This is a genomic window from Xanthomonas sp. AC360 (assembly GCF_979258225.1).
On sequence record NZ_OZ409846.1, the window covers coordinates 3845452 to 3902255 of the forward strand.

The 56804-nt window shown below is 64.1% G+C and carries 50 protein-coding genes, 1 other RNA gene and 1 riboswitch (2 of these 52 only partly in view); of the genes, 13 read left to right on the top strand and 38 right to left on the bottom strand.

The window, feature by feature from the left end:
• The 6 genes from ACZZ0O_RS16455 to rpoN all read right to left on the bottom strand — a co-directional run.
• On the bottom strand, positions 1-386 hold the beginning of the coding sequence (locus tag ACZZ0O_RS16455) for a ketoacyl-ACP synthase III (RefSeq protein ID WP_463591293.1). It extends 655 nt beyond the left edge of the window; only the first 386 of its 1041 coding nucleotides appear in the window; its start codon is at positions 384-386; its stop codon lies beyond the left edge, outside the window.
• 1 nt (position 387) lies between these two features.
• Positions 388-612, bottom strand: coding sequence for an acyl carrier protein (locus ACZZ0O_RS16460; protein ID WP_463591294.1), 225 nt, complete (start codon positions 610-612; stop codon positions 388-390).
• A 64-nt stretch (positions 613-676) separates the two neighbouring features.
• On the bottom strand, positions 677-1786 hold the full coding sequence (locus ACZZ0O_RS16465) for a DegT/DnrJ/EryC1/StrS family aminotransferase (RefSeq protein ID WP_463591295.1): 1110 nt from the start codon (positions 1784-1786) through the stop codon (positions 677-679).
• A gap of 117 nt (positions 1787-1903) precedes the next feature.
• Complete coding sequence (locus ACZZ0O_RS16470; protein ID WP_055854474.1) at positions 1904-3388, bottom strand: sigma-54 dependent transcriptional regulator; 1485 nt, start codon at positions 3386-3388, stop codon at positions 1904-1906.
• Positions 3381-3764, bottom strand: coding sequence for a response regulator (locus ACZZ0O_RS16475; protein ID WP_005997154.1), 384 nt, complete (start codon positions 3762-3764; stop codon positions 3381-3383). Before ACZZ0O_RS16475 ends, ACZZ0O_RS16470 begins: the two co-directional genes overlap by 8 nt.
• Before the next feature lie 8 nt (positions 3765-3772).
• On the bottom strand, positions 3773-5176 hold the full coding sequence (gene rpoN, locus ACZZ0O_RS16480) for an RNA polymerase factor sigma-54 (protein WP_055854472.1): 1404 nt from the start codon (positions 5174-5176) through the stop codon (positions 3773-3775).
• A 98-nt stretch (positions 5177-5274) separates the two neighbouring features.
• Between rpoN and ACZZ0O_RS16485 the strand changes: the two genes are divergently transcribed.
• Positions 5275-5448, top strand: coding sequence for a hypothetical protein (locus ACZZ0O_RS16485; RefSeq protein ID WP_463591296.1), 174 nt, complete (start codon positions 5275-5277; stop codon positions 5446-5448).
• On the opposite strand, the gene ACZZ0O_RS16490 is transcribed toward ACZZ0O_RS16485, so the two are convergent.
• The 18 genes from ACZZ0O_RS16490 to ACZZ0O_RS16575 all read right to left on the bottom strand — a co-directional run bounded on the left by ACZZ0O_RS16490 (position 5430) and on the right by ACZZ0O_RS16575 (position 23765).
• Positions 5430-6062, bottom strand: a complete 633-nt coding sequence (locus ACZZ0O_RS16490) for a response regulator transcription factor (RefSeq protein WP_055854470.1) — start codon at positions 6060-6062, stop codon at positions 5430-5432. The genes ACZZ0O_RS16485 and ACZZ0O_RS16490 overlap by 19 nt on opposite strands.
• Positions 6063-6132: 70 nt before the next feature.
• Positions 6133-6699: a PilZ domain-containing protein gene (locus ACZZ0O_RS16495; protein WP_463591297.1), complete on the bottom strand. Its 567-nt coding sequence runs from the start codon at positions 6697-6699 to the stop codon at positions 6133-6135.
• Positions 6699-6992 carry a hypothetical protein gene (locus ACZZ0O_RS16500; protein ID WP_055854464.1) on the bottom strand — a complete coding sequence of 98 codons (294 nt, stop codon included), beginning with the start codon at positions 6990-6992 and terminating at the stop codon, positions 6699-6701. The genes ACZZ0O_RS16495 and ACZZ0O_RS16500 overlap by 1 nt, the downstream gene beginning before the upstream one ends.
• Positions 6993-7000: 8 nt before the next feature.
• Entirely contained in the window at positions 7001-7414 is a 414-nt protein-coding gene (fliS, locus tag ACZZ0O_RS16505) for a flagellar export chaperone FliS (RefSeq protein ID WP_055854461.1), read from the bottom strand.
• A 150-nt stretch (positions 7415-7564) separates the two neighbouring features.
• On the bottom strand, positions 7565-8890 hold the full coding sequence (gene fliD, locus ACZZ0O_RS16510; protein ID WP_463591298.1) for a flagellar filament capping protein FliD: 1326 nt from the start codon (positions 8888-8890) through the stop codon (positions 7565-7567).
• A 236-nt stretch (positions 8891-9126) separates the two neighbouring features.
• A complete protein-coding gene (locus ACZZ0O_RS16515; protein WP_115561989.1) occupies positions 9127-10326 on the bottom strand; it encodes a flagellin in 1200 nt (399 codons plus the stop codon).
• Between the two features lie 318 nt (positions 10327-10644).
• Positions 10645-11850, bottom strand: coding sequence for a flagellar hook-associated protein FlgL (gene flgL / locus ACZZ0O_RS16520; protein ID WP_055854455.1), 1206 nt, complete (start codon positions 11848-11850; stop codon positions 10645-10647).
• Complete coding sequence (gene flgK, locus ACZZ0O_RS16525) at positions 11850-13724, bottom strand: flagellar hook-associated protein FlgK (protein ID WP_055854453.1); 1875 nt, start codon at positions 13722-13724, stop codon at positions 11850-11852. Before flgK ends, flgL begins: the two co-directional genes overlap by 1 nt.
• An 11-nt stretch (positions 13725-13735) precedes the next feature.
• Positions 13736-14926, bottom strand: coding sequence for a flagellar assembly peptidoglycan hydrolase FlgJ (gene flgJ, locus ACZZ0O_RS16530; protein WP_463591299.1), 1191 nt, complete (start codon positions 14924-14926; stop codon positions 13736-13738).
• 1 nt (position 14927) lies between these two features.
• On the bottom strand, positions 14928-16046 hold the full coding sequence (locus ACZZ0O_RS16535; RefSeq protein ID WP_055854446.1) for a flagellar basal body P-ring protein FlgI: 1119 nt from the start codon (positions 16044-16046) through the stop codon (positions 14928-14930).
• Between the two features lie 10 nt (positions 16047-16056).
• Positions 16057-16749 carry a flagellar basal body L-ring protein FlgH gene (flgH, locus tag ACZZ0O_RS16540; protein ID WP_463591300.1) on the bottom strand — a complete coding sequence of 231 codons (693 nt, stop codon included), beginning with the start codon at positions 16747-16749 and terminating at the stop codon, positions 16057-16059.
• Positions 16750-16787: 38 nt separating this feature from the next.
• Positions 16788-17573, bottom strand: coding sequence for a flagellar basal-body rod protein FlgG (flgG, locus tag ACZZ0O_RS16545; protein ID WP_006452262.1), 786 nt, complete (start codon positions 17571-17573; stop codon positions 16788-16790).
• Between the two features lie 1001 nt (positions 17574-18574).
• On the bottom strand, positions 18575-19330 hold the full coding sequence (flgF, locus tag ACZZ0O_RS16550; protein ID WP_055854442.1) for a flagellar basal-body rod protein FlgF: 756 nt from the start codon (positions 19328-19330) through the stop codon (positions 18575-18577).
• A 144-nt stretch (positions 19331-19474) separates the two neighbouring features.
• The gene (gene flgE / locus ACZZ0O_RS16555; RefSeq protein ID WP_115527748.1) at positions 19475-20698 is read right to left on the bottom strand and encodes a flagellar hook protein FlgE; all 1224 of its coding nucleotides are present in this window, start codon (positions 20696-20698) and stop codon (positions 19475-19477) included.
• A 31-nt stretch (positions 20699-20729) separates the two neighbouring features.
• The gene (locus ACZZ0O_RS16560) at positions 20730-21401 is read right to left on the bottom strand and encodes a flagellar hook assembly protein FlgD (RefSeq protein ID WP_463591301.1); all 672 of its coding nucleotides are present in this window, start codon (positions 21399-21401) and stop codon (positions 20730-20732) included.
• Positions 21402-21438: 37 nt separating this feature from the next.
• Positions 21439-21846, bottom strand: a complete 408-nt coding sequence (gene flgC / locus ACZZ0O_RS16565) for a flagellar basal body rod protein FlgC (RefSeq protein ID WP_005914451.1) — start codon at positions 21844-21846, stop codon at positions 21439-21441.
• Between the two features lie 3 nt (positions 21847-21849).
• Positions 21850-22251 carry a flagellar basal body rod protein FlgB gene (gene flgB / locus ACZZ0O_RS16570; RefSeq protein ID WP_055854433.1) on the bottom strand — a complete coding sequence of 134 codons (402 nt, stop codon included), beginning with the start codon at positions 22249-22251 and terminating at the stop codon, positions 21850-21852.
• Between the two features lie 569 nt (positions 22252-22820).
• Complete coding sequence (locus ACZZ0O_RS16575; protein WP_016901727.1) at positions 22821-23765, bottom strand: chemotaxis protein CheV; 945 nt, start codon at positions 23763-23765, stop codon at positions 22821-22823.
• 300 nt (positions 23766-24065) lie between these two features.
• Between ACZZ0O_RS16575 and flgA the strand changes: the two genes are divergently transcribed.
• The 3 genes from flgA to ACZZ0O_RS16590 all read left to right on the top strand — a co-directional run bounded on the left by flgA (position 24066) and on the right by ACZZ0O_RS16590 (position 25436).
• Positions 24066-24710 carry a flagellar basal body P-ring formation chaperone FlgA gene (gene flgA, locus ACZZ0O_RS16580; RefSeq protein ID WP_055854430.1) on the top strand — a complete coding sequence of 215 codons (645 nt, stop codon included), beginning with the start codon at positions 24066-24068 and terminating at the stop codon, positions 24708-24710.
• A 66-nt stretch (positions 24711-24776) separates the two neighbouring features.
• Positions 24777-25088, top strand: a complete 312-nt coding sequence (gene flgM, locus ACZZ0O_RS16585; protein ID WP_055854427.1) for a flagellar biosynthesis anti-sigma factor FlgM — start codon at positions 24777-24779, stop codon at positions 25086-25088.
• A 15-nt stretch (positions 25089-25103) separates the two neighbouring features.
• A complete protein-coding gene (locus tag ACZZ0O_RS16590) occupies positions 25104-25436 on the top strand; it encodes a flagella protein (RefSeq protein ID WP_055854424.1) in 333 nt (110 codons plus the stop codon).
• 222 nt (positions 25437-25658) lie between these two features.
• Here ACZZ0O_RS16590 and ACZZ0O_RS16595 read toward each other — a convergent pair.
• A non-coding RNA gene (locus tag ACZZ0O_RS16595) (sX9 sRNA) lies at positions 25659-25735 on the bottom strand.
• 132 nt (positions 25736-25867) lie between these two features.
• Here ACZZ0O_RS16595 and ACZZ0O_RS16600 point away from each other — a divergent pair.
• Positions 25868-27094, top strand: coding sequence for an ATP-binding protein (locus ACZZ0O_RS16600; RefSeq protein WP_055854422.1), 1227 nt, complete (start codon positions 25868-25870; stop codon positions 27092-27094).
• A gap of 135 nt (positions 27095-27229) precedes the next feature.
• Here the strand turns inward: ACZZ0O_RS16600 and ACZZ0O_RS16605 are convergent, their stop codons facing one another.
• Positions 27230-28951 (bottom strand): EAL domain-containing protein, encoded by a 1722-nt coding sequence (locus ACZZ0O_RS16605; protein ID WP_046964054.1) that lies wholly within the window; start codon positions 28949-28951, stop codon positions 27230-27232.
• A gap of 3 nt (positions 28952-28954) precedes the next feature.
• Entirely contained in the window at positions 28955-31087 is a 2133-nt protein-coding gene (locus ACZZ0O_RS16610) for a sensor histidine kinase (protein ID WP_055854419.1), read from the bottom strand.
• 119 nt (positions 31088-31206) lie between these two features.
• On the opposite strand from ACZZ0O_RS16610, the gene ACZZ0O_RS16615 reads away from it, so the two are divergent.
• Positions 31207-33993: a bifunctional diguanylate cyclase/phosphodiesterase gene (locus tag ACZZ0O_RS16615; RefSeq protein ID WP_193552856.1), complete on the top strand. Its 2787-nt coding sequence runs from the start codon at positions 31207-31209 to the stop codon at positions 33991-33993.
• A 1462-nt stretch (positions 33994-35455) separates the two neighbouring features.
• Here the strand turns inward: ACZZ0O_RS16615 and ACZZ0O_RS16620 are convergent.
• From ACZZ0O_RS16620 to ACZZ0O_RS16640, 5 genes are all read right to left on the bottom strand, one after another.
• A complete protein-coding gene (locus tag ACZZ0O_RS16620) occupies positions 35456-35743 on the bottom strand; it encodes a hypothetical protein (protein WP_055854412.1) in 288 nt (95 codons plus the stop codon).
• A gap of 86 nt (positions 35744-35829) precedes the next feature.
• Positions 35830-37020: a methyl-accepting chemotaxis protein gene (locus ACZZ0O_RS16625; RefSeq protein ID WP_055854408.1), complete on the bottom strand. Its 1191-nt coding sequence runs from the start codon at positions 37018-37020 to the stop codon at positions 35830-35832.
• 147 nt (positions 37021-37167) lie between these two features.
• Positions 37168-37782: a high frequency lysogenization protein HflD gene (gene hflD / locus ACZZ0O_RS16630; RefSeq protein WP_055854405.1), complete on the bottom strand. Its 615-nt coding sequence runs from the start codon at positions 37780-37782 to the stop codon at positions 37168-37170.
• The gene (mnmA, locus tag ACZZ0O_RS16635) at positions 37782-38918 is read right to left on the bottom strand and encodes a tRNA 2-thiouridine(34) synthase MnmA (RefSeq protein ID WP_463602943.1); all 1137 of its coding nucleotides are present in this window, start codon (positions 38916-38918) and stop codon (positions 37782-37784) included. Before mnmA ends, hflD begins: the two co-directional genes overlap by 1 nt.
• Positions 38915-39373: an NUDIX hydrolase gene (locus ACZZ0O_RS16640; protein ID WP_463591302.1), complete on the bottom strand. Its 459-nt coding sequence runs from the start codon at positions 39371-39373 to the stop codon at positions 38915-38917. The genes mnmA and ACZZ0O_RS16640 overlap by 4 nt, the downstream gene beginning before the upstream one ends.
• Before the next feature lie 250 nt (positions 39374-39623).
• On the opposite strand from ACZZ0O_RS16640, the gene clpS reads away from it, so the two are divergent.
• Positions 39624-39944: an ATP-dependent Clp protease adapter ClpS gene (gene clpS / locus ACZZ0O_RS16645; RefSeq protein ID WP_016901748.1), complete on the top strand. Its 321-nt coding sequence runs from the start codon at positions 39624-39626 to the stop codon at positions 39942-39944.
• Positions 39945-40086: 142 nt separating this feature from the next.
• Positions 40087-42369, top strand: coding sequence for an ATP-dependent Clp protease ATP-binding subunit ClpA (gene clpA, locus ACZZ0O_RS16650; RefSeq protein WP_055854392.1), 2283 nt, complete (start codon positions 40087-40089; stop codon positions 42367-42369).
• 389 nt (positions 42370-42758) lie between these two features.
• Here clpA and infA read toward each other — a convergent pair whose 3' ends face one another.
• The 4 genes from infA to trxB form a co-directional block, all read right to left on the bottom strand.
• A complete protein-coding gene (gene infA, locus ACZZ0O_RS16655) occupies positions 42759-42977 on the bottom strand; it encodes a translation initiation factor IF-1 (protein ID WP_002813418.1) in 219 nt (72 codons plus the stop codon).
• A 79-nt stretch (positions 42978-43056) separates the two neighbouring features.
• Positions 43057-43806 (bottom strand): leucyl/phenylalanyl-tRNA--protein transferase, encoded by a 750-nt coding sequence (gene aat / locus ACZZ0O_RS16660; protein WP_463591303.1) that lies wholly within the window; start codon positions 43804-43806, stop codon positions 43057-43059.
• A gap of 43 nt (positions 43807-43849) precedes the next feature.
• Positions 43850-44968 (bottom strand): GNAT family N-acetyltransferase, encoded by a 1119-nt coding sequence (locus ACZZ0O_RS16665; protein WP_463591304.1) that lies wholly within the window; start codon positions 44966-44968, stop codon positions 43850-43852.
• A gap of 57 nt (positions 44969-45025) precedes the next feature.
• On the bottom strand, positions 45026-45994 hold the full coding sequence (gene trxB / locus ACZZ0O_RS16670) for a thioredoxin-disulfide reductase (RefSeq protein ID WP_055854385.1): 969 nt from the start codon (positions 45992-45994) through the stop codon (positions 45026-45028).
• 284 nt (positions 45995-46278) lie between these two features.
• On the opposite strand from trxB, the gene ACZZ0O_RS16675 reads away from it, so the two are divergent.
• The 5 genes from ACZZ0O_RS16675 (at position 46279) to crcB (ending at position 53841) form a co-directional block, all read left to right on the top strand.
• Positions 46279-48633: a DNA translocase FtsK gene (locus ACZZ0O_RS16675; RefSeq protein WP_055854382.1), complete on the top strand. Its 2355-nt coding sequence runs from the start codon at positions 46279-46281 to the stop codon at positions 48631-48633.
• A gap of 336 nt (positions 48634-48969) precedes the next feature.
• Entirely contained in the window at positions 48970-50895 is a 1926-nt protein-coding gene (locus ACZZ0O_RS16680; protein ID WP_463591305.1) for a DUF3857 domain-containing transglutaminase family protein, read from the top strand.
• A 57-nt stretch (positions 50896-50952) separates the two neighbouring features.
• Positions 50953-51624, top strand: coding sequence for an outer membrane lipoprotein periplasmic chaperone LolA (gene lolA / locus ACZZ0O_RS16685; protein WP_463591306.1), 672 nt, complete (start codon positions 50953-50955; stop codon positions 51622-51624).
• Between the two features lie 341 nt (positions 51625-51965).
• A complete protein-coding gene (locus ACZZ0O_RS16690; protein WP_463591307.1) occupies positions 51966-53255 on the top strand; it encodes a replication-associated recombination protein A in 1290 nt (429 codons plus the stop codon).
• A 2-nt stretch (positions 53256-53257) separates the two neighbouring features.
• Positions 53258-53326, top strand: a riboswitch (Fluoride riboswitch).
• A gap of 113 nt (positions 53327-53439) precedes the next feature.
• Positions 53440-53841, top strand: a complete 402-nt coding sequence (crcB, locus tag ACZZ0O_RS16695; protein WP_463591308.1) for a fluoride efflux transporter CrcB — start codon at positions 53440-53442, stop codon at positions 53839-53841.
• 347 nt (positions 53842-54188) lie between these two features.
• Here the strand turns inward: crcB and ACZZ0O_RS16700 are convergent, their stop codons facing one another.
• Positions 54189-55394, bottom strand: coding sequence for an acetyl-CoA C-acyltransferase (locus ACZZ0O_RS16700; RefSeq protein WP_463591309.1), 1206 nt, complete (start codon positions 55392-55394; stop codon positions 54189-54191).
• Positions 55395-55550: 156 nt separating this feature from the next.
• Positions 55551-56804 carry the 3' portion of a 3-hydroxyacyl-CoA dehydrogenase/enoyl-CoA hydratase family protein gene (locus tag ACZZ0O_RS16705; protein WP_115527757.1) on the bottom strand. The gene runs 1119 nt beyond the window's last position, so only the last 1254 of its 2373 coding nucleotides appear in the window; the start codon falls outside the window, past its right edge; the stop codon is at positions 55551-55553.

The window sequence follows — 56804 nt, forward strand, 5'->3', positions numbered from 1 at the left end:
AGGTTGATGCCGAACGGGTAGGCCGAGCAGCCCAGATTGACGTCGAACGCCACCGTGGCATGCGATAGGCCGAGCCGGTCCTGCAGGATGATGGCGGTGGCCGGAATCGGATAGTCCGGCGATTGCGTCACTACGATCAGTGCGTCGATCTCTTCGCGCTTCCACTGTAGCTTGTCCAGCAGCACTTCCGTCGCATCGAAGGCCAGGTCCGAAAAGCACTGCCACTCCGAGGCCATGCGGCGCGTCTCGATGCCGATGTTGCGCACCAGTCGCTCGCGTTCGGAACGGATCTGCGGCCGGCAATCGGTGAGGTTGGACACGACCCGCTTCGGCACGCAGGTCGCCATGCCGGCAAAGCGGACGTTGTGCAGCGTGGAGGTCGGCATGTTACGCCTCGGTCAGTGTGTAGAGATCGCCCACGGTGACGGCAGTGGTGAGATGTTCGCCGGTGATGGTCTTGCCGTACTCCATGTCGAACATGACGATCACGCCCAGCGCGGCCAGCGAATCCCACTCCGGCAATTCCAGCAGCACGGTCTCCAGCGTGACCTCCACCGGTTCCTGGAAGTCGGTGGCGGAGAGGAAGTTCTCGATAAATGTTGCCTGGGTCATGCGATCTCGCCTGGTTGCCTGTTGAAGAGATGGAAGTCTGAAATGCAGGTGCAGCGTGTTGCGATCATGTTGCCTGTGCGCCGGCGATCAGGTCGGCGATGGTGTCGACCTGATCGCTGTGCAAGCCGGGAAAGATCGGCAGGCACAACACCTGCGCGGCCACCGAGCGCGCCACCGGCAACCACGCCGGTGCCGATGAGGGCAGGGCGCGATACATCGGGAAGTCGCTGATCAACGGATAGAAGTAACGCCGTACCAGGATGCCGTGTTCGCGCATCAACTGATACAACGCATCGCGCGACAGCGGGTAGTCGTCCTGCACCAGGATCGGAAAATACGCGTGATTGGCGCTGGAATGCTGCGGCGATGCCACGCAGCGGATGCCGCGCACTGCGCTCAGCCGCTGCCGGTACTGCGCGTCGATGGCGCCGCGTTGCGCAATGGCCTCGTCGATGTGCTTGAGTTGCAGCAGGCCGAACGCGGCGCTGATCTCATTCATCTTGCCGTTGATGCCCGGTGCGACCACCGTGGTTTCGTCGACGAAGCCGAAATTTTTCAGATGCCCGATGCGTTGATAGGTTCTCTCATCAGGACACACGATGGCGCCGCCTTCGAAAGTGTTGAACACCTTGGTGGCATGAAAGCTCAACACGCTCAGGTCGCCGTGACGCAGGATCGAGCCGCCGTCATCGCGCACGCCGAACGCATGTGCCGCGTCGTAGATCACCTTGAGGTTGTAGATGTCGGCGATGCGCGTGATCGCGGTGGTGTCGCACGCGGTGCCATAGCAGTGCACCGGCATGATCGCTGTGGTCTGCGGGGTGATGGCCGCTTCGATCTTGGACGGGTCCATGTTGAGCGTCACCGGGTCGATATCCACGAACACCGGGGTGATGCTCTTCCACAGCAACGAGTGCGCCGTGGCCACGAAGGAGTAGGGCGTGGTGATGACTTCGCCGGTGATGCGCAGCGCCTGCAGGGCGGTGATCAACGCGGTGGTGCCGTTGGTCAACAGGGCCAGATGCGGCACGCCCAGGTAGTTGCACAGCGCCTGCTCGAGCGCACGGTGCATCTCGCCGCCGTTGCTGAGGATGCGACTGGTCCAGATCCGTTCCAGATACGGCAGAAAGTCTTCCAGCGGCGGCAGCAGCGGACTGGTGACGGGGATGGGCATCAATGCCTCGCTGGGACGGGTGAATGTCGGGATTCCGCCGCAACCGGTGGCTGCGGACGGACTGATCCTGTTGAAGCAAGCGCTATGCCAGCGGGCGCTGGCGGAGCGGTGGCCCGCTCAGTTCGCCAGCTCGGTCTGCTCGCGGTCGATGCCGTACTTGCGCAGCTTCTCCACCAGCGTGGTGCGGCGCAGGCCGAGCAACTGGGCCGCATGCGCAACCACACCCTGGGTGCGTTCCAGGGCTTCGTTGATCAAGGCCAGCTCGATGGTGGCCATGTGGCCACGCAGATCGATGCCGTCGTCGGGCAGGCTGGCGGCAGCGGCCGGTTCGGCATCGGCCGTCTTGGGCTGCAGCGTCACCACGTTGCTCGGCAGTGCGCCAGCGTCGGTGGGCGCCGCCACAAAGGCTGGTTCCGGCGGCAGCTCGACCGGAATGGACGATGCAAAATCGCCGCGATAGCGCGCCGGCAGGTCCTGCACGCGCACCAGGCCACCTGGATGCAGCACCGCCAGGCGCTCCACCAGGTTGGTCAGTTCGCGCACATTGCCCGGCCAGTCGTAGCTGCGCAGCGCCTGCAAGGCTTCATCGGCAAAGCGCACTTCGCCGCGCCCGGTACGCGCCAGCTGGCCGGCAATCGTCTGCACCAGGATGGCCAGATCGTCGACGCGCTCGCGCAACGCCGGCATTTCGATCGGGAACACGTTGAGGCGATAGAACAGATCCTCACGGAACTGCCCGTCGCTGATGCGCGTTTCCAGGTTGCGGTGGGTAGCGGCGATCACACGCACGTTGCAGCGGATGGTCTGACCACCGCCAACGCGCTCGAAACTGCGCTCCTGCAGCACGCGCAACAACTTCACCTGCATCGGCAAGCTCATGTCGCCGATTTCGTCCAGCAGCAACGTGCCGCCTTCGGCCATTTCGAAGCGGCCCTTGCGTGTGGTCAGCGCGCCGGTGAAGGCGCCTTTTTCGTGACCGAAGAGTTCGCTTTCGAGCAGATCCGGAGGGATCGCGCCGCAATTGATTGCGACAAACGGCCCGTCGCGGCGCGGCGAATGTTGATGGATGGCGCGGGCGACCACTTCCTTGCCGGTACCGGATTCGCCCAACACCAGCACGGTGGTGTCGAACGCGGCCACCTGATCGATCAACCGACGCAGGCGGGTGACTGCCTCGCTGTTGCCGGTCGGACCGGTGTCCTGCTGCACGCCGGCCTGATGCTCGGCATCCAGACGCTTGAGGCTTGCGCGGCGCAGCAGGGCTTCCAGCTGTGCGTGACGCAGGGGGGTGTCCAATGCCCAGACATTGGCTTCGTGCAGGCCGTGCGTCTGCGCAAACGTGATCGGGCTGCCTTCCATCAACAGCACCGGCGGCGGCAGCTTGGCATCGGCCAGCCAATCGAAGAATTTGTCGGCCTGCGCGGCGTCCTGCGCCGAGCCCACCATCACCGCCATCCACTCATCGTGGCGGTGACGGCCAGGATTAATGTCGGCGCCGTCGGTGACCCAGCGGGGATTGAAGTCCATGAACTCGAGCAGCGACACGGTGCGCTCGGCGCGCACGGCGTCACTGTCGATCAACAGAATGCGGGACTCACTCATTCCTGGCTCCTTCCGTCAGGCCCTCCAGGATTGGCATGACTTCCTGGATATAGGACAGCTTGCTGACAAAATTGTCAGCACCCGCGCGAAGAGCGTGTTCACGATGCTCGGCATCGTCGAAGTGGCTCGCGATGACAATATACGGCGGATCGTCCTGCGTCTTGATCAGACGCGTTGCCTGCAGTCCGCCCATCTCGGGCATGGCCAGATCCATCAGCACGACATTGGGGCGCAGCGACTCAGAGCGCTCGATCGCTTCCAGTCCATTGGCGGCACTGCCCACGATGTTGAGCCACTCCACTTTGCGAAAATGACGCATCGCAGCGTTGATGAAGCCCTCGTGGTCGTCGACCAGCAGCACGGTGAGTTTGCTCATAGTAGTCCTTATCCCGCTCGCGCAAGCAGCGGTTTGTTATTACGGCGGCGCTCGCGGGCCGGGGCGATCTCGAGTTGTTCGCGGTATTTGGCCACGGTCCTTCGCGCAATATTAACGCCCTGGCGCGACAACAGGCCGGCGATGGCTTCGTCGGCCAGCGGGCGACCTACCGGCTCGCTCTCGATCAAACGACGCACCATGGCCTTGACCGCCTGGCCGGAGACGCTGGCGCCTTCCAACCGCACGGCGAAGAAATGTTTGAGTTCGAAGGTGCCACGCGGGGTTTGCAGGTATTTGCCGGTGGTAATGCGCGAAATCGTCGATTCGTGCATGCCGATTTCGTCGGCAATTTCCTTCAACGTCAGCGGTGCCATCGCTTCTTCGCCGCGCGCCAGGAAGGCGGCCTGGCGTTCGACGATCGCACGCGTGGCGCGCAGCAGGGTTTCGTAGCGCATCGACAGCCCGCGGGTCAGCCAGCGCGCTTCCTGCAGCATGTCGCGCAGCGGCTGCGCGGCATCGCCGGCCTCGGCCAATGCGCGTTCGTGTACCGGATTGATGCTGACGCGGTGCGTGGTGGCCGGATTCAACGCCACGCGCCAGCTGCCATCGGCATGCCAGGCGAGCACATCCGGAATCACGCTGGCGTTGCTTTCCTGCAGCAGGTCGTCGCCCGGGCGCGGCTGCAGCGACAGGATCAGCCGCACCGCTTCGCGCGCATCGTCCACTTCGGCATCGTGCGCACGCGCCAGCAGCGCGTAGTCGTGGCTGGCCAGCAGATCCAGATCGCCGGACAGGATGCGCGCAGCCAGATGACGAGCCGGGACGCGGCCGGGCAGGGCATTCAACTGGGCTTGCAGGCACTCGCGCAGATCGCAGGCGGCCAGGCCGGCCGGGTCGCCGTGCAGCAGGCGCTGACGGATCGCTTCCACTGCCTCAACGGTCATACCCAGGCGGGTGGCGCCAAGCTGTTGCAGCGTCGACAGCGCCTCGGTCAGATACCCCGCGTCATCGGTCTGCTCCAACCAGAACGCGGCGGCCCCCAAAGCGGCCTCGTCCAGGTCCAGCGCCAGTTCGCGCAGGATGCGCACATGCGGGTCGGTGGACTCGCCGGCGGCCACGCGCTGCATGCGGTCGTCGTCGCCATCGTTCCAACTGCTGCTCTGCACGTCCCACATCGTGCTTTCCGGCAGCTCATCGAACGCAGCGATATCGCCGGCGCCATCGTCGTTGGTGGTGGCCTCATCCCCGTTATCGGCCAGCTCTTCCAACTCCAGCAACGGATTGGTTTCCAGGGCACGACGGATTTCCAGTTCCAACTGCATGCCGTCCAATTGCAACAGACGGATCGACTGCAGCAACTGCGGGGTAAGGTGCAGTTGCTGGCCAAGCTGGGCGGAAATGGTCGTCTTCATGGAAGCGCTTCCGAAGGGCGCTGCATGCAGCAGCGATGGAACGCATCTTGCAGGACAAAGCGACGGGTTTCTAATCAGGGAGTCAGGTGAGGTGACTCATGATTTTCCTGACAGTCTGTCAGGAACTCCCTGACATGAAGGGCGAGCTCAAGCGTGCCCGCCGGAATTCCGTCACTGTTTTCGTCGCGGCGGCCCTGTGCGGGCCGCGCCGGGTGTTTCGAATAACCGATACGGCGATTGCGGCTGCAATCGCTCAGACCAGTTCGTTGTGATGCTTGGCGGCGAGCAGGACCAGGTCGTTGGCGCGACGACAGCCCAGCGATTCCATCATGCGCGCGCGATGGGTTTCGACCGTCTTGACGCTGATGCCCAGGTCGGCGGCAATTTCCTTGTTGCTCTGTCCGCGGCCGATCTCGCGCAGGATTTCGCGCTGACGCGGTGACAGCGCGGCAATACCGACCGGTTTTTCGCGGCCCAGCATCGGCGCGATCATCTTGGACGAGATCTGCGGGCTCAAGAACACCTGGCCGGCAGCGGCGGCACGCAGCGCCAGTTCCAGCTCCAGCGGCGCGGCGTCCTTGACCACGAACCCGACCGCGCCGCGATCGAGCGCATCGCGCACGTGCACCGGGTCGTCGTGCATCGACATCATCACCACATGCGTGCGCGGCGCAGCGCGCAGCACGTCGGTCATGGCATCAAGACCGCTACGGCCGGGCAGGGACAGGTCCATCAGCACCAGATCCGGGCGATGCAGGGATGTCATATCCAGGGCTTGTTGCGCGTTGCTGGCCTCAGCGACGACATCGATGCCGGCGAAGGTTTGCAGCAGCCTGGACAGGCCTGCACGGACAAGGGTGTGATCGTCGACGATGATGACTCGCACGGCGCAGATGAGACCTTTTTTCGGTATGGGGCACCTTAGCCGACCCGGCGCCTGGCGCCAACTAGCGGGATCAGCGCTGGCGGCGGGCGTCGGCGATCTGACGGCGATGTAAACGAAACAAATGACGTTCCAGGGCGTCCTGCAAACCCGGCGACAGGGGCGCGAACCGCAGCCACAGCCACTGATCGTGACCATCGCTGGCGCTTGCCAGCACCTCGGCAGGAAGCTGTACCAATTCAGGAAGCCAATCGGATGGCTGCAGGCAGACACTGCCCGTGGTGCCCGGCGTATGGCTGGTTGCGCAATTCAAGCGGATGCCGCGGACCGACCAATGCACCACATCCTGGATCAGGCCACTGTCTCCCTGGCGGACCAGGCGGCCGATCAGTGCCAGCATCAGATCGAGCTTGGCATCCATGCGTTGCACCAGCAGCGGCAGTTCGCCACGGTCTTCGCTGGTTTCTTCGCTACGCAGGTCTTCGACCTGGCCTAGGCTGCGCAGCAGGGTTTCTGCGGCGCTGTGCGAGCCGGCGTCGGCACCGGCGCGGAAGCCGGCCGGCAGACGCAATTCGCAACTAAGCGTGTCGGCAAACAGCTCGGCATCGGCGGATGGCGCGAGTGTGCCGAGCGCGGTCATCAGATCCGGCCGACCCGTGCGTAGGCGAGGCTGGCCGACGACGAGGTGCGCTGCGCGCGGATCAGGTCCAACAGCTTGCGGCGACGGTCGAGCATCATCCGCATCAAGTCCTGCTGCATCGTCTGCAAGGTCTGCAGCGCGTCGCGGTCCTGGCTTAGATCCACGTGCTGCGCATACTCGCGCAGGTGCAGGTCATGGCTGTCGAGCAGGAACGGCATCGCCTCGAAGTCCTCTTGCGCCATGGCGAGGCGGAGATCGGCGATTTCGGCTTGAAGGCTTTGCGCGTTATGCATGGCTGGACTCAGGAAACCGCAGCGAGGCCGCGTTGTTCGAGGGGGATGGAGTTCCACGCCGAGTCGATTTCGCTGAGCAACTCCAGCGCTTCGGTCAACGCAGTCTCGTCGTTGTGCAGGTTGGCGGCGGTCAGACGCTGCATGACGTAGTCGTACAAGGCCGACAGGTTACCAGCGATCTCGCCACCGGCTTCGTGATCGAGCGAGCCGTTCAAATGACCGACGATCGCGCAGGCTTCGCCAATGGCCTTGCCCTTGCGCGCCTGGTCGCCTTGCGCCAGGCAGGCCTGGGCCAGACGGATGCGCTGGCAGGCGCCAGCGAACAGCAGCGACACCAGTTTGTGCGGGTCGGCTTCGGTCACGCTGGTGGACACGCCGACCTTGCGGTATTGCTCGGCATATTGACGATTGGAACCGTACATGGATGACTCCTCAATGGGCTGACCTTCGCTGGTCCCGGAGCGCTGTGCTCCTGCGACGACGCTCCTGCCAGAAGGCAAGGCCGAAATCACGATAGGCCCTTCTTGTATCGGCAAGACCCTTGCGGGACTTGAGGATCGGCATCACGGAAATCAGCTGTTCAACAGACTGCTGAGCGAACTGGCGCTGCTCTGCAGCTTGCTGATCATGGTTTCCATCGCGGTGAACTGCGCGGTGTAACGATCGGTCAGCTTGGTCATGCGTGCGTCCAGATCGTCCAGGTCGGCCTCATAGCCCTTGATGGTCTTGTTCAAGCTGTCCGAGCGCAGGGTCAAGGTGCCGTTGTTGGCGTTGACGTTGCTGTCCAGCAGCTTGGTCATGCCGGAGCCGAACTTGCTGTCCTTGCCGAGCACCTCGGCGGCAGCGCCGCCGTCGGAGGCGATGGCGGTGTCGAACTTGGCACCGTCGAAGCTCATCACGCCATCCTTGTCGATGGTCAGGCCCAGCGCCTTGAGCTCGTTGACGTTGCCGCTGACCTGGCCGCGCAATTGCTGCTGCAGGCCACGCACCAGCGAGTCGCCGGTCAGTGCCGAGGCGGTCTTGGTGGTGGCGTCGTAGGCGCTGCTCTTGGCCAGCAAGGTGTTGGCGGTGTTGTAGGCGGCGGCGTACGCAGTCAGATTGGCCTTGAGGCCGCTGGTGTCGGCGGCGACGCCCAGGTTGAACTTGGTGCCTTCGGCGGCCTTGGTCAGGTTGAGCACCACGCCCGGCACGATGTCGCTGATGGTGTTGGAACTGGAGGTGCGCTCGAAGCCGTCCACGCGCACCAGCGCATCGGCGGCAGCCACCTGCTGTGTCAGGCCGCCGGTGACACCGGCGCCGAAGGTGAGGCTATTCAAGCTCGGGTCGCTGGCGCTGACGGTCAGCGCCCCCTTGGTGCCGGAGTCGACCGCGTTGAAGACCAGGTGCTGGCCATCGTTGGCGGTCACCACGCTGGCGGTGACGCCCTTGCCGCCGGCGGCCTTGTTGATGGCTGCAGCGATGTCGGTGAGCTTGTCGGTACCGCTGATGTCGACGGTAACGCTCTGGTCGCCGTAGCCGATCGTCAGCGTGCCGCTGCCGACCGTGGCATCGGCGGTGAATGCGCCGGAGGCCAGTTTCTGCGACGCGGCCAGCGAGACCACTTCCACCGAATAGTCACCGGGCGCGGCCGAGCTGGTGGTGGTGGCGGTGAAGCCGGCATCGGTCGGAACCGTCGCCTTGTAGGCGTTGGTATCGGCACTGCTGACAACCTTGTCCAGCGCAGACTTGAGCGTTGTCATGCTGCTCTTGATCTGACTGATGGCCGACAGCTGCGTGGTCGCTGCGGTGCCGGCCTTGTTGATGCGCGCCTGCTCCGGATCCTTCTGACGGGATACCAGGGTGGACACCACGGTGGGGATATCCAGCCCGGAGCCGGACGTACTGATCACCGATGCCATGTTGCATTCCTCGTCTGGGCATCCGGACAGCGGATGCATGGGATTACGAGACGGGTATCGGCCGCATCCGGGAGGACTTTAGCGGCGCCGACGCGTCTTGTTGACCACCAAGCGGATGCAACTTCCGTGCCGGCCGCGCCAAACGACCGGCGTCAAAAAACCCGCACCCACAAAAAAGCCCCTCCGAAGAGGGGCCTTTGATTTGCTGCGAAGCGCTTCTGAACGACTGCGGCAAGTTACTGCAGCAGGCTCAGCACGTTCTGCGGAACCGACTTGGCCTGGGCCAGCATCGCGGTACCGGCCTGCTGCAGGATCTGCGTGCGGGTCAGCTCGGCGGTTTCCTTGGCGTAGTCGGTGTCGCGGATACGGCTACGCGAGGCCGACAGATTTTCCGAGGTGGCGCTCAGGTTAGCGATGGTGGAGGTGAAGCGGTTCTGCACCGCACCCATGTCGGCGCGCGAGGAGTTGACCGCGGTCAGCGCCTTGTCGACGATTTCCAGGGCCTTCTGCGAGCCGGAGAACGTGGAGATATCCAGGCTGCTCAGGGTCGAAGCGGTGGTGCCGGAAGCGGCCGAGGCGGTGGTGATGCCGGCGCCGACGGTGATGCCGGTGGCGCTGGAGGTGCCAGCGGACAGCGAGGTGAAGTCCTGGCCGGCCTTCAGCGATTCGATCTGCACCGAGCCGTCGCTCTTGATCGAGGCGTACATGCCGGTCTGGTCCAGCTTGTCGTTGATGGCCGCAGCGACCTTCTTGTTCACATCGGCAGCGGTGTCGCCCGAAGCGACTTTGACGTCAGCGATGGAGACGCTCTTGGCCGAACCGCTGGCGTCCTTGAACGACAGGCTGATGCCGCTGACCGAACCCGACGCGGTGGCGGTGCCGGTCACGCCAGCGGCGGAGACGGCGGCAGCGAAGTTGGCCTTGCCCAGCGAATCGACGTTGGCGTCGACGATGCTGTTGATGCCGATGGTCTGGCCGGCGTCGGCGCCGACCTGGAACAGCGCGCCGGAGAAGTCGCCGTTCAACAGCTTGGTGCCGTTGAAGTTGGTCTGGTTGGCAACGCGGTCGATTTCAGCGGTGAGCTGCTTGACTTCGGAGTTCAGCGCGTCGCGGTCGGTGGCCGAGTTGGTGGCGTTGGACGACTGCACCGACAGCTCGCGGATACGCTGCAAGTTGCTGCCGATTTCGACCATCGCACCTTCAGCGGTCTGGGCCAGCGAGATACCGTCGTTGGCGTTGCGCGAGGCAACGTCCAGGCCGCGGATCTGCGTGGTGAAACGCTCGGAGATCGCCAGACCGGCGGCGTCGTCCTTGGCGCTGTTGATGCGCAGGCCCGACGACAGACGCTGGATGCTCGTCGACATGCTGGCGCTGCTGGTGGTGAGGTTACGCTGAGCGTTCAGCGACATTACGTTGGTGTTGATTACCTGTGCCATTTTGATTTCTCCTAAGCGATTTTTCCGGCAAGGGGGACTTGCCCGGAGCCTCCGCAGGGGGGCCATCAAGTTGGCCGTTGCCGCTGCTGAGATGAATAACGGCGTTGCGTCGGGAACCTTTAGCGAAATTCAGTATTTTTTTACTGTTTTTCTGCTGCGGGACGAAATGCGTAAGCGTTGTGTATCAAGGGGTTTGGTTTATTCGGCAGCGCCCCTTAAATCTTTAGCGTTGGTATAACCGTTCGAAAAATAAACTCCGTCCGCCTGCGCAAGTGCTCACGCGCAGGAGCGAAGAAAACGCAGGTTTTCTGCTGCAAATCAGCGGATCATGTTGAACAAGGACGACGACTGCATCTGCTGAAAAATGGTCTGAGCGGCCTGCAAGGAGGCCTTCTCCAGTTCGTACTGCCCGATCGCCGAGGCGTAGTCCAGATCGCGGATCGACGACAGGGTGGTCTTGAGCGTGACTTCGTTGGATTCGAGCAAGGAGTTGGCATTGTCGATGGCCGACAACTGCGCGCCGCCAGAGGCGCGCGCGTCGATCATCTTCGACGAGGCCTGCGCGATGTCGCGCATGGACGTCTGCAGCGTATTGATCATCGCTGCCTTCTGCGGCTTGGTCAGCGTGTCGGAATTGAGCGCGCCAACCAGATCGTCAATGGTGGAGAACACGTCCTTGGTGGTGGAGGCGCCGATCTGGAAACTGTCGCCGACCGCCGGTGCGCCGCTGATGCGCATGCGCACGCCGGCCGCGGTGATGTCGTCGCCATCCTTATAAGTACCAGTGCTGACCACTGCATTGGTGCTGTCGCGTACCTCATAGGTGTCGGCGGCGGTGAACTGCACGCTGTAGCTGCCGCCGTTCCAGCTGCCGGTACTGGCATCGCGGCTGAAATCCAGCAGCAGGCCGGTGCCGGTATTGGCGTTGGAGGGGTGCGCGTCCACGGTGCCGTCGCCGGTGCGGATGCGCATGAAGATTTCGCTGCCGGGCAGGGTGTCGCTGACAAAGGTGTCCGGCGCCACTTCGACTTGCTTCTGGGTCTGGTCGCCGTTATAGACGACGCCGCCATTGCTCTTGATAAACGGTGCGCTGCCATCGGCGCTGCCGCCGAACAAATAGCGCCCGGTGCCGTCGGTGCTGTTGGCCAGGCTCACCATGCTGTCGCGCAACGCGGTCAGTTCCGATGCTATCGCCTTGCGGTCGTCGGGGCTGAGCGAGGAGTTGTTGGCCTGCACCGCCAATTCGGTGACGCGCGCCATTTTGTCGCCGGCTTGCGAGAGCGCGTTTTCCTGCAGGCCCAGGCGGTTCTGCACGTTGTTGGCGTTTTCGCCGAAGCGGGTAATCGCGGCCAGCGCGCGATCCAGGCCCACGGCAGTGCCGGCAGCGACCGGGTCGTCTTTGGCGGTCACCAGGCGCTGCCCGCTGGACAGCTGCGATTCGAGCTGGTTGAGCCGCGTCTGCTTGGCGCCCATCGAGGCGATCGACTGGCTGTACATCATGCTGGTGGAGATACGGTCGGTCATCAGCGTACGGCGCCCAGGATGGCTTGGAAGATGGTGTCGGCGGTGGAGATCATCTGTGCGGCCGCCTGATAGGCCTGCTGCAGCTTGAGCATGTTGGCGGCTTCCTCATCGAGGTTGACGCCGGAAATCGAATCGCGACTGGCCTGCGCCTGGTCGTTGATGACCTTCTGCGCGTCGGCGGCGTAATCGGCCGCACGCGCGGCCGAGCCCACCGAAGTGGTCAGGCCCGACAGCGCGCCGTTGAGCGTGACCGTGCCGCCGCTGAGCGCTTTGGCATCGTCGATCTTGGCCAGCAACTTGGCATTGCCGTTGTCGCTGGAGCCGGCGCCCGTCGGACCGACGCCGAACGTGTCGCCAGCCTTGGGCGCGCCATCCAGCGCGAAGCTCCAGCCGTTGGCGCTGATGGTCTGGCCGGGGGTGTAGGCGAATGGGCCGGCGCCATCGATGGTGTATTGGTTGGCATCGATGAACTCCACCGACGACGGTGTCAGCAGCGCCGGGTTCTGCGCATTGGTGATCTTGACGTCGCTGATCTTGCCGGAGCCCAGGTTGGCGACGGTGGCGGTGGCCTTGACCGGCGTCGCTGCGGCAATGCGCGACGGGTCGGTGATGGCCACCGCCACGGTGCCGGCCAGCCCGGAAGTGGGCTGCAGCAGGAATTTGTCGCCGCTGGCCGGCGTGCCGCCGACCACCATGCTGACGCCATTGAGCACCAGCGGGTTGGCAGCGGTGCCGGTGCCGGTCATCGGCACGGCCGCGCCGGTGCTGGCGCTGGTGGCTTTCCACGCGGTGCCATCGAAGCTGAGCGTGACGTTCTGCCCGTCCACGGCCGACATATTGCTGAAACTGGCGGTCAGCGAAGCGGTGCCGGTATTGCTCGGGTTGGCCGCGGTGGTGGGCGAGCCGATGTTGAAGAAGTTGCCGCCCATCGCGCCGTACAGGTCCATACCCTGGGCGTGACCGGCGTTGAAGGTGCTGGCCATGCCCACCGCAAGGCGGCCCAGTTCGGCCTGGGTCGGCTCCAGCACGCTGCTGCGGAATTCCAACAGGCCGCCAATCTGCCCACCTAGCGAATTGGCGCTGAGGCTGACGTTCTGCCCCTGGGTCTGCATCGCCACCTGCAGCTTGGTCGGCTGGTACGGATCGGCGACGGTGGTGAGCTTGGACGAGGTCGTCCCCACCACCAGCGCTTGGCCGCCGGCGGTGAAGACATTCATGAAACCGCCATCCTGGATCACCGCGGTGCCGCCGGTGTAGCCCACCAGTTTGCTCACCAGCGCATCGCGCTGATCGAGCATGTCCGGCGCAGCGTTGGCCGCGCTATTGCCGATGGTGCCGTTGAGCTTGGCGATCTGCTGCGTCAAACGGTTGACTTCGTCCACCGAGGACGTCAATCCGCTGTTGACCTCGTTGCTCAGGCTGTCCATCTGCCCGTTGAGCTGCTTGAAACGCGTCGCCAGCGAGTTGCCGCTGTCGAGCATGCTCTGGCGCTCGGCGGTGGAGGAGGCATTGGACGACACCGCGCTGGTGGAATCGAAGAAGTTCGACCACAGCCCGGCCACGTTGGTGGCGGTGTTGGAATACAGCGCGTCCACGCGGTTGGATAGCGACGACAGCTGCTGCAGGCGCGAGAGTTCGCCGCCGCTGTCGAGCAGGCGCGAGATGGCCAGCTGGTCCGCCACCCGGCCCACATCAGTGATCTTGGCGCCATTGCCCACAAACGCGTAGCCCATGTCGGTGGGCGTGCGCGTTGCAAATTCCACGCGTTGGCGGCTGTAGCCTTCGGTATTGATGTTGGCGACGTTATGGCTAACGGTCGACAACGCCCGTTGGAAGGCGATCAGCGCGCTGGTCCCGGTGGACATGATGGACATGGGCGTTTACCTCAACGACGGATGGTGCCAAGCCCGGCAGGCTCGGCGGTGCTGGCGTAACGGTTGGACAGATCTGCCGCTGCGTTGCCGATGGCGGCGACCGCACGGTCGATGGTCGGGCCGTTGGCGATCGCCGCGATCTTGGCTGCGTAGCCCGGATCGGTGGCGTAACCAGCCTGTTGCAAGCCGCGTGCAAAACCCTTGATATCGGTGCCGGCCTGCAACGCGGATTGATAGCGGCTGTTGTTTTTCAGCAGGCGCACGTAGTCTGCAAAGCTCTCTTCGGCCGAGCCATAGGCGCGGAAGTCGGCGGTTTCGGTGGTTTTGACGCCGTTGACGTATTCGTGGGTGCCGGTGGTGACCTTGTTGCCACTCCAGCCGGTCGCCTTGATGCCGAACAGGTTGTTGGAATCGCCACCGTTGCCGATGCCGCGCCGCCCCCAGCCGGTTTCCAGCGCGGCCTGTGCGACCAGCGCACGCGGGTCCACACCGAGTTCGCGCGCGGCCTTCTGTGCGTGCGTCCAGATCTTGGCGACAAAGCCTTCCGGGGTGCGCTCGCCCAGGCTGGCAGCAGCAGTGCTGGCCGCGCTTGCGTTGACGGCGGTATTGGCAGCGGCGGCGTCGCTGGCGGCCACATCGGACCAGCGATCGTTGGCCGACGGCCAGCTCAGTGCGGCCGCGTCGTCGCTGCCGGCATCGCTGCCGCCGCTGCGCCCGGCGATCAGATCCAGCACCTGGCTCATGCCGATACCGGTCAGGCCGCCTGCGCCGATGCCTGCAGCGGCGCCGACAGCTGCGCCGAGGCTCGCACCGACGCTGGTTGCCGCGCCGTCGCGGGCAGGCAGCGGCAACGAGGCATCGCGCTTGCCGGCGACCAGGGCATAGGCCTTGGCCGCTTCGGCGGTGCTCAGCGAGGTGTTCAACGCCGGGCCGCCAGTGTCGCCACTCAACTGCTTGGAAATCATCGCCGACAGGCCCAGGCCCTTGCCTTCGGTCAGCGCCTTGGCCATCTGCTGGTCGTACATCTCGCGGAACATCTGGTTTTCGCCAGGAAACATCGGGTCGCCGGAGCTGGCATCGCGCATGCTCTTGACCAGCATCTGCGCGAACTGGCCTTCGAGCTGACGTGAGACTTTGTCGATCTTTGCGGGATCGGCCTTGGTGCTCGGGTTGAGATCAATGGGCGAGGCTGCGATACGCATGTCAGATGACCTCTAGCTCCGCCGTCAGCGCGCCAGCCTGCTTCAGGGCTTCGAGAATGGCGACCAGGTCGCCGGGAGCCGCGCCCACTTCGTTGACCGCGCGAACGATCTGATCGAGCGTGGTGCCGCCTTCGAACTTGAACATGCGGCTGCCTTCGGAGGTCGCCGTGATCGTGGACTGCGGTGTCACCGCCGTGCGGCCGCCACTGAAGGCGCCCGGCTGGCTGACGTTGGTGTTTTCGCTGATGGTCACGGTGAGCGAGCCATGCGCGATGGCGGCCGGCATCACCCGCACCAGCTGGCCGATGACCACGGTGCCGGTGCGTGCATTGACCACGACCTTGGCCGGTGCATCGCCCGGCGAGAGTTCGACATTTTCCAGCCGCGCCAGCAGGCCGATACGCGCGCCCGGGTCGGTGGGCGAGCGCACCGCCACGGTCACGCCATCCACCGCACGCGCGGTGCCGGCGCCGAAGCTGCTGTCGATCGCTGCGACCATGCGCGAGACGGTGGTGAAGTCGTTCTGGTGCAGGTTGAGGGTGATCTCGCCGCTACCGGCGAACACGTCCGGCAGGGCGCGCTCAACGGTGGCGCCATTGGGAATGCGGCCGACGCTGGGAATGTTGACCGACACCCGCGAGCCATCCTTGCCCTGCGCACCGAAACCGCCAACCACCAGGTTGCCCTGGGCCATCGCATAGACCTGGCCATCGGCGCCTTTCAGCGGTGCCATCAGCAAGGAACCGCCACGCAGCGACACCGCGTTGGCGATCGAGGACACGGTGATGTCGATCGGCTGGCCCGGCTTGGCGAACGGCGGCAGCTCGGCGTGGATCGCCACGGCCGCGACGTTTTTCAGCTGCGGGTTGACGTTCGCCGGAACATTGACGCCCAGCTCGCCGAGCAGGTTTTTCAGGCTCTGTACGGTGAAGGGCGCCTGGCTGGTGCGGTCGCCGCTGCCGTCCAGGCCGACCACCAGGCCATAGCCGACCAGCGCGTTGCCGCGCACGCCGCCGACCTGGGCGAGATCCTTGATGCGTTCGGCCGATGCCGGTGCGGCAATCGCGCACAGCGCGACGGCGGCGGCGAGCAAACGGAAGGGCAGGGATGACAGATTCATGGTCGCAGGCTCAGTAGGGCGACAGACGGGAATTGAAGAAGCGGCTCAACCAGCCCATCGCGTTGGACTGCGCGATCGCGCCGCGGCCGCCGTAGGCGATGCGGGCATCGGCCACCTTGCTCGACGGCACGGTATTGTCCGGGGAGATGTCGGCGGCGCGCACGATGCCTTGCACCTGCACCAGCTCGTCGCCCTGGGTCAGGCGCAGATTCTTCTGCCCCTGGATCACCAGATTGCCGTTGGGCAGGCGCTGCATCACGGTGACGGTCACGCTGCCTTGCATGCGGTTGCTCTGCGCCGTGTTGCCCTTGCCGGCAAAGCTGCGGTCGCCATTGGTGGAGTTGCGCAGCACGTCGGTGCCGTTGACGGTGAGCGGCACGCCAAGCAGCGTGGGCGTGCTCATGTCGACGGTGTCGGCCTTGCTGATGCTGGTGTTGGCGGTGGACGAGGCGGTGGTGCTTTCCACCAGATTCACCGTCAGCAGATCGCCGACGTCGCGGGCGCGGCGGTCGCCATACAGGTTCAGCCCCGGGCTGGCGGCATAGATCGCACCGGCGCTGGGCTGCGCCACCGGCGCGACCACCGGCACGATCGGCGCCAGTTCGGCGAACGGCCGCACATCGCCGGCTGCCACGCAGCCACCCAGCAGCGCGCTGCAGGCAATGGCAAGAGACAGCGAAGAGAGAGAGGGCAGGCGTGACATGGCGTGGATTCCTGAGAGGGCAGCGACCGGCAGGCCGATCAGACGTTGTTGTTCAAGTAACCGAGCATCGAGTCGGTGGTGGAGATCGCCTTGGCATTCATTTCGTAAGCGCGCTGCGTCTCGATCATGCTCACCAGCTCTTCCACCGTATTGACGTTGCTGCCTTCCAACGCGCCCTGCACGGTGGTGCCCAGGCCATTGAGGCCGGGGGTGCCGTTCTGCGCGGGACCGGAGGCGGTGGTTTCGACGAACAGGTTCTCGCCCTTGGACTGCAGGCCCGAGGGGTTAATGAAGTCGGTCAGCGTCAACGCACCGATTTCCTGCGCTGCGGCCTGGCCGGCCAGCGTCACGCTGATGGTGCCGTCGTTGCCGATGGTCAGCGACTGCGCGCCTTCGGGCACCTGGATGCCGGGCTGCAGCGGGTAGCCGCTGTTGGTGACGACTTCGCCCTGCGCATTGATCTGGAAGGTGCCGTCGCGGGTGTAGGCGGAGGTACCGTCGGGCATCTGCACTTCGAAGAAGCCGCGGCCGTTGACCATCACGTCGAGCGCGCGGCCGGTCTGCTGCTGGCTGCCCTGGTCGAAACCCTTGAAGGTAGAAACCACCCGTACACCGGTACCCAACTGAAGGCCGGTCGGCAGCTGCGTCTGCGCGGAGGTGGAACCACCCGGCGCACGCACCTGTTGATACAGCAGGTCTTCGAACGCGGCACGGTCGCGCTTGAAGCCGGTGGTATTGGTATTGGCCAGGTTGTTGGAAATGACCGACATGCGCGTTTGCTGCGCATCCAGTCCGGTTTTGGCGACCCACAAAGCCTGATTCATGACCCGATTCCTCGTTAGACCCGGGGATGTGTTCCGGGTACGGCTGGGTATATGCACGTGCTGTGCCAAACCCGCGTCGGAATCTTGCCGGCTGTGCGGTGGATCACGCGGCGCAGGGCCGAGACGCGGCGGCCGGGAGACGATGCATCGGTGCGTCGGAGACGGCGGACGCCTGCGGGATGTGTCGGCGTGCACAAGGCAAGCCAGTGAACGTTGATGCCGTCCGCTATTGCTTGCGATCAGCAATGGCCAACCGTGGAAGCGCGGCGTCGTCTCCGGGGGCGGGACCGTGTAGCGGCATGGATGCCGCTACCGAGCCTCCACGGACGGATTCACGGCGTGTCCCGCTCCCGGAGACGGCGCCGCGCATCGACCAACCCGCTTACTACAGCTGCCCGGTCACAAGCTCTCCAACCATCACCGCTGCCAATTTGCGCGCATGCGGCGGTCTGCTGAGGGCGCTTGCACGCGTGTAGGCGTGGGACACGCCGTGAATCCATCCATGGAGGTTCTTATGCGGCATCCATGCCGCCTAAGGTCCCACGCCTACACGCGCGCAAGCACCGCCGGTTTTGGTCGGTGACTGAGATAAATGCGGCGTTGATAGACGTGGCGTTTGAATCAGGGGCCGTGCGTTGACTGATGTCTTTAGCTTGCGAATGGGTGCAACGGCTTGGAGCGACTCCATGCGCACTGAGCGTTTGGACCGCTTGCAGGCCGGCCGCTTTCAGGCCTGACGCCGAAGACGGCAGGTACGATAAACGCGCCGCGATAACGCGGTCGTCGTGCTTCAAGCAGCCGAAACACCACCATAGGCACCCGCCTGACGGCGCAGTCGCTTCGGCGATCACGTTTGGAACATCTGACGGTTTTAGAACATCTGACGGTGGGCGGATGGTCAGCAGACAAGCGCATCCGGTGCCTGGAATCGGCAGGTATCGCTGCGTACTCGGGTCCTCCGCGCCGGCCGCACCCGCCTGGCCAACGCTCGCCAGGCGTTGTTAGCCGCTGACCCGCAGCAACGAATTGGCTGACTGCGCGTTGTCGTCGCCGTTCTTGATGATCTTGACCTGCATTTCGAACTGGCGCTGCAGCTGGATCATCTCCACCAGCGCGCCGGCGGCATCCACGTTGCTGCCTTCCAGCATGCCGCTGTTGACGGTCTTGCCGGTGGCCACCGCAAACGCCTGCGCAGGGTCGGTGCTGGTATTGCGCATCAACCCGTCCGGGCGCCGCGTCAAACGGTCGGCGGGCGCATCGACCACCTTCATCTTGCCGACGATATCCATCGCCTGCGGGCCTTCGCCCTGCGGGATGATGGAAATGCTGCCGTCGCTGCCGATTTCCATCGCCTGGTGCGGCGGGATGGTCATCGGGTTGCCGCCTTCATCCAGCACCGCATGTCCGTTGGCGGTGACCAGCTGGCCATTGGCGGTGAGCGCCAATTCGCCGTTGCGGGTGTAGGCCTCGCTGCCATCCGGCGATTGCACAGCCAGCCAGCGGTCCTGTTGCAGCGACACATCCAGCGGGTTGCCGGTGACTTTCTGATGGCCCTGGCTGCGATCGAAGCCCTGATCCACGTGCAGCGCATCGATCCGCGACGGATACCCTTTGCCCTGGATCTTGAAGGCCTCGGTATTGGCCAATGCGGCCTTGAACCCCACCGTATCGACGTTGGCAAGGTTGTGCGACACGGTGCTCTGCGCCTGCAGGGAGGCGCGGGCACCGGTCATTGCGACGTAGAGGGCTTTGTCCATTTGACACCGAGAATCGAGAGTGGGGAATCGGGAATCGTAAAAGCGGGATTGCTGGAGACTGGGAGAGGGGAGGTAAGGCCGTTGTCCGCTAGACGTGACGCCGGCTCTTACGATTCCCTATTCCCGATTCCCCATTCCCAGCCCTTAACGAATATTGATGATCGTCTGGGTGACCTGATCCTGGGTCGAGATCATCTGCGAGTTGGCCTGGAAGTTGCGCTGGGCCACGATCATGTTCACCAGCTGCTCGGTCAGGTCCACCGTGGAAGCTTCCAGCGAGCCGGATTCGATCTGGCCCAGGTCCGAGGTGTCCGGTGCGCCAATGCGGGCGGCGCCGGAGGTGTAGCTTTCGGCCCACATGTTGTTGCCCTGCGACTGCAGACCCTGCGGATTGACGAAGCTGCCCAGCGCGACTTGGCCCAGCGGCTTGTCGGCGCCGTTGGAGTAGCGCGCGAACACCACGCCGCTGGTATCGAAGCTGATCTCGTTGAGCTTGCCGCTGGCGTAGCCGTCCTGGCGGGTGTCGCGCAGCGCGAAGGCTTCGCCGTACTGGGTCGAGCCGCTGACGTTGAGCTGCATGTTCAGCACGCCGGCACCGGTGCTGGGGGTGAACGGGTCCATCGCGATGATGCCGTTGGCCGGGGTCGTCAGCGAGCCGGTGTCGGAGAACTGCAATGTGGTCGGCGCACCGACTGCCGTGCCGTCCACATAGTTGTGCACCTGCCACTCGTTCGGATTGGCGGTCTTGACGAAGTAGGAGGTCTGCACGTGGCTGACGCCCAGCGAGTCATAGACATTGATGCCGCCGGTGGAGTGGCTATAGGTCTTGTCGTCGGCCGGGCTGAACGGGGTCACCGTCGGTGCGGTGGCGTTGCCGGGCAGGGTGAAGGCCAGGTTGACCGTGGAGGTCGACTTGGGCGGGCTGTCGGTGGTCAGCAACTGCAGGTCCGACAGGCGGCCTACGTCAAAGCCATTGCCACTGGGATTCGGCGCGAACACTTGCAGGCGCGCGCCCTGCGGATTGACCACATACCCGTTGGCATCGGTCTGGAAGTTGCCGGCGCGGGTGTACATCTTGGCGCCGTTGGAGGACACGGCGAAGAAGCCTTCGCCGGAGATCGCCAGATCCAGGCTGCGCCCGGTCGGGTCGATATTGCCCTGCGAGAACTGCTGCGCCACGTTGCTGACCCGCACGCCCGAACCGACCGCATTGCGCGACAGCCCATAGCTGGTGCTCTGGAACATGTCGGCAAACTCGGCGCGCGATTCCTTGAACCCGGTCGTGTTGACGTTGGCGATGTTGTTGGAAGTAACGTTCAGATCGGCATTGGCTGCGTTGATGCCGGACAACGAGGTATTGAAAGCCATGGATGAGTTCCTTTAAGTGTCGGTTGCCGGCTCAGCTGACGCGGAGCACGTTGGCGAGCGGGGAAGTGCCTAGCCCGGTCAGGTTGAGATACAGGCCGTCCGAGCCGATCGTGACGCTGTCCACCGGTGCATCGACATAGGTGGACAACTTGCTCTTGGCACCGGTGGTGTCGGTTTGGGTTGCGGTAATGCCGTATTTGCCGGCGGCCATGCGGTTGCCGTTGGCGTCCGTGCCATCCCAGGCGAACGACACCTCACCGGCGGCGCTGGCCGGCACGCTGATTTGTTTGACGAAGGCGCCGTTGGCATCGGTGATTTCAAAATTGACGAAGCCAGCCGAGGTTGCGGCGACCACGCCCTTGGCCGAGCCGGTGGCATCGATGGCGACCTGCGCCGAGGGCACCAACACGTTGTGGCCCACCAGCGCGGCGCCCTTGAGCACCTGGTCGGCGTTCATCGAATCGGAGAAATTGCCGACCTTGGTATTGAGGTCGCCAATGCCCTGCACGGTGGAGAACTGCGCCAACTGGCCTAGAAACGCGCTGTTTTCCATCGGTTTGAGCGGGTCCTGGTGCTGCAGCTGTTCGGTCATCAACTTAAGGAAATCGGCTTGGCCGAGTGCTTCCTCTTTCTTCTTCGTCGATGTGGCGCTGCTGGAGGTCAGCCCGAGGCTGGTGTAGAGGTCGCTACCGATCGTGCTCATTGGAAAGGGTCCGTAGGAAAAAGGTCAGCAAGGAGGGTCAGCGACCCATGGTCAGGGTCGCGAGCGCCAGTTCCTTGGCGGTATTGAGCATTTCCACGCCTGCCTGGTAATTGCGCGAGGCGGAAATCATGTTGACCATCTGCGAGACCGGGTCCACGTCGGGCGAGAACACGTAGCCGTCGGCGTCGGCCAGCGGGTGGCCGGGCTCGTAGCGACGGATCGGCGGCGCGTTGGTGGTGGTGATCTCCTTGACGTTCACCGAGGTCAGGCTGGGGTCCTGACGGCTCTGCTGGGCCTGGAAGATCGGCTCGATCGGTTTGTAGGTCGCTTCTGCAGAACCGGCCACCGAATCGGCGTTGGCCAGGTTGGAGGCGATGGTGCTCAGGCGGACCGACTGCGCATGCAGCGCCGAGCCGGCCACATCGAAAATGGGAAGGTTGCTCATGACTTATTGGCCCGTGATCGCGGTGAGCATCGAGCGCACCTTGGATTCGAGGAAGCTCAGCGACGCGCGATATTCCAGCGCGGCGCGGCCGTAGGCGGCGCGTTCTGCATCGGGATCGACGGTGTTGCCGTCCAGGCTGGGCTGATCGGATTCGCGGGTGATCTGGAACGGGTTGAGCCCGGCGCCGCCGCCCACTTCGTAATGCTTGGCGTCGGTGGCCTGCATCAAGCCGCCATCCTGCACGCCCTGGGCCGACTTCAAGGCCGCTTCGAAGTTGAGATCCTTGGCCTTGTACCCAGGGGTGTCCACATTGCTCAGATTGCTGGCAATGAGCTTCATGCGCTGCTCGCGCAGCGACAATGCGTCGCCGTGGACGCCGAGGAAGGACGAGAAGGGATTGGACACGGTGCTCTCCCGCGAAGTGTTGCCAGAGAAGAAGCAATGTTTGTGCCAAATCAGGGGTGCTGCTGGACCCGTCGATCGGGTAGGGCGGCTGGAGCGCCCTAGCGGGGCCTTGATCGGCCAAGGCCGCGGTTTCAGACAGGATGGCGAACCTGGGCGGCCGGTTCGGGGCTCTTTCGCGCTATCGGACTAGCTGATGCAAGTCCTGTGCGAGGCGCCGCGTGGCTAGCGGCAACGGTCGGCAACGGTCGGGACTATCTAGACCGGGACCATCTGGAAGGGGCAAGTGACAGCGGCAACGGCTCGCAGCTCTAGAAAGGCGCTGCGCCCAATGTGGGCGTCTTGCCTGACGAGATTAGGTGGGGAGTGTTGCGAAGCCACTATTGACGGTAATTCACGCCAACAGGCTGCTGGTTCGTCGAAGGCGCGTCGCCAAGGCAGCTTGGGTGTCGCCGGAGTTCTACGCCGGGAATGCCTGCAAGGCATTCCTTACTCATCGCTATCGGCACCTGCACACGCGGCCAGCGCTGCGAACGCCCCGCCGCCGGCGAACCGGTCAGTCGATCTCTTGCTCAGGCCGCTTCGGCAACCACTTTCAAGCGTGCCAACACGTAGTCGGCCAACTCATGCGCGCTGTACTTGGCCACGAAGGCATTGGCACCCACCTGCTCGACCATGGCGTTGTTGAACACGCCCGACAAGGAGGTGTGCAGCAGCACGTACAGGCCTTGCAGGCCCGGCGTGCGCCGGATTTCCGTCGTCAGCGTGTAGCCGTCCATTGCCGGCATTTCGATATCGGAGATCACCATCGCATAGCGGTCGGCTGGGTTTTCGCCCGACGCCGCCACCTGCAGCAAGTGATCCAGCGCCTGACGGCCGTCGGACAACAAGGTTGCCGACACGCCGAGCTGGTCGAGCACGCTGCGAATCTGCTGACGCGCCACCCGCGAGTCGTCCACCACCAATACCTGGAACTGACGGTCGTAGGCCACCAGCTGCAGCGACGGGTCCAGCTGCACGTCCTTGCTGACCTTGGCGATGTCGGCCAACACGCTTTCCACGTCGATCACCTGGATCAGCTCGCCCTGGAACCGCGTCACTGCCGTCAAATAAGTGGCTTCGGCGCCTAGTTCCGGCGGCGGGTGGATATCTTCCACCGCAATATTGACGATGCGCTCCACGCCGCTGACCAGAAATCCCTGGACCGAGCGGTTGAACTCGGCCACCACGAGATAGCCGGGGCCGTTTTCGGAGTGTGCGTCGCGTTCCGGGTGGCCGATGGCCAGGCCCAGATCCAGTACCGGCACCGAGCGCCCGCGCACGTCGGCAACGCCGGCGAATTCGGTCGGCAGGCCGGGCACCTGGAACAATTCCGGCCGGCGCAGCACTTCCTGCACCTTGAAGACGTTGACGCCAAAAAGCTGGCGCCCGCCTAGCCTAAACAGCAGCAGCGCCAGTCGATTGTGGCCAGCCAGTCGGGTGCGCTGGTCGATGCGGTTGAGCAGATCGTGGGTCATGGGGCAGATATCGACAGCGCCGCCTGGAAACTTGAGGGCTTTGTGGTTGGTCGGGGCGCTGTCGGGAATGGGGAGTCGGGAATGGGGAATCGTAAAAGCGAGGGATGAAGCTTTCCGCAGCAAGCCCGAGGCGAAGGGCAGTGACTTTGCCTGCTGATAGCTTTCACCTAGTAAATCGCACGGCAGCAACGAAGGCCGACCATCTTTCAGCCACCAACCGATTCCCCATTCCCGATTCCCTATTCGAAAACAGGCACACCGCTTGCATGAGCTTCCGCGTCTTCCTACGGATCTGGTCCCATGCGCCTGCTCCTGCTTGTCATTTTGTTGGTCGCCGCCCCGGCCTGGGCCGATGGGTACCAGTCGGTCGATTCCATTCGCGCAGCGGCGCTGGCCACGGTTGGCCCCGATGCCGAAGCCGAGGCCACGCTCGATCCGGGTCTGCGCATGCCGGCCTGTCCCATCGCGCTGCAAGCCCAGCCCACCGGCACCAACACCGTCGAAGTGGCCTGCCCGCAGCCGGCCGGCTGGCGTTTGTTCGTGCCATTGAAGGTGCGTCGCAACCAGGATGTCCTGGTGCTGCGTCGGGGCATCAGCGCTGGAGAAACCATCTCGCTAGCCGATATCAGTATCGAGAAGCGTGACGCCGCTCGCATCGTCGGTGCGGTACTGGCCGACCCGGTGGCCGCAGTGGGCAAGTCCGCCCGCCGTGTCCTGCCGGCCGGCTCGCTGCTCTCGGCCAATGATCTGGTGACGCAGCGGCTGGTCCGGCGCGGCGATACCGTCCCGCTGGTGTCGCGCAACGGCGGTCTGGAGGTGCGCATGAGCGGTCGCGCGCTCTCCGATGCCGGCGAAAACGAGCGGGTTTCGGTAGAGAATTCCTCGTCCCGCCGTGTAGTACAGGGGATTGTTGAAGCGAGCGGAACCGTTGTGGTCTCCAGGTAAAAATTTTCTATAAAGTTTTTTTTCTGGGTGCCGTTATCCCCTACGACCTGTAGAGGAGTTCCTGACATGACCCAGAAAATTGAAGGCAATCTACCGACCGCTGCCACCCTTCGCACCGCGGCCACGAGCAGCAAGATCGTTCCGGCCGGTGAAGATCGCGCGTCCCCGATTGCAGCCTTACCGCCCACCGACAGCGTCAAGCTGACCGGCGAAGCCACCAATCTGCAGAACCTGCAGCGCGAGCTGTCGCAGTCCTCGGCGATCGACACCGGTCGCGTCCAGGCTGTGAAAGACGCCTTGCAGAACGGCAGCTACTCCATCAACCCGGATGCCATCGCCAGCCGCATGATGGATCTGAATCAGCAACTGGCGGGTTGATCCCCGACTAAAAGGATGAACGTGAACGAGTTCCTGCAACGTCTCAGCGATGCGCTGGCCGGCGAACGCCAGGCATTACTCGAGAACGACATCGACGGGTTGATGCGGCACACGCAGGACAAGCTGTCGGCGCTGCGCGCGCTTGAAGCGCGAATGCCCGAAGGCGAAGAAGAGCGTCTGCGTGAGCTGGCCGAAGCCAACCGCGCCAATGGTGCGCTGCTGGCACGCCGCCGCCGTGAAGTGAACTGGGCGCTGCGTCACCTGGGGCGAACCGAAAGCGCGCCCTCGTACGACGCCAAGGGTCAATCCAATGTACTGCGCGGCGGACGTTCGCTGGCAGTCGCCTGAGGTAGCCGTCACTGCAGCGGGCGCACGCACCCAGGTGCTGCGCGCACGCAGGCCACGCAGGTTTGCTACGGTCGACACTGCCGGCTGGCAGACACCGTGCGCAATCGACTGACGGGAAGGGACGGCGCGGAGTCACCGCTGTTCCAATGCACGCACGCCATGCCGATCAGCGGTCGCGCCTGGCAACGGCTAATAGAGCAGTTTGAAGACTGCTGCAAGAGCGGCTAATAAAAACGTAGCGAGCAGTCGTTTGGTGGGTATGGACGGCGCGGAGGAACCGGAGTGTACGAACGGTACATGCCGCACCGAGCACCGGCCGCGCCCGCCTGGTAGCTGCACAGTCGTGTTGCTAGCTGCTCTAAGACCAAGTGGCGATATGGCCGCCCTATGGTTCGGCGTATATTGAAGCGTCCCTGCTGCCGCCGTGTCCCGTGACCGCCAAGTTTTTTCTCAATCAAGCATTGTTACCGTCTTCGACCATCCTGCGCGCATTCGGCGACCAGATGCTTGAAGGCGTCTTGCTGTTCCGGGCCGATGGGCAGCTGATTCTGGCCAACGCCGTCGCGCGTCAGAGCCTGTGCAAGGAAGACCCCGCCGACGATCGCAATCTGGGCGAGCGGATTTCGCAAGTGCTGCCATCGGATGCGCTGAATCAGGCGCGCAGCAAGGGCAGCTGGACCGGCAGCCTGCCGGTAGCCGACCGCGTGGTCATCGCGCACTTGTATTACAACGAAGAGCAGGGCGTCGGGCATTTTCTGGCGTTGTTCCACAACATCGAAGGCCAGCAGGATTACGAGCGCGAGCTGCAACAGCGCCACGCCGAACTGCGCCAGGCCTACATGCGCTTGAACGGCGCCCAGGACAAACTGCTGCAGTCGGAAAAAATGGCCTCCATCGGCCAGTTGGCGGCCGGCGTGGCGCATGAGATCAATAATCCGATCGGCTACGTGCACTCCAATCTCGGCAGCCTGCAGGAGTACCTGCGCAGCCTGTTCACCCTGATCGAAGCCTATGAGCGCGCGCTGCAGGCGCCGGACCCGAAGGCCTTGATTCCCGAGATCGACGAAATCCGCAACCGTGCCGATATCGACTTCATCAGCCGCGATCTGCCGCAGTTGATGGCCGAATCGCGCGAAGGCATCGAGCGGGTCACCCGCATTGTGCGCGACCTCAAGGACTTCTCGTACTCGGACCGTTCCGAGTCGTGGAAGATGGTGGACCTGCATGCCGGCCTCGAATCCACGATCAACATCATCTGGAACGAGCTCAAGTACAAGGTGACGCTGGAGCGCAATTACGCCGAGCTGCCGCTGGTGGAGTGCCTGCCGTCCGAGCTCAACCAGGTCTACATGAACATGCTGCTCAACGCCGGCCAGGCGATTGTCGAGCGCGGCACGATCACCGTCACCAGCGGACGCGATGAAGCTGAAAACGTCTGGATCCAGTTCCAGGACAGCGGCGCCGGCATCGCCCCGGACCTGCTGCAGCGCATTTTCGACCCGTTTTTCACCACCAAACCGGTCGGCAGCGGCACCGGCCTGGGGCTATCGATCTCCTACGGCATCATCAACAAGCACCATGGCCGTATCGACGTCGAAAGCGTGCCAGGGCAGGGCGCCAGCTTCCGCATCGTGTTGCCGATCCGGCAGCCGAAGTAGCGCTGACGCGCTGGGAATCGGGAGTAGGGAATCGGGAGAGCGGCATGCGCTGGTGCTTTGATTTTGAGGCACGATTTGGCACGCGGAGAATCAAGCGGTAGATATCTGCTCTACCAATTCTCCATTCCCGGTTCCCTATTCCCGGCCGTTGCGTAGCTCGTCATGGGTGCGGAAGGCCTGGCGAATATGCTCGCGCAGTTCGTCGTCGTTCCACGGCTTGGTCAGGAACCGGTAGATCGCGCCACGGTTGATCGCCTCGGTCACCGTGGCAAGGTCGGTGTAGCCGGACAGCACCAGGCGCACGGTATCGGGGTAGAGCATTTTGACGCGGCCCAGGAACTCGGTGCCGCTCATATCGCTCATGCGCTGGTCCGACAGAATCACCTGCACGTCGTTGGTGGCCAACAGGTCAAAGGCGTCGCGCACGTTGCCGGCCGCCAGGATGCGGTAGCCGTCGCGGCGGAACAGGCGTACCAGCGAGCGCAGCACGTTTTCTTCGTCGTCCAGCAGCAACAAGGTGCGGTCCGGGCGACTTTCGGCGAACGATTCCGGACGCAGATAGCGCCGACGCAGTGCCATGCCGGCGGACTCGGCCGACATCGGTTCTCCGAACAGATAGCCCTGGAAGATGTCGCAATCGTTGCGTCGCAGAAAGCCCAGCTGCGCTTGCGATTCCACGCCATTGGCGATCACCGTCATGCCCAGCTGGTGGCCCATCGCGATGATGGCGCGCGCAATCGCTGCCTCGCGGCTACCGGCCGGCGCGCTCTTGATGAAGCTGCGGTCGATCTTGAGCCGGTCGACCGGGTAGCGCACCAATGCGCTCAGACTGGAATCGCCGGTGCCAAAGTTGTCCAGACTCAGGCTGATGCCTTCGTTGCGCAGGTTGGCCATCGTCTCGTGGACGAAGTTGACGTTGTTGGTCAACGCGCTTTCGTTGATTTCCAGGGTCACGAACTGCGCCGGCACGCCCGCCGTTTGCAGCATGGCCATCACTTCGTTGAAGAAGCCCGGCCGCAGCAACTGTAGCGTGGAGACATTGACCGCAATGCTGAAATCGTCGAAGCCCTGGTCGCGCCACAGCCGCGCCTGACGCACTGCGTTCTGCAGTACCCATTCGCCGATCTGCACGATCACGCCCAGCCGCTCTGCGGTGCGCATGAAGCGCTCCGGCACCAGCATGCCCAGCGTGGGCGATTGCCAACGCAGCAGCGCTTCCATGCCGACGATGCGGCCGTCACGTGCGCTGACCAGCGGTTGGTAGCGCAGGCGCAGTTCGCCATGCGGGATCGCATCGACGATCTGCCGCGCAATGATGCTCTCGCTATGCGCGTTGGTCGCCGAATTGCGCGTGTACAGGCGCACCGTGTTGCCGCCTTCGCGCGCGGCCTGATAGCTGGCTTCTTCGGCGTAGTCGAGCAGGATGGAGAGCGAGGTCGAGTGTTCGGGACACAGGCTGATACCAACCTTGCCGGTCATGAACAACGTATACGGCAACACCGATAACGGCAGTTCCAGCTGCTGGCGAATCTCTTCAGCAAAATCCTCCGGCAGCGGCGTGTCGTCGCGGCGCACCGCCACGATGATCATTTCGTCGCTGCCGTGCCGCCACAACTTGCCGCGCGTGCCTAAAAATTCCTGCAGACGGCGTGCGGCCAGCGTCAGTGCCTGATCGCCGACCTCACCACTCATGTTCTCGTTGATCGAGGCAAAATGGTCGATGTCGACATGGAAGATCATCAACGGCTGGCCGCCGGATGCGGCCGCGTCGACCAGATGCAGTAGTTCGGGGTTGCCAGCGCCCAGGCGTGTCGGTTTGACGATTTCCAATCCGGGCGGGATTACGGGGCTCCACATGACTCAACGTCCACCATCTTCGTGGACGGACTCGCCGGCCGGGTGATAGGGCAGGCGCAACGTCACGCGCGTGCCTGCTCCGGGTGCTGAGTCTATCGCGAGCACGCCACCGACGGTTTGCGCACGCTCACGCATCACGATCAGTCCCAGTCCGCGCGGGCCTTCCGGCTCGAAGCCATCGCCGTCGTCGCTGACTTCCAGACGGAACGTCTCGCTGTCGATCGATTGCAGACTCATGCGCACTTCGCCGGCGCATGCGTGTCGCAATGCATTGGTCAGGCTTTCCTGCGCAATCCGGAAGCAGGCCTGTTCGATTTCGTTGCCGGGGCGCACATCGAGCGCCTGGATGTCCAGCTCCAACCGGACCTGCGAGGCGCGGAACAGCATCGAGGCCTGCCAACGCAACGCTGCTTCCAGACCCAGCGCATCGAGTTGCGGCGGACGCAACAGCATCGACAGATTGCGCAGCTTGTTCACGGTGGAATCGGCCAGCGACACCACTTCCAGCAGATCTTCGCGGCGCGCGACCGGGTCGAGTTCGTCCAGCGCCGCATGCGCGGACAACTTCATGGCAGTGATCGCCTGGCCGATGTCGTCGTGCAGATCGCGCGAGATCGCACGGCGTTCGTCTTCCTGCAACGAGAAGAGCCGCTTGGCCATCGCCTGCAACTCGGCATTGCTCTCGGCCAGGGCATCGCGCATGCGCTCGGGCTCGCTCAGATCGCGCACCACCAGCAGCTTGCAGCTGCGCCCGCCGTAGCGGATATCGCCCGCCGACAGGCCTGCATAGAACGTACTGCCATCGCGACGGCGCATCGCCCGCGCACTGGACACCGGCTCATTGCGATCGCTGCCCGCACGCAGATACTCGCGCACCACCGATAGGTCGGAATCGCCGACCAGCGTCTGCAGCGGCTCGCCCAGAATGGTTTCGCCCTGAAAACCGAACTGGGCGGAGCCTGCCGCATTGGCGTACATCACGTGCTCGTCGGCGAGGATCAGCACGCCGTCCGGCAGCACCCGCACCAGCTCGCGGAACTGTTCCTCGCGCTCGCGCAGCAGACGCCGCGACTGTTCGCGTTCGCTGACATCCTGCAAGGTGCCATGCACATGGCTTGCGCCGCTGGGCAGGGTCACGCTCTCTGCCCGCAGATGCACGGTGCGCGGTTGCGAATCGCCGCCAGTGAGCGGCAGCAGCACATCGATCTGTACCTCGCCGCCGGTGCACATGTCTTCGATCATGCGTTCGATACGCGCCTGGGTGGCGGTATCGGATGCGGTCAGTAGCTCTTCCAGACGATGTTCGCGCCGATGCATCGGCACGCTGCGCCCCAGGATGCGATACACCGCCGCCGAGTAGCGGCCCAGGCCGGTGGCGCGATCCAGTTGCCACGAACCCAGTCGCGCGATGCCCTGCGCTTCTTCCAGGCGTTCCAGCGCTTCGTCGCGCAGATGCTGCGCCTGGCGTTCTTCGCTGCGGTCTACCGTCACCACCAGACGGGCAGGGCCGCTGGCCAGATGCAGCTGATTGCTGCGCACCTCGACATGCCGCAGTCCACTGCGGGTCAGCAGATCTTCGTTCAACACGCAGGTGGTGTCGCCCTTGCCGCGGATCTCCGTGATGATGTCTTCCAGCCGCGCGCCATCGGCGTTGGGCCAGACCGCCTGCAGCGTCTGCTGCAGGAATTCGTCGCGCTCCCAGCCGAAGAATTCCAGCGCCGCCGGATTGGCGTCGAGAATGCGCATGGTCGCCAGGTCGTAGATGAAGGCCGGGCTGGGCAGGGCCAGGAACTTGGCCTGCAGCAAGGCTTCGGACTGCGCCAGTTGCGCATGTTCTTCCACGATCAGCGTCATGAAGCGCCGCAGCACCAGATGGATCACGATGCTCGACACCAGCAGAAAGCTGGCATCGGACCAGCGTTCCGGCACTGCCGCGCCAGCCAGATTGAGCAATCGGTTGCCCAGCAGCAGCCACACCACACCGATCAGCAGGTACAGACCGGTCAGCGTCCACAGGCCTTGCTGCAGGCGTTCGGCCAGGCGAAGTCGGGACACGGGAGGGGACGAGAACGCGGGCGCGGCGACAGGTTGGTGCATGGGTCCGCGGACGACCTTTGGAGCGGGCGATGCGGCCATCTTAGCCGTAAGTCGGCCCGGTTCGGTTGCGCTCGAAACACTCGCCTCAACTAATCCGCTGGACGGCCGTTATCCATTGCGACCCCGAGGCAGGGGTCGATCCTTCGGAGTGTTCCAGAGTGGACTCAGGCGTCATTGCAAGCATGCTGCAGCACCCGCTGACCTCAGCGGTGGTGTTGTTGGATGCGCATGGCCAGCCCCTGGCGGCCAATAGCGTTGCGCAGTCCCTCGGGCTGCCGGCAACCCTTGGTGCGTATGCCGAAGTGCTGGAGAGCAGTCGCGCCCAGGTGGCCGACAGCGGCGGCATGGCGGCCTGCGTGTTGCCGGGAACGGGCGGCGGACGGCTGGAAGGCTGGCTGCGCGCGGTCTGCGACGAGCACGGCAAGGTCATGGCCTTCACCCTGAGCATTCCCGAGCCGATGGGCGCCGATGGCACCAGCCGCTGGGAAATGGGCCTGGACAGCGCCGATCACGGGTTGTGGGATTGGGATATCCCCGCCGACGTGGTGTACCGCTCCGAGCGCTGGACTCGCATGCTCGGCTATTCCGAGCAACCGCTGCCGAACAATCTCACCGCGTTGTCCGGATTGATTCATCCCGACGACCACGCGCAGGTCAGCGCAGCCGTCCAGGCCCATCTGGATGGGCGCACCGATACCTATGTAGCCGAATTCCGGCTGCGCCAGCACGACGGCCAATGGCGCTGGATCCTCGATCGCGGTCGCGTGGTCTCGCGCACCGCCGATGGCCGCCCGCTGCGCATGGTCGGCACCCATACCGACGTGCATCACCACAAATTGCTCGAGCAGCAGCTGCGCGAGCAGCAGGCCCAGCTCGAAGAGGCTCAGCGTATTGCCAGCATGGGCAGCTGGAGCTGGGATTCGCTGAAGGACCAACTGTGGATATCGCAGGACTTCCTGCAGCAGCTCGGCATGACCCAGCTGCGCCTGCATGGCGTTCGCGACCTCCTGCGTCTGCTCGCACGGCCTTCGGTGGCGCAACTGCGCGGGGCCTGGCGCAAGATCAAGCACGAAGGCCTGCCGGTGCATTTCGAGCTGGAGGTCAACGGCCTGCTCGGCGTCAATCCGCATCATCTGCGGGTCTGGGCGCAGCCGGTGTTCGATGGCGATGGCAGCATGGTGCGTGTGCTCGGCCAGTTGCAGAACGTCACCGAGCAGCGGCAGACCGATGCCCTGATCCGCTGGCGTACCGAACTGCTCAATCGCGTGTCCGCGTTGGGCAAGATCGGCGGTTGCGAAATCGAAGTCGACACCCGTCGCATGCAGTGGACCGAGGAGTGCTACCGCATCCACGGCTTGCGCAAGGAAAACATCACCCTGGAGCAGGCGCTTGCGCTGTACACCCAGGATTCGCGCGACGCCTTCGAAGCGGCGCTGCTGCGCATTTCCGATGGCGGTCTGCCCGAGCAGCTGGAACTGTGTTTCTATCGCAACTCCGGTCAACGCATCTGGGTGCAGGTGCTGATCGAGCTGGATCGCCGTGAAGGGCTGCCGCCGCGGTTTGTCGCCCTGTTCCGCGATGTCACCCGCGAGCGCGAAGCCAACGAACGCATCGAGCTGCTGGCGCACTACGACCGATTGACCGGCCTGCCGAACCGTTTTCTGCTGCGCGAGCAGGCAGAAAACGCGATCCGCGAAGCGCACGAGCGCGGCCAGGTGCTGGCCATGCTGCTGATCGATCTGGATGGCTTCAAGAGCATCAACGATTCGTTCGGCCATGCCACCGGCGACAACCTGCTCAAGCTCGCTTCGGCGCGCCTGCATCAGCATCTGCGCAACAGCGATCTGTTCGGCCGCTTCAGCGACGACGAATTCATCGTGCTGCTGCGCGATCTTTCCGAGCCGGAAGATGCCGGCCACGTGGCGCGCAAGTTGATCAGCGCGCTGGGCGAACCGCTGCGCAAGGACCATGTCACCCTCAAGCTCGGTGCCAGCATCGGCATTGCGCTGCAGGGAGAGGGTCTTTCGGACTTCGACAGCCTGCTGCGCGCCGCCGATGCGGCGATGTACGCGGCTAAGGAATCCGGTCGCAACACCTTCCATTACTACAGCCAGGATGTGCTGCTGCGTGCGCAGCGCCGGCTGGAGCTCGAGCATGCACTGCAAGGTGCGCTCGAGCGCGAAGAATTCACGCTGGTCTACCAGCCGCTGGTCAACACCGTGGGCGACGCATCGCCGGCGATCGAAGCGCTGATGCGCTGGAATCGCCCTGGCCATGGCCCGTGCAGCCCGGTCGAATTCATTCCGATCGCAGAAGAATGCGGCGAAATCGTGCGTCTGGGCGAATGGGTGATCGGTGAAGCCTGCCGCCAGGCGGTGGTCTGGGATCGCGCCGGGCTGCATTTCAGCCGCATCGCGGTCAATGTCTCGGCCGTGCAGTTGCGCGAACGCGGCTTTGCCGAGCGCGTGCTGGAAATCTGCCGCGACAACGGCTGGCCGCCATCGCGGCTGGAACTGGAATTGACCGAGTCGGCGCTGATTCGCGATTCGGATTCGCTGCGCCGTTGCTTCGAGTTGTTCGAGCAAAACGGTGTGCTGCTGGCGGTGGACGACTTCGGCACCGGCTTCTCGAACCTGCATTACCTCAACCGCTTCCCGGTGCAGCGCCTCAAGATCGACCGCAGCTTCGTACAGGGCATGCTCGACGACGCCAACACCGCCGAGGTCACCCAGGCCATCGTGCATCTGGGCCACGCGCTAGGCATGCAGGTCGTCGCCGAAGGCGTGGAGACCGTGCAGGAAGATGCCTTGCTGCGCCAACAAGGCTGCGACGAGATCCAGGGCTATTTCTACTCGCGCCCGTTGTCGCCGCGCGACATGGCGCAGTGGCTGCGCGAAGCCGAAGCCGGCATGCGGCTGGGTGCGCGCTTGGTGATCGCCAGCTGAAGCCGGTCATGCCGCTGCCGTCGGCCATCTGCCGGCGTCGTACGGCGATGCAGGTTCCATCGGTCTGAGTTCCGGTTTGCAAAAGTGACCGGCTTGTTCCAGTCGCCAAGCAACTGCACGTTGAACGTCAGAAGAGCCATACGCTGCTCAAGGCACGGTGACGGCGAAATCAATCGTTCGTTCTGGATCACGGAAGTGCTGGTCAGTCAGCCGCCGCGATCAGTGTCTTGCTGCCCGATGAGCGCACGAACCGAGCCTTCTCACGTGGAAAACACGTGTCGGATTGACGGGAAAGTCGCCATGAGCACGAGACACATCGACTGACGATAGGACGGTTTGACCACGGACGAAGAGCAGGGCAGACACGCCGTCGCTGTTCCACGCCGATGAGTTGCCGCGTAACGACCAGGGCGCTCCGACTAACCAAGCAGCATCTTCGTCAGTGGAATATGGGCCAAGGATGCACACCCGATCCCACTTTCCCGGCGCGACCTGTGCCAAATCGACTTTTCCCGTATCCGTCAATTCAGCCTGGATCGCGGAGGCAATCCGTCGCGATTCGCAAGCGACCAGACAAAGAATCAAACACAGCGCAAGGCCGAAATTTTTCATAGTTAACCGATGCCGTCATTGCACCGCGTCTCAAGCCGGTGACTGGATCGTACAAAATTTCAGCTACCTACAAAAGGCAGATGGAGCCAGCAAGAGTTTCGGAAGTGCTGGCAAAAGTACGCTACGCGCGCCCTGGCAGTTATCGTACAAGCGCCTTGGTCGGGCACATCGTGAATACGTGATTCGCCAGGCTCGCCTGCTTGTGTACGACACTGCCAGAGTCACACGCCATCACCACTCCACCAACGCATGCATACCGGCGCATGATCTTTACCGAAAATGCATCGTGGTAGAGCCTCCGGACCAGGTCCTGTGCACGGCTAGATGGCGGAACTGGAAGACTCTAGAAACCGCCTGTTGAAGGCATTCGATGAACCCTTGCCGATGCCGACATGCCGACATGCCGACATGCCGACCGCCGCAGGCACGCTACGCTGCGTCTGCTGCCGGAAGTATGTGCATGTCACGAAGCCGATATGGAAACTATGGGGCAGGGTATCAAGCAAACGCCAGCGCTTCGACAGCCTGCATGCGTCACCATCGTACTCGTGAGGCGAGCAGGCCCTAATCGAGCGCGGGTGGCATAGCGAGGCATCGTCGGTCACAGATGCGTGCCGCGCTAGTGGCGCTGATTCCGACACGTCCACTCATGCAATGCGATTGCCGACAGCGCCATCGCCAGCCGTCTGATTCGGACGCAAGCATGGCAGCGCGGTGATGGACGTTGCGCGCGTACGGCACTAGGGCCTAGATGTACGCCGAGCGGTGCGGTTGGCTGGAAAGCCTGAGATCGGGCAGTTCAAAACAACCGGCGGGGCGCCTGCCGAGGCACGCCCCGCCGTTGACGGGATCAGCGTGTCGACGCGCCGACGGCGGCGCCGTCCAGGCCCAGGTCCCACGCCACGGTCGCGAACAGCAGGTCGGTTTCGCTGCAATCGCGGCGCGGGTTGATCAACGCCTTGATTTCCGCGCGGGCGGCCAGCTCCAGCCGTTCCAGTGCGGCCGGCAACCGTACCCGCCGCAGCACCGGCCTGGCCGCTTCGCTTTGCGCGATGCGCTCGGCATGGGCGGTGGCCAAGGCTGCTGCCTGCAATGCGGCAGTGGGGTCGGTATCGATGGTGGGGGCAAGGAGCGTCATGAGCGGAACACCGGGTCGTTACGGAACGACAAATCCCCGGAAAGCCGGGGAATGTCGGGATCAGAAGCTGCGGGCAGACATCGGTCTTAGAACAACTCGACCGTGCCGGCACCCATGCCCTGCTGTGCGACCGGCTTGTGCGGCGGGCGTTCCCACTCCACACGCATGTCGCGCAGACGGCTGGACACCTTGGCCAGCGACGCAACCAGGTCGCTGTCGTACACGCCGCCATTGCGATGCAGCAGTTCCTGCAGCGCCACCGCCTCACGGTTGATCGCGGTGAGGCGATCGAGGTGGGTGTGGATGCCGCTCAACGTCTGCGTGGCGATGTCCTCGAACTGCAGGGCGCGGACGGCTTCGGCCACGCTGCCATCGATGGAACGAGCGCACTCGGAGATTTCGCGCATGCCATCGCCCAACGAGGCGTTGATCTGAGCGACGTTCTCCAGCATGGCGGCCGATTCATGGCGCGCCTCGCGGGAGCGGTCCATGTGACGCGATGCCAGCTGCGAGACCGTTTCACGCACCTTGGCGATCGATTCCTTGGAGCTGTGTGCCAGCTTGCGGATCTGTTCGTTGAAGGTGGTGGAACGTTCGGACAGGTTACGCACCTCGTCGGCGACCACCGCGAAGCCACGACCGGCTTCACCGGCACGTGCTGCTTCGATGGCGGCGTTCAACGCCAGCAGGTTGGTCTGGTCGGCGATCGACTTGACGTCTTCCAGCAACGCGAAGATGCCATCCAGATGCTGTGCCATCTCATCGATGTGATGGACGGTGTTGGTGCTCTGGCCGCTCACCTGTTCCAGCGCTTCCACCAATTGCTCCATGCGGGAGCTGGCGTGCTGGGCGAAGCGGGCGACGTCGACGCCGGCACTGCCATCGTCACCTGCGCGGTCGACGATGCGGGCCAGTGCCTGGCTTTGCTGGCGCGACTTGCGGTTCATCGATTCGAAGCTGCCACCAAGACCGGACACGGCCTGGCGGATCAGTTCGCGGGCACGCTCAACTTCCGAGCGCGAACCATCGACTTCGTTGCTGACGAACGTACGCAGTTCGTTGAGCAGTTGGTCCTGCTCGCGCAGGATGCGGGTCTGGTCCGGGTTGCGCCGGAACTGGGAATACGTCACCCAGGCAGCGAAAACCAACCAACTAAGGGTCATGGTCGCCAGGATCGCCCAGCGCACCGAGGCGGGCCAGTCGAATCCGACAGCGAAGGGAAACAGCAAGGTCAGAGCCAAAGGAGCGGCTAGACGGATGAGTGGACGTGAATACATGGGCGTTCTCGGCAGAGTCACGGTTGCTGTATCGGCAATACCCCCGTTGTCTTTAGCGACGATCGCCATATCGTCTTGCCCATGCGCTTGCGGACGGCGCACGCTAGCGCCCGTTATAGGCGCCTGAAACCGCCTTGTTTGGGCTACTCAGCGCAGCACGCGGTCCACCGCTTCGCTCATCGCGCGTTTGGCGAACAGGAAGTCCCACAAGCTGCCCCCCATCTGCCGCCACAGGACCGCCGAGCGCACTGCCGCCAGCAACAAAGCGCGGATTTCCGCGACCACGCCTGCCTGGCCCAGGTAATGCGGGTTGCCCTGCACCATGACTTTGGGGCGCAGGTGGCTGATGGTCTGCGCGTACAGCCCGCCCAGCGAACTGAGCACATCCGGATGAGCGCTGTCGTTCAGGTTCTGCGCCTGGCGTGCGGCTGCCTCAATGCCGTTGGACACCGTCGACACGGTGGTGGTGTCGCGCACGAAACGGCGCTCCAGTTGCAGCACCGCCAGCGCCAGGCGCGGCAGCACGTCGTCCTGAGCCTGGTTGCGGAAGTAGTTGTGCAACAGGCGCAGACCGGGCGCCACCGCCTCAGCCGAGCCGTAAACGGCCTCTGGCGAGGCCGCGTCCACCCGGAACACGCTGTCCATGGCGGTGCGCACCGTCGCCGCTTCCGAATGCCCGGTTTCGGCGATCCGCCGCACCTGCTGCAAGGCCTGGGCGACACCGGCAAGCGCCAGCACGCGGTATTCCATGGAAACACTCATCAAGCCACACCCTCAGAGGAAAAAGAAAATCCCGCCAGCTGGCGTTCCAGCGGCGCATCGGTGGCGGCAATGACCGCACCGCCCAGGCATTCCTCGCCGTCGTACAGCACCAGCGACTGCCCGGGCGTTACCGCCCGCTGCGGCCGCTCGAACCACACCTGCACGCTGCCATCGTCCTGCACGTCCACCGTGCACGGCTCGTCCGGCTGCCGGTAGCGTGTCTGCGCAGTGCAACTGAAGCGGCGCGCAGGCGGTGCGCCGGTCACCCAATGGGCTTGCTCGGACTGCAGCCAGCGCGATTGCAGCAAGGGGCTGTCGCGGTTCTGATCCACATACAGCACGTTGCTGGCCACATCTTTGCCCACCACGTACCAGGGCGCTGCTGCCCGGCCACGCACGCCGCCGATGTTCAGGCCTTCGCGCTGACCCAGGGTGAAATAGAACACCCCCGGATGGTCGGCAATACGCTGCCCCTGCGGGTCGCGGATCTCACCGGTGCGGGCGGGCAGGTAGCGCCCCAGAAATTCGCGGAAGTCGCGCTCGCCGATGAAGCAGATCCCGGTGGAATCCTTTTTGGCGTGGGTCGGCAGACCGGCGTCCTGGGCGATACGGCGCAGCGTGCTCTTTTCCAGATCGCCGATCGGGAACAGGGTCGCGGCCAGTTGGGTCTGCCCCAGTTGGTGCAGGAAATAGCTCTGGTCCTTGCCACGGTCCGCCCCACGCAGCAGCCGCCAGCGTCCGCCGCTGTGGGCCACCTGCGCGTAATGGCCGGTGGCGATGCGCTCGGCGCCCAGCGCCTGGGCAGCGTCCAGGAAATGCTTGAACTTGACCTCGCGGTTGCACAACACATCCGGGTTGGGTGTGCGTCCGGCGGCATATTCGGCCAGAAAGTGCTCGAACACGCCGCTCCAGTATTCGCCGGAAAAATCGCGAAAGTGGAACGGGATACCCAGCACGCCGCACACCGCCACCGCATCGCGACGGTCGTCTTCGGCGCGGCAATCGCCACTGCCGTCGTCGGCCCAGTTCTGCATGAACAACCCGGCGATCGGCTCGCCTTGCTGCGCTAGTTTCCATGCCGCCACCGACGAATCCACGCCACCCGACACGCCTACCACGATACGCGGCGTACTCATGCGACGTGCTGCACCAACGCCAGCGGGTGACGCTGCCCGGCCAGAAAGTCGGCCACCACCTGCCACACCAACGGGCTACGCAGCCGCTCGGGCGCGTCGCGCAATTCATCCGGTGTCATCCATAGCGCGCGCACCACACCGGTATCCAGGCGGCTCTCCGGGTGATGGGTTACCGCCTCGCCAACGAAGGCGAAGCGCAGGAAGCACTGGCCGCTCGGCGCCACCCACTGGTAGGTGCCGATGAAGTGGGTCAGCCGCACGTCCCAGCCGGTCTCTTCAAGGGTTTCGCGCACGGCCGCGTCCAGCAGGCTTTCGTTCGGCTCCAGATGACCTGCGGGTTGGTTCAACAACAGCCGGCCCGCGATGGTTTCTTCCACCTGCAGAAATCGGCCGTCGCGCACCACCACCGTGGCCACGGTGACATCCGGGTGCCAGCGCTGTTCGGGCGTGCTCATCGGTCGAGCGCCTGGGCGGGCGACAGGCCGGCCATTGCATCGGTCACCGCATCGGTGCACGGGCGGGCGGCGCAACACCGCAGTGCAGCCAGGCGCGCGCGGGCATGAAGGGATGCTGCAGCAGACGGCGCCTGTCGCAGCGCGGTCGGGGTATCGGTCATCAAGGGCCAGCCGGGGAATCGGAGACAAATTGTGCGGGCCGCGGCGCAAATCGTCCAATGCGCGCGGCGATGAACCGTATAATGGCCGGATGCCCCGGAAGACATCTCACGAACACGATCATGGCCTCACGGTCGAAGCCAGCAAGCCTGAAGTGGCGCCACCGCCGCGGTATCAGGTGCTGCTGCTGAACGACGACTACACCCCGATGGACTTCGTGGTGACCGTGCTGCAGCAGTTTTTCAACCTCGATCTGGAGCGGGCCACCCAGGTCATGCTGCACGTCCATACCCGTGGACGCGGCGTTTGCGGGGTCTACAGCCGCGAAGTGGCCGAGTCCAAGGTAGCGCAGGTCAACGAGTTTTCGCGCATGAACCAGCATCCGCTGCTGTGCACGATGGAACAGACCTGAGCTGGCAGCGGGATCATTCCAGCAGCGCAACAGTGTGGCTGCAATCACGTGCTAACGCCGTCTGAACATGCCTATCCGATAGGGTTGTGGAAAATCCCAACAAAAGCCGCATATTGTTGGCAACAGCCGTTCGGAGTTACCAATGTTCAGCAAAGACCTAGAGCAAACCATCGGCCAGTGCTACAAGCGAGCACGCGAGGCGCGTCATGAGTTCATGACCGTCGAGCACCTGCTGCTCTCGCTGCTGGACAACCCTTCCGCGCAAGCCGTGCTCAAGGCCTGCGGTGCGGATCAGCTGCGGCTGCACAACGACCTGGAACAGGCGATCGAGGCCTCGGTCTCGCGCCTGGCCGAAGACGATGGCCGCGACACTCAGCCGACCCTGGGCTTCCAGCGTGTGCTGCAGCGCGCGGTCTACCACGTGCAGTCCTCGGGCAAGAAAGAGGTCACCGGCGCGAACGTGCTGGTCGCCATCTTCGGCGAAAAGGATTCCCACGCGGTGTATTTCCTGAATCAGCAGGACATCACCCGCCTGGATATCGTCAATTACCTGTCCCACGGCATCGCCAAGCTGGGCGAAGACGGCGAGCAGCCGTCCGCGTCCGATGGCGAGCCTAAGAGCGAGGGCGGGGAGGGCGAGGCCAAGGGCGATGCGCTGGCCGAGTACGCCACTAATCTCAACGAGCAGGCGCGCAACGGCAAGATCGACCCGCTGGTCGGCCGCGCCGATGAGATCGAGCGCACCATCCAGGTCCTGTGCCGCCGGCGCAAGAACAACCCGCTGTACGTGGGCGAGGCGGGTGTGGGCAAGACCGCGATCGCCGAGGGCCTGGCCAAGCGCATCGTCGACAACGACGTGCCGGAAGTACTCGCCGACGCGGTGATCTTCTCGCTGGACCTGGGCGCGCTGGTCGCCGGCACCAAGTACCGCGGCGACTTCGAAAAGCGCCTGAAGGGCGTGCTGACCGCGTTGAAGAAGGTGCCCAATGCGGTGCTGTTCATCGACGAGATCCACACCATCATCGGCGCCGGGTCGGCCTCGGGCGGCACCATGGACGCCTCCAACCTGATCAAGCCGGCGCTGGCGTCGGGCGAGCTGCGCTGCATCGGCTCGACCACGTTCCAGGAATACCGCGGCATCTTCGAAAAAGACCGGGCGTTGGCGCGGCGCTTCCAGAAGATCGACATTGTCGAGCCGACCGTTGGTGAAACCTTCGAGATCCTGCAGGGCCTCAAGCCCAGGTACGAGGCGCACCACGGCGTCACCTACGCCGACGATGCGTTGCAGGCGGCGGTGGACCTGTCGGTCAAGCACATTGGCGACCGTCTGTTGCCGGACAAGGCCATCGATGTGATGGACGAGGCCGGCGCGCGTCAGCGACTGCTGCCCGAGGGCGTGCGCAAGGAGTTGATCGACATCGAGGAGATCGAAACCATCGTCGCCAAGATGGCGCGCATTCCGGCCAAGCAGGTCAGCGCCACCGACAAGGACGTGCTGCAGCATCTGGAGCGCAACCTCAAGATGGTGATCTTCGGGCAGAACCCGGCGATCGAGACGCTGGCCGGCTCGATCAAGCTGGCCCGTTCTGGTCTGGCCAACCCGGAAAAGCCGATTGGGAACTTCCTGTTCGCGGGCCCCACCGGTGTGGGCAAGACCGAGGTGACCAAGCAGTTGGCATTGCAGTTGGGGATCGAACTGGTGCGTTTCGACATGTCCGAGTACATGGAAGCGCATTCGATCAGCCGCCTGATCGGTGCGCCTCCGGGCTATGTCGGCTTCGATCAGGGTGGTTTGCTGACCGAGAAAATCGTCAAGACGCCGCACTGCGTGCTGTTGCTGGACGAGGTGGAGAAGGCGCATCCGGACATCTTCAACATCCTATTGCAGGTCATGGACCGCGGCATCCTCACCGACACCAACGGGCGCGAAGCCAACTTCAAGAACGTGATCCTGGTGATGACGACCAACGCTGGTGCCACGCAGGCATCGCGTCGCTCGATCGGCTTTACCAAGCAGGATCACTCCACCGACGCGATGGAGTCGATCCGTCGCGGGTTCACTCCTGAGTTCCGCAACCGTCTGGATGCGATCGTGCAGTTCCAGGCGCTGGGCTTCGACCACATCCTGCGCGTGGTGGACAAGTTCATCATCGAGCTGGAAATGTTGCTGCAGGAAAAGCACGTCTCGCTGTCGGCCACCCCGACCGCGCGCGACTGGCTGGCCCAGCACGGCTTCGATCCGCTGATGGGCGCACGCCCGATGTCGCGCGTGATCCAGGAGAAGATCAAGCGTCCGCTGGCCGACGAGCTGCTGTTCGGCAAGTTGGTAGAGGGCGGGCGGGTCAATATCGACGTCAAGGATGGCGAGCTGGTGGTGGAAGCGCATCCGGAGCCGGAGCGCTTGTTGCCGGCAACCGTCGACTGATCGACGCAGTTGATTCATGCGTTCTGGAATAAAAAAGCCGCTCGAATGAGCGGCTTTTTTTATGTCCGGGAGAGGGTGCGCGATGCTGTCTGTGCGAGCAGCCAGTTAGCCCCAACGCCCCATAAGCCGTCGAGCGCCTCGCATCTGTTGAACCCCGCAATGCGCTATGGCGAGCAAGAAAACGGCAAGGGTGCTGGTGTATCGGCGCACGCCCGAGTTTGACGTGCGAATGCCTGCGCGCGCGTGGTCGATGCGGGTTCGTGGATACGCACGTCAGCGGATTGCAGCCCGCGCCACATCGTGATGAGTCACGGCACCAGCAACCTGCAAAATCACAGGCACGACAAAAAGCGGCCATTGGCCGCCTTGCGTCTCAGCACCAGAACCGCTTACTTCATGCGGTAGGTAATACGGCCTTTGGTCAGGTCGTACGGAGTCATCTCAACCTTGACCCGATCGCCGGTCAGGATGCGGATGTAGTTCTTGCGCATACGGCCGGAGATGTGGGCGATGATTTCATGCCCGTTTTCCAGCTTGACCCGGAACGTGGTGTTGGGAAGCGTCTCGCTGACGCTGCCTTCGAATTCAATGGAGTCGTCTTTCGACATGTAATCCTGGCAATCAAAGCTGGCCCGGAGGGGCCGTAAGGGACGGCATTTTACGCTCCATCTCCCCGTGGTGCAAATTTTATGTTAAGCGGGCTTCACCCAGCGCCGTGACGGGCCGCTCGCCGTAGCGTTCGGACCAGCTGCCGGCCGGTTCCACCAGGGCAACCTGGCGCTGCACGTGTTGCACAAACTCCGGGCGTGGCATGTGTTGCGCACCCAGGCTGAGCAGGTGCGGGTTTTCCACCTGCGCATCGAGCAGCGGCCAGCCGCGCGCATGCAGGTCGGCGGCCAGAGCGGCTAACGCCACTTTCGAGCCGCCGCTGACAGCGCTGAACATGCTTTCCCCGAAGAACATCTTGCCGACTGCCACGCCGTAGATGCCGCCGACCAGGCGCGCGCCATCGAACACTTCCAGTGAGTGGGCGTGGCCGCGGTGGTGTAACTCCAGATAGGCCGCCTGCATCTGCGCGGTGATCCAGGTGCCGTCCTGCCCGGGACGCGGGCTGGACGCGCACGCGGCAATGACCTGTGCAAATGCGGTATCGGCACGCAGGGTCCAGTTGCAGTTGCGCAGCTGCCGTTTGAAGCGCGACGACAGGCGCACGCTATCGGTGCGGAACACCATGCGCGGGTCCGGGCTCCACCACAGGATCGGTTGCCCTTCCGAAAACCACGGAAAGATGCCCTGCGCGTACGCGTTGAGCAGGCGTTGCGGGTGCAGGTCGCCGCCGAGGGCGAGCAGGCCGTCGGGCTCGCGTAAAGCGTGTTCGACCGGAGGAAACGGACTGGCAGGGTCCGGTGACAGCAAGTGGGGCAGGGCGCGCGACATGGGGTGAGTCTAGCGGTGCGGCATGCGGGTGGAGCGTATTGGGTCAGTCGCGAAACGGGCTGTGGTCTGCCAGTTCGAGCGCGTGACGCGCGACGGCCTCGCGCTCGTCGGCGCACCATTGCGCCAATGGTTCGCGGAACCCGGGGTCGGCGATCCAGTGACGGCTGCGCACCACGGTCGGCAGAAAGCCGCGCGCAATCTTGTGCTCACCCTGCGCGCCGGGCTCGAAGCGGCTCAGGCCTTCGCGCAGGCAGTATTCGATGCCTTGGTAGTAGCAGGTTTCGAAGTGCAGCCCGGGCAGGGCTTCGCCGCCCCAATAACGGCCGTAGAGCGTGTCGTGGCCGCGCAGGCACAACGCACCGGCAATCGGTTGCCCGTCGAGGTCGGCCAAGAACATCACTAGCTGGCGCGGCAGGTGTTGCGCCAGGTGGCGCAGGAATTCGGGAGTCAGTGCCGGCGAATTGCCGTACTCGTTGAAGGTCTTGAGATAGAACCCGTACATGGCGTCCAGGTCGGCCTCGCTGGCCTCATCGCCATGCACCACGCGCAGCTGTATGCCAGCGCGCTGCACCTTGGCGCGTTCCTGGCGGATGTTCTTGCGGCGCTTGTGGCCCATCGCGGCCAGAAACGTTTCGAAGTCGCTCCAGCCGCTGGTGTTGTGCCAGTGGTACTGCAGATCGTGACGCTGCAGCCACTCGGCATCGAACGCGGTGTCTTCGTCGGCCAGATGAAAATTCACATGCGCCGAGGACAAGCTGCTGCGCTCCACCAGCTCGCGCATCGCGGCCAGCAAGTGCCCACGCCACTTGGGCGCACCGAGCAGGCGCGGGCCGGTGACGGGCGAGTAGGGCACGCCGCACAGCCACTTCGGGAAATACTCCTGCCCGTAGCGCGCATACGCATGCGCCCAGGCATGGTCGAACACGAACTCGCCGTGCGAATTGTTTTTCAGGTAACCCGGCGCGGCGGCGACCAGCGTGTCGCCGGTCCACAAGGTCAGGTGCAGCGGATTCCAGCCCCAATCCGGGCGCAGGCAGCCTTCGCGTTCCAGGCCTTGCAGAAAGGCATCGCTGACGAAGGGATGGCTGCCGTCGTGCAGCGCATCCCAGGCACCGGCAGGAAGCTCGTCCAGCCGGCGGCACCAGCGGGCCGTCACGCTCATGCGCGCGATCCGTTGGTGCTGCTGGCCGCGCGGCGCGGCCGGCGGTCAGCAGCCATCTCAGGCGCTCTTGTCGAGATAACGCTCGGCATCCAGCGCAGCCATGCAGCCGAAACCGGCCGAGGTGATGGCCTGGCGGTAGTGTTGGTCGGCCACGTCGCCGGCGGCGAACACGCCGGCCACCGAGGTCTCGGTCGCTGCGCCGTTCAGGCCGGAGCGGATTTCCAGGTAGCCGTTGTTCATGGCCAGCTGGCCGTCGAACAGCTGCGTATTGGGATGGTGGCCGATGGCAACGAAGAAGCCGTGCGCATCGATGTCGCGGGTGCTGCCGTCAAGGGTGGACTTGACCCGCACGCCGGTCACGCCGGCATCGTTGCCCAGCACTTCGTCAATGGCGTGGTGCCAGACGGTTTCGATCTTGCCGGCGGCGACCTTGGCGAACAGCTTGTCCTGCATGATCTTTTCCGCGCGCAGGGTGTCGCGGCGGTGCACCAGGTACACCTTGCGCGCGATGTTGGACAGGTACAGCGCCTCTTCGACCGCGGTATTGCCGCCGCCGACCACCACCACGTCCTGGTCCTTGTAGAAGAACCCGTCGCAGGTGGCGCAGGCGGAGACGCCGCGGCCCTTGAAGGCCTCTTCGCTGGGGATGCCCAGGTACTTGGCGGTGGCGCCGGTGGCGATGATCAGCCCGTCGCAGGTGTACTCGGCGCTATCGCCGATCAGCCGGAACGGCCGCTGCGACAGATCGGCAGTGTGGATGTGGTCGAAGATGACCTCGGTCTCGAAGCGCTCGGCATGCGCCTGCATGCGGTTCATCAAGTCCGGGCCCATCAGGCCGTGGGGGTCGCCCGGCCAGTTGTCCACCTCGGTGGTGGTCATCAGCTGGCCGCCCTGCTGCAGGCCGGTGATCACCACCGGCTTGAGATTGGCGCGGGCGGCGTAGACCGCGGCGGTCCAGCCGGCCGGGCCGGAGCCCAGGATCAGCAGGCGGGAATGCTTGGCGGGACTGGCAGATGAGGCGCTCATGTATACTCGCGGTCTAGGAATTGGTAGGGACGGCGCTGGTGAATTGCGCCCCCGTGGCGGCATAGAGTGGCGGTCCCCACCCGGTGAATCAAGGCGGCGCGATGGAACTGCTTGAACCGCAGATGGCATGGTCCGCCCTGATTGCATGTTCGACGCCGCCTCGTGCGGCGTTTTTCGTTGGCGGCCGGGCGACCCGGTAGCCGGTGCTCATTCAACTGCTGAAACCGTGGCCTCAGTCGTTTATTATCAACCACTAACAGCATTTTTCTAAGGTCTGGCTACAGGTGGCAAAGCAGGTTCCCGAACGCAGCAAGCCCGCAGAGGGCAAATCGTCGTCGCGCAAGACGGCGGTGGCGGACAATCCGCGTCGGCAAAAGCTCTGGCGCGATCTGGCATTGATCGCGGTGGCACCGCTGCTGCTGTATCTGCTGGCCAGCCTGTTGACCTATTCGGCAACCGATCCTGGCTGGTCGCGCACCGGCAATCTGGTCGCGCCGATCCACAACATGGGCGGCAGATTCGGCGCGATGGCGGCGGATGTGTTGCTGCAGCTGTTCGGTTATGTGGCCTTCCTGTTGCCGGTGATCCTGGGCGCGGTAGCCTGGATCGCGCTGATCGGCGAGCGCGAGGAGCAGAGTCAGAGCGATCTGGGGCCGGCGCTGCGGCTGGTCGGCATGGTGGGCTTTTTGATCTCTTCGACCGGCTTTTTGCATCTGCGTCTGTTCCAGGGCGAGGTCGCCGAGGCCGGCGGCATTCTCGGCAAGCTGGTCAGCGGGTCGCTCAGTTCGGGCTTTGGTGCGCTGGGCGCCAATCTGTTCGTGATAGTGCTGCTGCTGGTATCGATCACATTGGCGACCGGGTTGTCGTGGTTTGTGGTGATGGAGCGCATCGGTCAGTGGGTGCTGGCACTGGGCCCGTTGATGCAGCGCAAGACCCATCAGGCGACCGAGTGGCAGCAAACCCGCGTGATGCGCGAAGAACGCGAGGAAGTGCGCAAGGTCGATGCGGTCAAGCAGGCCAAGCGCGAGCCGGTCAAGATCGAGCCGCCGCCGGCACCGGTGGTGGAAAAGAGCGAGCGCGCCAAGCGCGACACCCAGATCCCGATGTTCCAGGGCGTGAGCACCGACGGCTCGGATCTGCCGCCGCTGGCATTGCTGGACGACCCCAAACCGCAGGCCAAGGGCTATTCGGAAGAGACGCTGGAAACGCTGTCGCGGCAGATCGAATTTAAGCTCAAGGATTTCCGCATCGAGGCGCAGGTGGTCGGGGCCTATCCCGGTCCGGTGATCACCCGCTTCGAGATCGAGCCGGCGCCGGGCATCAAGGTCAGCCAGATCAGCTCGCTGGACAAGGACATCGCGCGCGGCCTGTCGGTCAAGTCGGTGCGTGTGGTGGACGTGATTCCTGGCAAGTCGGTGGTGGGTCTGGAGATCCCCAACGTCACCCGCGAGATGATCTTCCTGTCCGAACTGCTGCGTTCCAAGGAATACGACAAGTCGGCCAGCCCACTGACGCTTGCGCTGGGCAAGGACATTGCCGGGCGCCCGACCGTGGCCGATCTGGCGCGCATGCCGCACTTGCTGGTGGCCGGTACTACCGGCTCGGGCAAGTCGGTGGCGGTCAACGCGATGGTGCTGAGCCTGTTGTTCAAGGCCTCGCACAAGGAACTGCGGATGCTGATGATCGACCCGAAGATGCTCGAATTGAGCGTCTATCAGGGCATCCCGCATCTGTTGGCGCCGGTGGTCACCGACATGAAGGAGGCCGCCAACGGCCTGCGCTGGTGCGTGGCGGAGATGGAACGCCGTTACAAGCTGATGAGCGCGGTGGGCGTGCGCAACCTGGCCGGCTTCAACAAGAAGATCAAGGACGCCATCGACGCCGGCCAGCCGATGATGGACCCGCTGTTCAAGCCGAATCCGGAGCTGGGCGAAGCGCCGCGGCCGCTGGAGACGCTGCCGTTCATCGTCATCTTCATCGACGAATTCGCCGACATGATGATGATCGTCGGCAAGAAGGTCGAAGAGCTCATCGCACGCCTGGCGCAGAAGGCGCGTGCGGCCGGTATCCACTTGATCCTGGCCACGCAGCGGCCGTCGGTGGACGTGATCACTGGTCTGATCAAGGCCAATATCCCGACCCGCGTCGCCTTCCAGGTCAGTTCCAAAATCGACTCGCGCACCATCCTGGACCAGTCCGGCGCCGAGGCGCTGCTGGGCAATGGCGACATGCTGTATCTGCCGCCGGGCACCGCGCTGCCGGACCGCGTGCACGGCGCCTTCGTCAGCGACGAAGAAGTGCATCGGGTGGTTGAACACCTGAAAGCCAGTGGGCCGGTCTCCTATGTCGAAGGCGTGCTGGACGAAGTGCAGACCATGGGCGATGGCACCGTGGTGGGCGCTACCGGCTTGCCGGAGAGCAGTGGCGGCGGTGGGGATGAATCCGACCCGCTGTACGACGAGGCACTGCGCATCGTCACCGAAACCCGGCGCGCATCGATTTCCGGTGTGCAGCGTCGCCTGAAGATCGGCTACAACCGCGCTGCGCGCTTGATCGAGGCGATGGAAGCGGCAGGTGTGGTCAGCCAGCCCGAGCACAACGGCGATCGCACCGTGCTGGCGCCACCGCCGCCCAAGTAAGCGCGGCGGCTTTCGTCGCTGCGCGGTGCGGTGCGGGGGCACGCGGCTGCGGCAGTCGCTGCGCGGTACGGTGGCTGGAGGCGCAGCGAGAGGGCGAAGGGCCATTGCCTGGATTCGGCGTGTGCAGGACGCGTTTCGATTTCCGTCCATTGACGTACACGCACCGGCGCAAGACCCCGTATTGCGCGTCTGCGTGGACTGCGGCGTGTGAGTTGCCTCAACGAGCGCTGCCGCACGCATCAATGCGGCATTGTTGGAAGTCGATACCTGTCATTGCCGGGCACACCGGCTACCCTATCGGACAACGGCCGCTCCGGCCCGTCGTGATCGAGACCCATGCTGCGTCGTCCTGTCTTGTTGCTCGTATTGTTGATCTGCGCCCCGCTGCTCGCCCAGGCGCAACAGCGCCCCGCGCCTGCCGCGGCGGCGGCGCGGACCCAGGCCGATACCAACTACAGCTTTGTGCGCTACCGCGCCGACTACGAAGTGCGCGCCGATGCCAGCAGTGTGGAAACCGACGAGTACGAAATCCTGCTCAAGACCAAGTCGGCGGTGGAGCAGTTCAGCCAGGTGCGGTTGAGCTATAGCGAAAAGATGGAGACGCTCGAAGTGCTGGAGGCGTACACCGTCACCGCCGAAGGGCTGCGCCAGGACGTGGCGGCCGACAAGATCTACACCCAGGAAAGCTATTCCAGCGCGTCGGCGGCGATGTACGCCGACCGCAAGGTCAAGGTGGTGGTGTTCCCGAACCTGGCGCCGGGTGCGCGCATCGTCTATCGCGTGCGACGCGCGCAGAACACGCCTTACTTCCCAGGTTATTTCAGTCTGTGGGAAACCTTCAGCGTGTTCGCGCAATACGACGATGCAGTGGTCACCTTGGTTGCGCCCAAGTCGCTGCCGATGCATCTGTCCGCACGTGGTTTGCAGGGCAGCACCAAGCCGGTGGTGCGTGGCGATCAGGCGCGCTGGGAATGGCGCTACCAGCGCGCCACGCCGATGAAGAACCAGAACTGGAGCGCGGCGACCTGGGAATTCAGCCCCACGCTGATGGCCAGCACCTTCGACAGTTGGTCGCAGATGGGCCTGGCGTATCACGTCAAGGGTGGGCGCGCCGCTACGGTCACACCCGCGATCCAGGCATTGGCCGACCAGGTGACCAAGGGAATCGATGAGCCGCGTGCGCAGGCGGCGGCGTTGTATGCCTGGGTCGCGCGCAATATCCGCTACGTGGCGGTGTACCTGGGCAATGGCGGTCTGGAGCCCAACAGTGCCGACAGCATCCTGGCCAATCACTATGGCGACTGCAAGGATCACACCGTGATTCTGGAAGCGCTGCTGGCGGCCAAGGGCATCGCCAGCACGCCGGTGCTGATCGGCGCGGAGGGCGGGCCGACATTGCCGGCAATCCCGGTTCTGGGGCGCTTCAATCACGCCATCACCTACATCCCGGCCTTCGACCTTTACGTCGATTCGACCAACCCCTACGCGCGCTTCGGCCAGCTGCCGGCCGGCGATCTTGGCGCGCCGGTGGTGCATACGCGGGATGGCAAGGTCACCCAGACCCCGCCGAACGATCGCAAGGTCAACCGCTACGTCGCCCGGACCGAGTACCGCTTCACGCCGCAGGGCGGATTGCAGGGCCTGACGACCCTGGACAGCGGGCAGACCGGCGAAGTGGGCTTGCGCGCGATGTTCGTGCAACTCAATGCGCAGAACCGCAACCGTATCGAGGAATCGATCATTGCCCAGTCCGGTTTCGTCGGGACCGGCGATCTGCTGATTCAGGGCGATCCACTGGACCTGGAAACGCCATTCAACTATCGCTACAGCTTCCAGGCCAACGACGCGGTGGATTTTTCGGTGGTCGGCGGCATGACCTTGCCGGACATGCCTGGGGCCGAATCGACGCGCGGGATCTACGCCACTACCTCGGCCGAAGACAATCTGACTCCGTTCTACTGCAACGACAGCGTGCGTGAGGAAACCTACGTGGTGACCTTCCCGGAGACGGTGCCGATCATTGCCATTCCGCGTAGCAGCAAGTTTCGCAATGCGGCTGGCGAATACGTGGTGGACTGGTCGCGCCAGGGACAGACGGTCACTGCGGTCCATCGCCTGCAACGTGCGGCGGTGCACGGGCCGCAGGCCTTATGCCAGCCGCAGGATTACCGTGCATTTCGTGAGTTGTATCAGCAGGTGCGACGCGGCTTTCGTGGGCAGATCGTTTACGGCGATCTGTCCAAGGTGCAGACCAATGATTGAGGCAACCCGCTGCCGCTGCATGAACGCGTCCGTGCAATAGCGCTCGCCCATTCATCTATGAAGCTTCAGAATTGGCGTACTCCTTTCTGGAAGACCGCGATGCATCGCCAGCTCCGTTATGCCGTCCTCGCCACCGCTCTGTTTGCCGGCACCGCGTTTGCCGGTGCGCGCCAGGAGCTGGACACGTTCACCCGTGGCCTGAAGGGCCTGGATGGGCAGTTCGATCAGCAGGTCGCCGATGCCAACGGCCGGGTCAAGGAGCGTTCGAGCGGGCGGGTGGCATTGTCGGCACCGCGTCAGTTCCGTTGGGAATACGCCAAGCCTTACAAGCAATTGATCGTGGCCGACGGCAAGAAGGTGTGGGTGTTCGACCCCGACCTGGAGCAGGTCACCGTGCGCGCGCAGGGCAACGAAGAGCAGAACAGCCCGCTGGTGGCGTTGATCGACCCCGCGCGTCTGGACAAGCAATACGACGTCAGCGAAGAAGCCGCGCCGCGCGACGGCCTGCAGTGGCTGTCGTTGACGCCCAAGGTCGACACCGAAGCCAGCTTCCAGATGGCCTCGCTCGGCTTCAGTAAGGACGGCCTGGCCAAGATGGAGGTGGTCGATGCGGTGGGTCAGCGCACTGCGATCAGCTTCAGCGGCTGGAAGCGCAACCCCGCGTTTGCGGCCGACACCTTCCGCTACACCCCAGCCAAGGGGGTGGATGTGGTGGGCGACGCGCAGTAAGGTCATGCCCGATTGAGGGCGACCGATTCACTCGGGGCGCGAGGCTGCACGTTGCAGCTTGTCAGCAGATGCGTTGAGGCAATATTGCAGACGCCTTCCTACGGGGAGGCGTCTTGCGTTGTGCCTTCTGTGATCCAACTGCGCTTGCCAACCCGCATCGTCGCTGCGGTCGCCTTCCGACACGTGAGAGATCTGCCGCTTTCGCGCGGCAGCTCACCGCTGCAATGCGCTAACGCCCCGGCGCGATAGAATGGGGCGTGGCACGAACCAGATCCACCATCGATAGCACAGCCGATCTGCTTAGCGTGGATGCAGATCATCTGCGCCCGCTCGCGGAGCGCATGCGTCCGCGGACGCTGGACGAAATGGTCGGCCAAAAACGCTTGTTGACGCCCGACAGCGCACTACGCCGCGCGGTGGAATCGGGGCGCGTGCATTCAATGATCCTGTGGGGCCCGCCAGGATGCGGCAAGACCACGCTTGCCTTGCTGCTGGCGCACTACGCCGATGCCGAGTTCAAGGCGATTTCCGCAGTGTTGTCGGGGCTGCCCGAGGTACGTCAGGTATTGGCCGAGGCCGCGCAGCGGTTTGCAAGTGGCCGACGCACGGTGTTGTTCGTCGATGAGGTGCATCGCTTCAACAAGGCGCAGCAGGATGCATTTTTGCCGCACATCGAGCGCGGCACCATCCTGTTCGTCGGCGCGACCACGGAAAATCCGTCGTTCGAGTTGAACTCCGCGTTGCTGTCGCGTTGCCGCGTGCATGTGCTCGAATCGGTGTCGCCACAAGATATCGTCGAAGCGCTGCAACGTGCATTGCACGATTCCGAGCGCGGGCTGGGACAGGAGACAATCCAGGTCAGCGAGGCGTCGCTGCTGGAAATCGCCAGCGCCGCCGATGGCGATGTGCGGCGTGCGTTGACCCTGCTGGAAATCGCTGCCGAGTTGGCAGGCGGCGAGGGCGGGGAGATCACGCCGCAGACGCTGCTGCAGGTGCTGGCCGACCGCACCCGCCGTTTCGACAAGAACGGCGAACAGTTCTACGACCAGATCTCGGCGCTGCATAAATCGGTGCGCAGCTCCAATCCGGATGCGGCGTTGTACTGGCTCACCCGCATGCTCGACGGCGGCTGCGACCCGGCCTATCTGGCGCGGCGGCTGACCCGCATGGCGATCGAGGATATCGGTCTGGCGGACCCGCGGGCGCAGAGCATGGCGCTGGAAGCCTGGGATATTTACGAGCGCCTAGGCAGCCCGGAGGGCGAGCTGGCGTTCGCACAGCTGGTGCTGTATCTGGCCAGCACCGCTAAATCCAACGCCGGCTACGCGGCCTTCAATCAAGCCAAGGCCGATGTGCGCGCCACCGGCACGCAAGAGGTGCCGCTGCACCTGCGTAATGCGCCGACCAAGCTGATGAAGACGCTCGGTTACGGCCAGGACTATCAATACGACCACGACGCCGAGGGCGGCATCGCGCTCGACCAGACCGGCTTTCCGGACGCGATGGGCGAGCAGGTGTATTACAAGCCGGTGCCGCGTGGACTGGAAATCAAGCTCAAGGAAAAGCTCGACCGGCTGCGCGAGGCGCGTGCGCAGGCGCGGGCTGACAAGGCTGGAAAGCCCACGGCATAATCGGCGATACGGGAGATGGCATTCCTCCTTGAACCGCACGCAGTCTGCGCGCTGATGATGCCTGTCCACCCCCGCCGGGGCGGCAGGCCCGTGCCCCGGCATCGCTTCTTGACTCAGGATTGATGATGCCGAACGCGCATACGTTTTTTTCGAAGACCCCACTGGGCGGTTGCGGAGTACGTGCATGAACGCACCGGTGTGGTGGCAGCAATTATTGTTGGCGATGACCGGCGGCGCATTGGGTTCCGGGCTGCGTTTTACGATCGGTGCAGCGCTGCTGCAGCGCTTTGGCGCCGGCTTTCCGTGGGGAACGTTGACGGTGAATCTGCTCGGCTCGTTCGTCGCCGGCGTGCTGCTGGTCTGGCTGGACGCGCGCGGTCCGTCGAGCTGGCCGCTGCGGGCGCTGCTGATCGTCGGCGTGATGGGTGGGCTGACCACCTTTTCGTCGCTGATGATGGAGTGTCTGGTGTTTGCGCGCACCGATCGCTCCACGATGATCGGCGTGTATCTGGCGGTGACGCTGGTGGCCGGGCTGGCGCTGATGTTTGCCGGTGCGCGTACAGGCCAGTGGCTGGTGGCACGCTAGACCGCTACGTTGTCTGCAAGATTTTTATAGCCGTTGAACTGTGGTGAGGGCGTCGGTTTCTGCCAGCGGCGCTGCGCATTGCGCGCGGCGATCCTGTTTGGGTGTGCGGCCTGGTTCGTGCGGTAGTTCCCGCGATCGCGCCAACAGCGGCCGCTCAACGTGTGTACGGACAGCGTAAGCGCTGTGTTCACCGGGTGCATCGACTGGGCAAACGAATCCGTATGCGATCCAGATCCGGTCGACGGCGGTTTTCAGCCGCCCAGAAAGAAAGCGTGCTCACGCACGCCTTCAGTCGGCTCTTCATCGCGTTCGCGAGATCGGCGCGGTGGCCGATCCCGGACGACGACTTACAGCGCTTCGATAATGCCCGCCGCACCCATGCCGGTGCCGATGCACATGGTGATCATGCCGTACTTTTGCTGACGACGACGCAGGCCGTGCACCAGCGTGGCCGCACGGATCGCGCCGGTCGCACCGAGCGGATGACCGAGTGCGATCGCGCCACCCAGCGGATTGACCTTGGACGGGTCCAGCCCGCTGTCGCGGATCACCGCCAACGCCTGTGCGGCGAAGGCTTCGTTGAGTTCGATCCAGTCGATCTGGTCCTTGGTCAGGCCGGCTTGCTTGAGTGCCTTGGGAATTGCCGCGATCGGGCCGATGCCCATCACTTCCGGGCGCACGCCTGCCACCGAGAAGCTGACAAACCGCGCAAGCGGGGTCAGCCCGTAATCCTTGATCGCCTGCTCGGAGGCCAGCAGCACCGCGCCGGCGCCGTCGCTCATCTGCGAGGAGTTGCCCGCAGTGACGCTGCCGCCGAACTGCCCGTTACGGAACACCGGACGCAGCTTGGCCAGGCCTTCCAGCGAACTGTCCGGACGCGGGCCTTCATCGGTGTCGACCAGGCGCTTGCGCAGCGCGATGACGTTGCCGGCCAGGTCGGGCTGGTGCGAGAGGATTTCGTATGGCGTGATCTCATCGCGGAACTCGCCTGCGGCAATGGCCGCAATCGCCTTCTGATGCGAGGCCAGTGCGAACGCGTCCTGATCTTCGCGCGAGACCTTCCATTCTTCGGCAACCTTCTCAGCGGTGATGCCCATGCCATAGGCAATGGCCACGTGGTCGTCGGCGAAGACGTTCGGCGACATCGCCACCTTGTTGCCCATCATCGGCACCATCGACATCGACTCGGTGCCGCCGGCCAGCATCAGGTCGGCATTGCCCAGACGGATCTGGTCGGCCGCCATCGCCACGGCCTGGATGCCCGACGAACAGAAGCGGTTGATGGTCTGGCCAGCCACGGTGTTGGGCAGGCCAGCCAGCAGCACGCCGATGCGCGCCACGTTCATGCCTTGCTCGCCCTCGGGCATCGCGCAGCCGATGATGGCATCGTCGATCCGCGACAGATCGATGCCCGGCGCCTGCGCCACCACCGCACGCAGCACGTGCGCCAGCATGTCGTCGGGACGGGTATTACGGAACACGCCCTTCGGCGCCTTGCCGACCGGCGTACGGGTGGCGGCAACGATGTAGGCTTCTTGAATCTGCTTGCTCATGGCTATCTCCGGTAGCCGGGAATCGAGAATGGGGAATCGGGAATCGCAAGTGCGGATTCGCCTGAGTTCGCCATCTTCATCGCCCGGCAGAATTAATGGGGAGAAGCGGGAAATCGGTGGGGCTTTTACCCATTCCCGATTCCCCACTCCCGATTCTCAGTTCCTCAACGGCTTGCCCGTCTTGAGCATGTGGCCGATGCGCGCCTGGGTTTTTTCCTGCTGGGCCAGTTCGACGAAGTGCTTGCGCTCCAGCTTGAGCAGCCATTCTTCGTCCACCAGCGCGCCGCGATCGACTTCGCCGCCGCACATTACCGTGGCGATGCGGGTGGCGATTTCATAGTCGTATTCACTGATGAAGCGGCCTTCCAGCATGTTGACCAGCAGCATCTTGAAGGTGGCGATACCGACGTCGCCGGCGACCTGGATGCGACGTGCCGGCAGCGGGGCGCGGTAGCCGCCTTCCGCCAGTGCACGCGCTTCGGCCTTGGCGATGTGCAGCGCCTCGAAGCTGTTGAACACGATCTTGTCGGTAGCGCGCAACAGGCCCAGTTCCTGGGCGTTGACCGCCGAGTTGGAGACCTTGGCCATCGCGATGGTTTCGAAGGTCTTCTTCAGTTCGGCGAACACGTCGCCGCCCGGACCTGCGGCGATCGAGGCGCGCACCGCGATCTCCTTTAACCCGCCGCCGGCCGGCAGCAGGCCGACGCCGGCTTCGACCAGGCCGATATAGCTTTCCAGCGATGCGACGGTCTTGGCGCTGTGCATCTGGAACTCGCAACCGCCGCCCAGTGCCAGGCCGCGCACGGCCGAAATCACCGGTACCTGCGCATACTTGATGCGCTGGCTGGTGGCCTGGAAGTTAGCGACCAGCGCTTCGAACGCGTCCACCTTGCCAGCCTGCAACAGGCCCAGCGCGCCAGCCAGATCGGCACCGGCGGAGAAGGGCTCCTTCTGCTGCCAGATCACCAGACCGGCGAAGTCCTTCTCGGCACGGCCAACCACGTCCTGCAAGCCGTTGAGCACATGGTCGGACACGGTGTTCATCTTGGTCTTGAAGCTCACCACCGCGATGTCGTCGCCGTCATGCCACATGCGCACGCCGTCGTTTTCGAACACGGTCTCGCCCGGCGAGAATTGCTCGCCCAACAGCGGATCGGGGAAGCGCTGGCGCTTGTAGACCGGCAAGGCAGAACGCGGCAGTTTGGCGTCGTGCGCCGGGCTGTACGAGCCTTCGGCACCATGCACGCCGTCGCGGCCATCGAACACCCAATTCGGCAACGGCGCGCTGCTCATGCTCTTGCCGTTGGAGATGTCTTCGGCAATCCACTGCGCCACCTGCTTCCAGCCGGCGGCCTGCCAGGTTTCGAACGGCCCCAGCGACCAGCCGTAGCCCCAGCGGATCGCCAGATC

What these genes read in the sequence shown, in the direction of transcription:
- ACZZ0O_RS16590 (WP_055854424.1), top strand. Translation starts at nt 25,104, where the DNA reads ATGAACGTGAACGAGTTCCTGCAACGTCTCAGCGATGCGCTGGCCGGC.
- ACZZ0O_RS16495 (WP_463591297.1), bottom strand. Translation starts at nt 6,699, where the DNA reads ATGACCGCGCTCGGCACACTCGCGCCATCCGCCGATGCCGAGCTGTTT.
- ACZZ0O_RS16465 (WP_463591295.1), bottom strand. Translation starts at nt 1,786, where the DNA reads ATGCCCATCCCCGTCACCAGTCCGCTGCTGCCGCCGCTGGAAGACTTT.
- ACZZ0O_RS16700 (WP_463591309.1), bottom strand. Translation starts at nt 55,394, where the DNA reads ATGAGCAAGCAGATTCAAGAAGCCTACATCGTTGCCGCCACCCGTACG.
- ACZZ0O_RS16460 (WP_463591294.1), bottom strand. Translation starts at nt 612, where the DNA reads ATGACCCAGGCAACATTTATCGAGAACTTCCTCTCCGCCACCGACTTC.
- ACZZ0O_RS16640 (WP_463591302.1), bottom strand. Translation starts at nt 39,373, where the DNA reads ATGAGCACGCCCGAACAGCGCTGGCACCCGGATGTCACCGTGGCCACG.
- ACZZ0O_RS16605 (WP_046964054.1), bottom strand. Translation starts at nt 28,951, where the DNA reads ATGTGGAGCCCCGTAATCCCGCCCGGATTGGAAATCGTCAAACCGACA.
- flgJ (WP_463591299.1), bottom strand. Translation starts at nt 14,926, where the DNA reads ATGCGTATCGCAGCCTCGCCCATTGATCTCAACCCGAGCACCAAGGCC.
- flgC (WP_005914451.1), bottom strand. Translation starts at nt 21,846, where the DNA reads ATGAGCAACCTTCCCATTTTCGATGTGGCCGGCTCGGCGCTGCATGCG.
- clpA (WP_055854392.1), top strand. Translation starts at nt 40,087, where the DNA reads ATGTTCAGCAAAGACCTAGAGCAAACCATCGGCCAGTGCTACAAGCGA.
- ACZZ0O_RS16625 (WP_055854408.1), bottom strand. Translation starts at nt 37,020, where the DNA reads ATGTATTCACGTCCACTCATCCGTCTAGCCGCTCCTTTGGCTCTGACC.
- flgF (WP_055854442.1), bottom strand. Translation starts at nt 19,330, where the DNA reads ATGGACAAAGCCCTCTACGTCGCAATGACCGGTGCCCGCGCCTCCCTG.
- crcB (WP_463591308.1), top strand. Translation starts at nt 53,440, where the DNA reads ATGAACGCACCGGTGTGGTGGCAGCAATTATTGTTGGCGATGACCGGC.
- ACZZ0O_RS16560 (WP_463591301.1), bottom strand. Translation starts at nt 21,401, where the DNA reads ATGAGCACGATCGGTAGCGACCTCTACACCAGCCTCGGGCTGACCTCC.
- ACZZ0O_RS16485 (WP_463591296.1), top strand. Translation starts at nt 5,275, where the DNA reads ATGATTTTCCTGACAGTCTGTCAGGAACTCCCTGACATGAAGGGCGAG.
- flgM (WP_055854427.1), top strand. Translation starts at nt 24,777, where the DNA reads ATGACCCAGAAAATTGAAGGCAATCTACCGACCGCTGCCACCCTTCGC.
- flgA (WP_055854430.1), top strand. Translation starts at nt 24,066, where the DNA reads ATGCGCCTGCTCCTGCTTGTCATTTTGTTGGTCGCCGCCCCGGCCTGG.
- ACZZ0O_RS16610 (WP_055854419.1), bottom strand. Translation starts at nt 31,087, where the DNA reads ATGGCCGCATCGCCCGCTCCAAAGGTCGTCCGCGGACCCATGCACCAA.
- flgK (WP_055854453.1), bottom strand. Translation starts at nt 13,724, where the DNA reads ATGTCCATCATGTCCACCGGGACCAGCGCGCTGATCGCCTTCCAACGG.
- fliD (WP_463591298.1), bottom strand. Translation starts at nt 8,890, where the DNA reads ATGGCATCGGTGATCAGTACGTCCGGCTCCGGGCTGGATATCCCCACC.
- trxB (WP_055854385.1), bottom strand. Translation starts at nt 45,994, where the DNA reads ATGAGCGCCTCATCTGCCAGTCCCGCCAAGCATTCCCGCCTGCTGATC.
- aat (WP_463591303.1), bottom strand. Translation starts at nt 43,806, where the DNA reads ATGTCGCGCGCCCTGCCCCACTTGCTGTCACCGGACCCTGCCAGTCCG.
- flgG (WP_006452262.1), bottom strand. Translation starts at nt 17,573, where the DNA reads ATGAATCAGGCTTTGTGGGTCGCCAAAACCGGACTGGATGCGCAGCAA.
- lolA (WP_463591306.1), top strand. Translation starts at nt 50,953, where the DNA reads ATGAAGCTTCAGAATTGGCGTACTCCTTTCTGGAAGACCGCGATGCAT.
- ACZZ0O_RS16680 (WP_463591305.1), top strand. Translation starts at nt 48,970, where the DNA reads ATGCTGCGTCGTCCTGTCTTGTTGCTCGTATTGTTGATCTGCGCCCCG.
- ACZZ0O_RS16620 (WP_055854412.1), bottom strand. Translation starts at nt 35,743, where the DNA reads ATGACGCTCCTTGCCCCCACCATCGATACCGACCCCACTGCCGCATTG.
- ACZZ0O_RS16500 (WP_055854464.1), bottom strand. Translation starts at nt 6,992, where the DNA reads ATGCATAACGCGCAAAGCCTTCAAGCCGAAATCGCCGATCTCCGCCTC.
- ACZZ0O_RS16665 (WP_463591304.1), bottom strand. Translation starts at nt 44,968, where the DNA reads ATGAGCGTGACGGCCCGCTGGTGCCGCCGGCTGGACGAGCTTCCTGCC.
- rpoN (WP_055854472.1), bottom strand. Translation starts at nt 5,176, where the DNA reads ATGAAGACGACCATTTCCGCCCAGCTTGGCCAGCAACTGCACCTTACC.
- flgH (WP_463591300.1), bottom strand. Translation starts at nt 16,749, where the DNA reads ATGTCACGCCTGCCCTCTCTCTCTTCGCTGTCTCTTGCCATTGCCTGC.
- fliS (WP_055854461.1), bottom strand. Translation starts at nt 7,414, where the DNA reads ATGTACGGTTCCAATCGTCAATATGCCGAGCAATACCGCAAGGTCGGC.
- mnmA (WP_463602943.1), bottom strand. Translation starts at nt 38,918, where the DNA reads ATGAGTACGCCGCGTATCGTGGTAGGCGTGTCGGGTGGCGTGGATTCG.
- infA (WP_002813418.1), bottom strand. Translation starts at nt 42,977, where the DNA reads ATGTCGAAAGACGACTCCATTGAATTCGAAGGCAGCGTCAGCGAGACG.
- ACZZ0O_RS16470 (WP_055854474.1), bottom strand. Translation starts at nt 3,388, where the DNA reads ATGAGTGAGTCCCGCATTCTGTTGATCGACAGTGACGCCGTGCGCGCC.
- ACZZ0O_RS16535 (WP_055854446.1), bottom strand. Translation starts at nt 16,046, where the DNA reads ATGAATCTGTCATCCCTGCCCTTCCGTTTGCTCGCCGCCGCCGTCGCG.
- ACZZ0O_RS16515 (WP_115561989.1), bottom strand. Translation starts at nt 10,326, where the DNA reads ATGGCACAGGTAATCAACACCAACGTAATGTCGCTGAACGCTCAGCGT.
- ACZZ0O_RS16690 (WP_463591307.1), top strand. Translation starts at nt 51,966, where the DNA reads ATGCGTCCGCGGACGCTGGACGAAATGGTCGGCCAAAAACGCTTGTTG.
- flgL (WP_055854455.1), bottom strand. Translation starts at nt 11,850, where the DNA reads ATGACCGACCGTATCTCCACCAGCATGATGTACAGCCAGTCGATCGCC.
- flgE (WP_115527748.1), bottom strand. Translation starts at nt 20,698, where the DNA reads ATGGCTTTCAATACCTCGTTGTCCGGCATCAACGCAGCCAATGCCGAT.
- hflD (WP_055854405.1), bottom strand. Translation starts at nt 37,782, where the DNA reads ATGAGTGTTTCCATGGAATACCGCGTGCTGGCGCTTGCCGGTGTCGCC.
- ACZZ0O_RS16475 (WP_005997154.1), bottom strand. Translation starts at nt 3,764, where the DNA reads ATGAGCAAACTCACCGTGCTGCTGGTCGACGACCACGAGGGCTTCATC.
- clpS (WP_016901748.1), top strand. Translation starts at nt 39,624, where the DNA reads ATGCCCCGGAAGACATCTCACGAACACGATCATGGCCTCACGGTCGAA.
- ACZZ0O_RS16575 (WP_016901727.1), bottom strand. Translation starts at nt 23,765, where the DNA reads ATGACCCACGATCTGCTCAACCGCATCGACCAGCGCACCCGACTGGCT.